This is a genomic window from Aeromonas sp. S19(2024), from assembly GCF_041402625.1.
Classification (GTDB): Bacteria; Pseudomonadota; Gammaproteobacteria; order Enterobacterales; family Aeromonadaceae; genus Aeromonas; species Aeromonas caviae.
Genome location: NZ_JBGLQU010000001.1, coordinates 1 through 57671 on the forward strand (window position 1 = coordinate 1; position 57671 = coordinate 57671).

Below are 57671 nucleotides of genomic sequence, written 5' to 3' on the forward strand. Positions count from 1 at the left end.
TGTGGAAAGAGAGACAGTAGATGTTGAAAGGCTTGGGTATCCATTATGGAGGCCCTCAGGGTGATGACCTACTTCAAGGTTAGCCTTTCAACATGTAATTGGGACAGCGCCAAACAAAAGGGCCTGTCTCGCGACGGCCCTTCTGTTTTAGTTGGCTGTATGGGCGGGATGATTCACCGCTGCGTGGCTCACCCCTTCGGGACGGCCTGCAGCCGTTCATCCCGGCAAACTGCTCTGCTTGAACCCGACGAGGGCCCTCCCCCCTTCCTCTTCCACATGAGCGGAAAATGCTTCCCCAAAGCAAAAAACCGACCATCTGGCCGGTTCTGACATCTGAGGATGGGTCAGGAGCGACTCGCGCCGTCCCTGGCGCTCGCCCTGCGGACGGCCTCTGGCCGTCCATGCGGGCGATCCTGCCCGCCTCTCGAACCTGGGCCCGAACCGAGCCGCCCATCACCGGATAAAACAAAAGGCCCCGTCTTTCGACGGGCCTTTTGTTTTATCCGGTGATGGAGGGATGATTCGCCACTGCGTGGCTCACCCCTTCGGGGCGGCCTGCGGCCGTTCATCGCAGCAAGCTGCTCTGCTCGAACCCGGCGAGGGTTCTCACCCCCCTCTTCGAGATGAGCTGATGACGCTTCCCCAAAGCAAAAAACCGACCATGAGGTCGGTTTTTTGCAATTTGGCGGTGAGGGAGGGATTCGAACCCTCGATACGTTGCCGTATACACACTTTCCAGGCGTGCTCCTTCAGCCACTCGGACACCTCACCAAATTTTCACTGCTTGAAGTGGCTTTCGGAGCACGCTGCGCGTGCATCTTGCCGACTTCGTCGGTGGGCAGCCACTCGGACACCGCACCCAATTTTGGTCTGTGCTTTAACGTGTTCAGCCAACACGAATTCGCTGCGCCGTTGCGCTGGAACGGGGCGTAATGTAAGGGATAGGCGCGAGGCGGTCAATGCAATTTTTTATCTTTTGCCACTGTTTGCTCAATAAGCGAACCAAGTGACTAAAAATATGCCATTTCCTATCCCTTTCCATCAATTTTCAACCGCTTCGTGCAAATGTTCTCCTCGAATCGCCTCTTCCAGCGAGCCGTAGAACTCCAGCTCTCCCGCCACCGGACGCACCTTGGCCCGCGCCAGGGTCTTGAGAGGCTGGAATTGCAATTCAGCCACCTTGAGACGGACCCCCGCCTTGGCCATGCGTTTTGCGAACTGCTGGAAGGCGGTGAGACCGCCAGCATCCAGGATGGAGACCGCCTCCATTTGCAGGATCAACTCCTTGTGGTCCTTCACCTGGGCAAGCAATTCGTCAAAGACCCGCTCGGCGGCGGCAAAGAACAACGGTCCGTTGATCTTGTAGACAAGGGTCGAGGGGAACACCTCGCTGGCATAGCGTTTGTGATCCGCCAGGTTGTGCAGCCTGGTCATCTTGGCGATTTCACGCATGAACAGCAGTGACGCCAGGATCACCCCGAAGGTGATGGCGATGACCATGTCGAAGATGACGGTCAGCGACAGGCAGACCAGCAGCACCAGTACATCGGATTTGGGCGCCCGGCGCACCAGATCCACCACCTTGTGGGCCTCGCTCATGTTCCAGGCCACCAGCAGCAACAGGGCGGCCATGGCAGAGAGCGGCAACCAGGAGAGCCAGGGAGCCAGCACCAGGATGGCGGCCAGCACCACCAACGCATGGACAATACCGGAAATGGGCGAGGTGGCACCGGCCCGCACGTTGGCGGCGGAGCGCGCGATGGCGGCCGTCGCCGTGATGCCACCGAAGAAGGGGGCCAGGATGTTGCCAAGGCCCTGCCCCACCAGCTCGCCGTTGGAGCTGTGCTTGCGACCCGTCATGCCATCGAGCACCACGGCGCAGAGCAGGGATTCGATGGCCCCCAGCATTGCCATGGAGAAGGCGGCGGGCAGCAGCCGCTCGATGGCGGCGAGGTTCCACTCAACCGGCGCCCCGTCCGGCCCCGGCAGCGCCCAGGGCATCACCAGGGTCGGGGCGATGGGGGGAATGCCCATGCCCTGGGTTCCATCGGCCAGGGTATAGCTGAACTTGCTGCCAATGGTGGCGACGTCCACCCCGAACTGGTGCAGACCAAACCCGAGTCCCACCCCCACCAGCACGGCGGGCAGATGGCCGGGTACCGGCAGGCGCAATCTCGGCCAGAGCAGCAGCACCGCCAGCGTCGCCACCCCGACGAGGGTGTCCCCCCACTGCCAGCTTGGCAGGGCATGGGCCAGCGCCTGTACCTTGCCCAGATAGGTTTCCGGCATCTCCAGGACCTGCAGGCCGAAGAAATCCTTGATCTGCAGGGTGGCGATGACGATGGCGATACCACCGGTGAACCCCAGGGTCACCGAGGGGGGAATGTACTCGATGAGGCGCCCGAGACGCGCCATGCCCATGGCTACCAGGAAACAGCCCGAGATGAGGGTGGCCATCAACAGGCCCCCGACGCCGAATTGCTGGGCCACCGGGTAGAGGATCACCACGAAGGCGGCAGTGGGGCCCGAAATGGAGAAGCGGGATCCCCCGGTCACGGCGATGACGATGCCGGCGATGATGGCGGTATAGAGCCCGTGCTGGGGCGGCACCCCACTGGCGATGGCCAGTGCCATGGCAAGGGGAATGGCGATGATGCCGACCGTGATGCCGGCGATGAGGTCGCGGCCAAAGCGGGCCACGCTGTAGGGTTCGTCAATGCAGGATTGGCGCAATGCGATGGCCAGCTTCACGCCTTGTAAGGAAGCTTGATTGTGCATGTCTAGGGTAATACCAGAAGAGGGAGACAAAGGCCGGGGTGAACCGGCACCCGATCATCATCAAGGGCCGGCAGAGCTGTCGACACGGCGATGGTATCGAAGGCAACCATACCCGACCCGGCCAGATAATTCGATGGGCAGGATCAAGAAATGGCCATGAGCGCGCAATATTGTCGGTGACACCCCGAATATCAACGCCGTTTCCCGCCACGGCAGGTTTCCCCGGGCACGGTACTCTGCGGATGAACGACACCACGCCTCCTCCTGGCAGTATGCGGGAATCAGGATACCAAGCAGGCACAACCCGACCGGAGGCGCGATCTCAAGCTCCTGATTGTGCTGAAAATAGTCCGCGTTGCCCAAGTTTTGGGCAAACGGGCCAAAAAGCCATTTTTTACGCCGACAGGCGGGTTGACACCCAGGAGATGGGCCATTAATATCCGCCCCGTCTCGACGAGACAGGCTATTCCTCCTTAGTTCAGTCGGTAGAACGGCGGACTGTTAATCCGTATGTCACTGGTTCAAGTCCAGTAGGAGGAGCCAATTCCCTCGTAGTTCAGTCGGTAGAACGGCGGACTGTTAATCCGTATGTCACAGGTTCAAGTCCTGTCGAGGGAGCCACATTTTAAAGCCCAGCCTTTTGGCTGGGCTTTTTCATATCTGCTCTTCCGGGCCTGTCCACGGCCCCCTGCCCGATGGCGCGCCAAACCGCCACCTGCTTGCTTTCCTGATTCCCCATGGCCTTCGATGACGACCCTTACTCGTCCCTAGGCGCGTCACCAGGGTGTCACAGAGATCCCAAAGACTATGATTGATTCAAAAAGGACCATTTGGATCTATCCAGTCAAGGAGCCATCATGTCACACCCTGCTTCACTGGCCAGTCGCCTGCATGCCCTGGCACTCAACGACACCCTGTTCCCCGATCTCCATCATCTCGAGAAGGCACAACGGACCCGGGCCATCTACCGGATTTTCCACACTGTCGCCAGCACGGCTGCACTCGGGCAAGAGGATATCGTTGACGACCTGGCCCCCCTCCTCACCCTGATGGAGTCTCCCTGCCTGACCCGGCAAGGGGGGCTCTGCCCCTTGCTGGCCAGTCATTACAATCTCTATCTCGGCACGCTGCTGGAGCTGGGGGATCGGCACCATCCGGAGATCATCGGTCAGATTGAAGAGGCTCTGGCCTTGCGCACTCACGGGCTCTATCTGGTCACCGAGCTCGGTTGTGGCAACAATGCCATGAGCATGGCAACCGAAGTCCGCTACGACTGTGCCACTGACGGTTTTATCCTCCATACGCCCCATCGGTATGCCGCCAAGTTCATGCCCTACATCGCCCTGGAAGGGCAACCCAAGAGCAGCGTGGTGATGGCCAGATTGTGGGTCGGCAAGCAAGACTGCGGCATTCATCCCTTTCTGGTGCCCTGCCGGGACGCCCGTGGTGCACTGTGTCAGGGGGTCAGCGTCTCCAACCCGGACGTGCTCGATCTCCCCTACTTCGACGTGGTGGATCACGCCATCATCACCTTCGAGCAGGTGACACTCCCCCGCTGGGCATGGCTCAGGGGTCATGAGCACGACATCAGTGCAGGGGGCGTCTTTCACTCTCGTCTTGCCAGCCAACGCGACATTTTCTTCAGCTCCCTGCGCCGTGTTGAGTGGGGAAAACTGGTGCTGACCGCCTCCCTGATCCCCGGCTTGAAACTGAGCCTCGCACTGGCCATTCACTACGCGCAGCAACGACCGCTGCACGCCCACAACGGGCGGGTCATACCGCTGGCGCACCATGCCCTGCACCGCCGGATACTGACTCGTGCCTATGTGACGGGGCTGGCCGCCATGGCGCTGTACGAAGAGATAAAGCAACGACATTTGCCGGATGGACGGCACTCCTCCCGCTTTCAGACCGACGCAGGCCTGGTCAAGGCCGTCGCCGTCGAACTGATGCGAACCTCTCTGCAACACTGCATGCAGCGGTGTGGTGCCCAGGGAAAATTCCTGCGAAATCGCATCGCCCCTACCCTTCAACTGTGCGATCTGGTCGGCACCGCCGAGGGAGACAGCATGCCCGTCCTGATGAAGGTGGCGAAGGATATTCTGGCCTGGCCTGATGAATCCCTGGATGACGGCCCCCCCCTGGGCCAACTGCTGCTGCGGATGCGCCGACAGATGAATCAGCAACTGGCCGACGCGACGGACAAACTGGCCGCCTGGCACGACCTCGGCTGTGAAGCAGCCCGCCTCGGCTGGCTTGCTGGCAACCTGGAAGCCTTGCGTCACTTGGGGAGCAGGGACGACATCCGCACGGCCTGCCGGGAGCAGCTCATGCTCGATTATGCTCCCCAGCTCCTGCACCACGGGCTTTGCAGCCCCGCCGAGATTGCCGCCCTGCCCGCACGGCAGGAAGCCACGCTGGATCATGTCTGGGAACATCACGCCGCCAGCGTGCCGGACGAGTTTGACGTTCGTGACCTCATGGCCGCGACGCCGCTGGGCAGCCCGGACCTGGCTTCGGCCTGGTTTGCCCTGGCCCCGTCCCTGCATGATCCCCAGCCAGAAGGTTGAACGTTGGGGCCAGCAGGCCCCCCTCCACTCCCGGTGCCTGAATCACCCCAAGCCCGGCCATCGGTCGGGTTCTTTCTTATCCCCCTGCCCCACCTCGGGGCAAGGGCGCTCGCCTTCCCCCCGCATCCCTATGCGCCCGTCCCTTGCTCTCATGGCCTGTTGCCACAAGATGGCGCAGGCTTACCCTCTATGGGGTACCACTCTGGTGCGCCCTGCCTTGCCCCTTGATGACATAAAAGTCATCCATATGATTTTTCAATAAAAAATTACTGACACTGGCCTCGATAGCGACTCAATTGGCTGGCACAGCCCTTGCACTTTGTGATGTACGCAGGGACGTCACAAGGAGTTGCCTATGCTGCCCATCAAGCCCCCCGGACCCGGTTGTTACGACGAGATGCTGCTCACCGACAACCAGTTTCGCGATCATTACCACGCCTACCTCTCGTGGCTGCACCAGACCGACGAGAAGAGCATAGAGCGCAAGCGTGAAGAGGCCGACCTGCTGTTTCGCCGGGTCGGCATCACCTTCAACGTCTACGGAGACGGGGACGGCGCCGAGCGCCTCATCCCGTTCGACAGCATTCCCCGCATCATTCCCGCCCGGGAGTGGCAACATCTGGACAAGGGGATCCGCCAGCGCGTCACCGCCCTCAATGCCTTTCTGCACGACATCTATCACGATCAGCGCATCCTGAAGGCGGGGGTGATCCCGGCCGCCCAGATCCTCACCAATGCCCAGTACCAGCCCTGCATGCAGGGGGTCGACCTGCACCGGGACACCTATGTCCACATCACCGGGGTCGACATCATCCGCAACCACGACGGTGAGTACTATGTGCTGGAGGACAACCTGCGCACCCCCTCCGGGGTCTCCTACATGCTGGAGAACCGCAAGATGATGATGCGCCTCTTCCCGGAGCTGTTTCACAACCAGCCCATCGCCCCGGTGGAGCGCTACCCGGCCCTGTTGCTGCAGACCCTGCGCGAGAGCAGCCCGGTGGACAACCCCTGCGTGGTGGTGATGACACCAGGACGCTTCAACAGCGCCTACTTCGAGCACAGCTTCCTCGCCCAGCAGATGGGGGTGGAGCTGGTGGAGAGCGCGGATCTGGTGGTCAAGGATGGTCAGGTGCTGATGCGCACCACCACGGGGCTGAAAAGGGTGGATGTCATCTATCGCCGCATCGACGACGACTTCCTCGATCCCCTCGCCTTCAACCCGGACTCCCTCATCGGCGTGCCCGGGCTGCTCTCGGTCTACCGCGCCGGCGGCGTGGTGCTGGCCAATGCCATCGGCACCGGGGTGGCGGATGACAAGTCCATCTACCCCTATGTGCCGGAGATGATCCGCTTCTATCTGGGGGAAGATCCCATTCTCAACAACGTGCCCACCTGGCAGTGCCGCGAGCCGGCTGCCCTCTCCCACGTGCTGGCCAATCTGGAGGAGCTGGTGGTCAAGGAGGTCCATGGCGCCGGCGGCTACGGCATGCTTATCGGCCCCTGCGCCAGTCGCGAGGAGCTGGCCCGTTTTCGCGAGCTGCTCAAGGCGCGGCCGGACAACTACATCGCCCAGCCGACCCTCTCCCTCTCCACCTGCCCGACCTTCGTCGACGCCGGCATCGCCCCTCGCCACATCGATCTGCGCCCCTTCGTTCTCACGGGGCAGGAGCTGCGCCTAGTACCGGGCGGCCTGACTCGGGTCGCCCTCACCGAAGGCTCCCTGGTGGTCAACTCCTCGCAGGGTGGTGGCACCAAGGACACCTGGGTCATGGAGGGCAGCCCATGCTGAGCCGCACCGCAAGCGAACTTTACTGGATGTCCCGCCACCTGGAACGGGCGGAGAACACGGCGCGCATGCTGGACGTCACCCAGACCATGTCGCTGATGCCCTCCATCGACGCCGATCACAGCGAGCTGGTGGCGCCCCTCACCATCAGCGGCACTCACGAGCCCTTCCTGGCCCGCTACGGCCAGGTGAACATGGAGAACCTGCTGCAATTTTTCTGCTTCGACGAGGAGAACCCGAGCAGCATCTTCAGCTGTCTGCGCATGGCCAGGGATAACGCCCACGCCGTGCGGGGCAAGATCCCCGGTGAGGTGTGGGAGAGCATCAACGCCGCCTGGATAGAGATCCGCCGGCGCCGCCAGGCGGGCCTCTCCAGCGGTCAGGCCCAGGAGTTCTTCGACTGGATCAAGGAACGCTCCCACCAGTTTCGCGGCGCCACCTATGGCACCATCATGCGCGGTGACGTGCTCTGGTTCCTGCGCCTTGGCACCTTCATCGAGCGGGCCGACAACACGGCGCGCATCCTGACCGTGAAGTATCAGGTGATCCGGGAGGACGAGGACAGCGTGCGCGAGTTCTACCGCTGGAACGCCCTGTTGCGGTCAGTGGGCGCTTACGAGGCCCACCAGACCCTCTACAAGACGCTCTCCCATGCCTCCATCGCCGAGCTGCTGATCCTGCGCAATGAAGTGCCGCGCTCCCTGCGGGCCTGCCTCGACGAGATGGAGCTCATCCTGGCCCAGATCGAGGGCAACGCCGGTCAGACGCCCCGGCGCCTGACCACCATACTCAACGCCCATCTGACCTATGGCGCCATCGACGATGTCTTTGCCCTCGGCATGCAGGAGTACCTGAGTGATTTCCTCAGCGACATCGGCGCCATCGGCCAGAGCATCCACGCCGCCTACCTGGAGGTATTATGAGACTCATCATCGATCACCAGACCCGCTACCACTATGCCGACGTGGTGCGCCGCAGCACCCAGTACCTGCGCCTGACCCCCCACAGCACGGCCCGCCAGCAGATCCTCTCCTGGGAGCTGGAGCTGCCGGGGGAGGCCACCTGCACCACGGACGGTTACGGCAACATACTGCACGTGCTGAGCCTGGAGTCCCCCCACGAGGGGATCCTGATACGCGCCCACGGGGAGGTGGAGATCTGCGACGACGCCCCGGAAGATGAGGAGTCCTCCCTCATCTCTCCCCTGAGCTACCTGAGGCCCACCCCCCTCACCCGCCCGACCCCGGCCCTGCAGGATCTCGCGAAGGCCTGCCTGCCAGAGGAGCCGACCCTGGCCGACTTGCAAAGCCTGATGGCACGCATCCTGGTGCTGATGCCCTATCAACCTGGCAGCACGGATGCCACCTTCAGCGCCGACGAGGCACTTGCTTCGGGCAGCGGCGTCTGTCAGGACCACACCCATGTCTTCCTGACCTGCTGCCGCCACGCCGGCCTGCCGGCCCGGTACGTGAGCGGTTACCTCTACAGCCAGGACAACAGCCACGTGGCGATGCACGCCTGGGCCGAGGTGTGGATCGAGGAGCGCTGGCACACGTTCGACGTCACCAACCTCACCAGCTCCACCAGTGAGCACCTCAAGCTCGCGGTCGGCATGGATTATCTGGATGCCTGTCCGGTGCGCGGCGTGCGCTATGGCGGCGGGTGCGAACAGTTGCAGAGCCAGGCACAGGTGACCCGCCTGGATGGACAGCAGCAATGAAGACCGGGAGAGTCCTGGCGGGAGTGCGGTCATGACCTATTGCGTCGCCATGTGCCTGCAAGACGGCATGGTGTTTGCATCCGATTCGCGCACCAATGCGGGGGTGGATCACATCGCCACCTTCCGCAAATTGCACCTCTTCACCCGGGAGGACAGGGTGATAGTGCTGCAAAGCGCGGGCAATCTGGCCACCACCCAGAGCGTCATCAGCCTGCTGACGGAGGGGCAGGAACTGCTTGCCCTCCCCAGCCTCTACGAGGCTGCCGCCCTCATCGGCCAGACCATACGCACCGTCATCAGCCGGGATGGGGGTCAGCAGCAGGGCCATATCAACTTCGGCTGCAACATCCTGCTGGGGGGACAGATCCGGGGGGAGCGCCACCGCCTGTTCCACATCTATCCGGAGGGCAACTTCATCGAGGCGAGCGCCGACACCCCCTACTTCCAGATTGGTGAGAGCAAGTACGGCAAACCCATCATCGATCGCATCATTCACCATGAGACGCCGCTTCAGACCGCCCTGCAGTGCGCCCTCATCTCCATCGACTCGACCCTGCGCAGCAATCTGTCGGTGGGCTTGCCCCTGGATGCCCTGGTCTATCACGAGGGCAGCTTCTCGGCGGAGAACCTGCACCGCATCACCGAACAGAATCCCCATTTCGTGGCGCTGCGAAAGGCCTGGGGCGAGGGGTTGCAACAGTTGTTCCAGGGTCTTCCCACCTTCCCCCTCTAGGCCGGGCGGGAGGCGCCAAGGCGCTTTCCCGCTCCTTTCTTTCCGGATATTCTGGCTGCCTTCCTTTTCGATGGAGTTTCCCATGCGCCGCTTCAACGTCATGCTCAACGGCAGCCGGTTGATGATGTTCCCCTTCTATGTCTGCATCCTTATCTGTGTCGCCCTCCTGATGGTGAAGTTCGCCATGCAGCTCTATGTGCTGTGCCGCGACATCATCGACATCCACTATCTGGATCTCATCACGGGGGTACTCACCCTGGTGGACTTCGTGCTGGTCGCCCAGATGCTGATCCTGGTGGCCATCTGCGGCTACGTGCAGTTCATCAAGACCCCGGAGCAGCGAGCGGCCCTCGGCGACAACTGGCTCAGCAAGATCAACTTCGCGTCCCTCAAGCTCATCGTCATCAACTCCCTGGTGACCATCGCCGGCATCGAGGTGCTCAAAGCCTTCCTCGACGACGGCACCGGCAACGAGATCGAGATGAAGTGGTCGGTCATCGTCTTCCTCGCCTTCTCCACCGCGGCACTTATCTATGCGGTGACCGAGCGGCTGGCGGAGCACAAATAGGGCCCGGCGCCATTCAGGGTCTATTCATCAAGAGCCGAATTGATAACTCTTTTCATTACCCTTACTGCATTGTAAACTTGCTCGCCCCGGGCTGAACCGCCCGGGAGCTGGAGCACCCATGACGAGTCTTTCCCTCTCACCACGACAATGCTGGCAATGGCTGGCCTATCACCATCAGGCGGCCGAGGGTGCCCTTTATCTGATGTTTTTCTCCGGTCTGCTGCTGTGGGAACCCCTGACACCGACCTGGTCCCTGGCGCGCTGGAACCTGTTTTTGCACGTCGCCCTCTCGCTCACCCTGTTCCCCTTGCTGTTTGGCGCCTTCTGGCTCTCCCATCGCAGCCTGCTGCGCAAGAGCCGCAAGCCTTTTTTGCGCACCACCGGCCGCATCATCGAAGCCTTGCTGCTGGTCTGTCTGGCAAGCGGGCTGGTGCTGGTGCTGCACGGCACCCCGGGGGATAGCCTCGGCAACCTTGCCAGCTGGGCCCACTGGCTGAGCGCGCTCGCGTTGACGCCCCTGGTGCTGCGCCACGCCTGGCGCTGGACCATCTTGAAATGGCGCACCTGATCTTATGTTGAAGTTGTTGTTATCCCTGATGTTGGCCGCCCTGCTGCTGGTGACCGCCTCGGCCCAGGAGATGGGCGCCGCCATGATTGCCTATGACGAGGGGAGCGCCCCGCGCCTCGTCACCGCCAACCAGAGTGCCGGCTCCGTCACCCTGCTCGAGCGGGGCACTGGCAAGCGCCTCAACGAGGTGCAGCTGGGGGGCGACCTGCGCCAGCTGGCCCGCGCCGATGACGGCACCCTGCTGGTCACCGATTACAGCGGCGATCGCCTGCTGCTCTTGGATGATGAGCTCGAGCTGGAAAAGGCGATCTCCACCGGCCATAGGCCCTATGGCGTCATCTTCGATCCCAAGCGGCGCTGGTTCTGGGTCACGCTGTTCGAGGGAGGGCGCCTTCAGGCTTATGACAGGGCGGGCAACCTCCAGCTGGATGCAAAAACCGCCGAGACTCCCCGCGGGCTGGCATTGACCAACGACGATCGCCTGCTGCTCACCCACGCCATGACAGGCCAGCTCGCCATCTATGATCTCGCCAAACTTGAGAAGGGCGCTACCCTCCCCAAGCCCAAGCTCATCACCCTGGCGGAAACCCACAGCGATACCCCGAGCGACTCCCAGGGCTTGCCGCGCCTGCTGGACGGCATCGCCCTCTCCCCCGATGGCAGCGAAGCCTGGCTGCCCCACGTGCTCTGGAGTTTCGATCACCCCTTCCAGTTTCAGAGCACCGTCTTCCCGGCCGTCTCCATCATCGATCTCGATGAAGAGAAGGAGCGGGTCGATGAAAGAAAACAGCTCTTCTTGCAGATCAACCTGCCCAGCGTCGGCAACCGCAGCCAGATCGTCTCCAACCCGTTCGCGGCGCGCTTCGCCGCCGATGGCAAGCGGGTCTACCTGACCCTGGCGGGTTCCGAAGACTTGCTGGTGTTCGACCTGTCGCGCAGCGGCAAGCAGAACAGCAACCGCCACCGCCGCAAGAAGTTTCAGGGGGGTGCCAAGGCGACCCAGCTCTTGCGTCACCTGCCGGGCCAGAATCCGCGCGATCTGCTGATCGATGGCGACCACATCCTGATCTACAACGTCATGGGGCAGGATCTCACCCGCCTCAATAGCGGCGGCAGCGGCCCGTTTGCCCGGGTCACCGTGGATGTGCCCCACTTCGCCAAACTGGTAGAGACGGATCCCCGCCCCGCAGCGCTCAAGCGCGGTGAACGATTGTTCAACCTGGGTAATACTGCCGCCAACAGCCGCTTTCCCATGGCGGGGGACAACTGGATGAGCTGCAACTCCTGCCATCTGGACGGGTTCAACTTCACCAACCGCTATCTGATGGCGGCCCATCGCCAGCAGAGCGGCGACAACGCCATCAACGGCCACGCCAACCTCGCCAACATGGTGGCGGGGGACTTTATCGGCGAATACCTGCGCATGACCCAGCAGACCCAGGGCGGCATGGGTCATGACACACGCGATGGGGCAGAAGCGGTCGACCCCGCGAGGCCCCAGCCCGAGGTGCAGGCGATGATGGAGGATCTGCACGCTTTCGTGACCAGTGACGGCAACCTCCCCTATCTGGCCAACTGGCTCAGGCTCGATGCCCCGCGCAGGGATCCCGCCAAGGCGCCGACCACCCACCCGAAAGAGTGGCTCAACTCCGCCTCCTGCCAGAACTGCCACCAACAGGCGTTCCAGGACTGGAGCGAGAGCAACCACCGGCTGATGGGCAACTCCCACCCCTACTACAAGGTGGTGCAGGCATTGGCCCGCGAAACCGAGGGCGAAGCCTTCGGCCAGTGGTGCCAGGGCTGTCACATGCCCCAGCAGGTGATGAACGGCCAGACTGATCTGCCCAAGGGCTCCCACATGTTCGAGCAGGGCGGAGCCTCGCTCATTGCCGCCCACAAGGCGGGCGAACCTGTGGTTGAGGAAGGGACTGGCTGTGTGCTCTGTCATCGCATCACCAAGCTCGAGGATGCCGGCGGCAACAGCGCCTTTACGGTCAATTTGAAAGACCGCGAGAGCTATGTGTTCGAAGATGCCCCGGGAGGCAGCCTCCAGCACTGGCTGGCCGAGCGGCAGATCAACGCCCGCCCCGCCATGCACAAGGCCTCCTACCAGAAGGATTTCTACCGGGACGCGGCCCTGTGCAAGTCGTGCCACAACGAGTTTGCCCCCGGCACCGGCGCCAATATCGTCAACACCTGGGATGAGTGGGAAAAATCCAGCTTCGCCAAAGCCGAAGATCCTGCCAAACGGCGCACCTGCATCGACTGCCACATGAACCCTACACCTGGCAACGGCGGCGCGCCGGTGGCGGGCCAGTCCACCGAAAACGGCACCGTGAAAGAACGGCTCTATCGCCACAACTTTACCGGCGCCCAGCATCAGCTGGTGGGGCTGAGAAGTGCAACCCTCGAGCAGGAGAGCCTGGCGCTCTTGCGCTCCAGCGCCACCCTCTCGGCCCGCATTGAAAACCAGAGTGGCCAACCCGCGCTGGTGGTGAGAGTCGCCAATACCGGCGCCGGCCACGCCCTGCCCACCGGGGTCGCCGATTTCCGTGAACTCTGGCTGGAGCTGACCGTCACCGACGCCAGCGGCAAGCTGGTGCTCCAAAGCGGCCAGCCGGTGAACGGCGCCGTCCCTGAGGATGCGCGGCTATTTAGAAAAGTGTTTGGCGATGCCGAAGGCAAGCCGGTGGGGCTCAAGTTCTGGCGCTACGCCAAGCTCCTTGAAGACACCCGCATCCCGGCCGATGGCTGGCGCGATGAAGCCTGGCCACTGCCGGCGGATGCCCAGGGGCCCTTCAAGGCCGATATCAGACTCAATTTCCGCACCTACCCCAAGTGGGTCAATGATGCGGTGCGCGCCGCCGAGCCGAGCTTGCCGGAGCCACCCATAGTGCAACTCAATCGGCTGCAACTGACCCTGCAGCCCCTCCCCGTCACGCCCGATACGGAGCCTCAATCCTGATGTTCGCAAGTTTTCTCATTACCCTGCGCGAGGGGCTGGAAGCCTTCCTGCTGGTCGGCATCTGCCTCTCCTACCTCGCCAAGCTGGGGGCGAGCCGCTACAACAAGTTCATCTATCTGGGGGTGGGCCTCGGTCTTGTCGCCTCCCTTGTGGTCGCCTTCCTGTTCCAGGTGGTGGTGAGCCAGTTCGAGAGCGAGCGCTACAACCATTTGCTGATGGCGGGGATCCTGATTTTTGCCACCCTGGTGCTCACCTATATGGCTATCTGGATGCAAAAACAGGCCAAATCCCAGGTGGGGGCCATGACGGCGCGCATCGATGCCGCCATCGACGGCGGCAACCTGTTTGGTCTGGTGCTGCTCGCCTTCCTGGCGGTGATGCGCGAAGGCTTTGAAACCGTGCTCTTCTTCTCGGCCCTGGTCTACTCCGGGCAAGGGGTGGATCTGCACCAGGGGCTGATGGGGGCGCTGGCGGGGCTGCTGGTCTCTGTGGTGCTGGTGTGGGGGCTGCTGCGCTCCACCCGCAAGGTGGCGCTGGCCCCCTTCTTCCGCTGGACCGGCCTGCTCATCATCATCATCGCCGCAGGCTTGCTCTCGTCCGCCGTCAACATGTTGCAGGCAGCGGACGTCATCACCTTCTGGACAACGCCGGTCTTCAACATCAGCCACATCCTCGACGATCAGGGGGTATTCGGCACCTTCCTGCGCGCCCTGTTTGGCTACAACGCCTCACCGGCCGGCCTGCAGTTGCTGACCTGGGCCTGCTACCTCATCATCTTTGTCACCCTCTGGCATCGCAGCTATCGCCCCCAGGGGAGCGCCGCCCCGACCAGGGGCTGAGCCCGGGGATCACACTCTGTTCGGGAGCCGCGCACAGGCGCGCTCCCCCAGCTATCACGCCGTTTCGGAACACTCATGAACGACAACAACAAGAAGCACATTGCGGTGCTGGGCGCCGGCCCCGCCGGTCTGATGGCCGCCTGGCGCCTGCGCCAGGCCGGTTTTGCGGTCACCCTGTTCGAACAGGAGCCGGTCGTGGGCGGCATGTGCGCCACCCAGACCTTCAAGGGGCGCGACGGCGAGTATCGCTTCGACTACGGCGGCCACCGCTTCATCACCAAGAACCCCGAGCTGCTCGCCTTTATCGACGAGCTGATGGGGGACGACCTGCTCCACGCCGAGCGAAAGAGCGTGATCCGCTTTGGCGGGCGTACCTATGACTACCCCTTGAACCTGCCGAACCTCCTCAAGACGGCGCCGCTGGCCCTGATGGCCGGGGCGGTGAAGGATCTGCTGCTGTTGCCCTTTGCCAAGAAACCCACCGATTTTGCCAAGGCGAGTTTTGCCGAGTGGATCCAGAGCCACTTCGGCCGTACCCTCTACCGCCAGTTCTTCGAGGGCTACACCGGCAAGTTGTGGGGCATCAACCCGGACCAGCTCTCCGCCGACTGGGCCGGCCAGCGCATCAGCCTGATCGATCTCAAAGACGTGGCACGCCGCCTGCTGCCAAGGCGCAACGGCAGCATGTCGGTGCGCACCTATGCCCGCAAATACCGCTATCCCAAATATGGCTTCGGCCAGATTTTCACCACCCTGGGGGAGCGGTTGGTGGCCGAAGGGGTTGAGCTGAAAACCGGCGCCACCATCACCCGTCTCGAGCAGGCTGATGGCCGCATTGAACGGGTGTATTGGTCACAAGATAATGTGGAGCAGAGCGAGCGCTTTGATCAGGTGATCTCCACCCTGCCGCTGCCGCTCACCTGCCAGCATCTGGGCTTGCCGTGTGATCTGCACTACCGGTCGCTTCGCTTCGTCAATATGCCCCTCAAACAGGAGAACCTGTCGGACAACACCTGGCAGTACCTCTCCGACCCCCATATTCTGGCGACCCGTCTGCAGGAGCCGCGCCGGCGCAGCCCCTTTATGGCGCCCCAAGGCCAGACCTCGGTGATGCTGGAGATCCCCTGCAATCCGGGGGATGCCACCTGGCAGGCACCGCTCTCTGATCTGCGCGGCCGGGTCACCGCCGATCTCGACAGCCTCGGCGTCGATACCCAGAAGCTCGGCGATGAGACATTCGAAGCGCGCAGTGAATACGCCTATCCGCTGATGGATCTGGGTTATCAGGCCCGCCGCAACGAAGCCATCAAGGCGCTGATGCCGATAGGCAACCTCATCATGACCGGCCGTCAGGGGACATTCCGCTACATCTTCACCGACACCGCCATGGAGATGGGGATGATGGCCGCAGACATGGTGATCGACGGGGTGGACAGACGTCACGCCATCTTCAATCATCGCAACGAAAATACCGTCATTGAAACCCAGAGCGTGGCCTGAGTGCCGCGCCATGGGCATAACCTCTTGGCATAAGTAAGGAGAACAGGATGACCATCCGCCCGGGTTTACTCGCCCTCACCCTGCTGCTGACCCTGAGCGGGCAGGCGCAGGCTTACTCCTACGCCGCCGCCGGCAAGGAGCCGCTGATCGATGCCCGCGAGGCACTGCTGGGCGCAGCCACTGACGGCAAGGATGCCAGCGCCACCTTGAGCGAGATTGCCGAGGAGCTGACCTATCTGGAACAGCACCACCAGGTCGAGCTGCAGGCACCGCTCGCGGCCGCCATCAAGGCCAAAGACGCCGCAGCCACCGCCGCCCTGCTCAACCGGGCCTACAAGGCGGAGATCGAGCGCCGCCTCGAGGGGGCCAGCCAGAACCTTGGCGACTACCAGACCGCCAAGGTTCTGGTGGTCAAGAGCAAGCGCTTCTTGGATTTGATCCTCCCCTCCCTCAGTGAAGGAGATCGCAAGGCCGCCGAACAGGCGCTGGCCAAGGTGCTCGATGCCATCGGCAACCCTGGGGTGTTCGGGGTGGGAGCCAAGCCCGCCGACGCCGCTGCCTTTAGCGATGCCGAAAAAGCGCTGATGGCCGTGCTGGCACCGCTTTGATGACCTCTCATCGATGATGACGCCCCCCCTCATCCCCACCCCTTCTCCCGCAAGGGGAGAAGGGGGGCGTCACCACGGCCGATTACGCTTCGCCAATCGACTCTACTTGCTTGCCCTGCTGCAACTGGCCTGGCTTGGCTGGCTGCTGACCTTCCCCGTGGCGCTCGATTCCGACGATGCCCTCAACTTTGCCCACGGGGTGGTGCGCTTCAGCGTGCTGGAGTTCTCCCCCCACTTTCCGGGCTACCCCGCCTTTATCTGGCTGGCGCGGCTGATCAATCTGGCGGTGGACGAACCGGCCCGCGCGGTGCAGTGGGCCAGCCTCTTGGGGAGCAGCTTGCTGGCGCCGCTCGCCGCCTTCCTCGCGGCCAGATTGTGGCAACGGCCAAGCCTGCTGGCGCCTGTCTGGCTGCTGGTGCTGGCCCTGCCGCTCACCCCGACGCTCGCTCTTTCCAGCCTCTCAGACGGGCCGGCGCTGGCCGCCTGGCTGGGCGCGCTCCTGGCTTTGCAACAGCGCAAGATAGCGCTGGCGGGTCTGCTGCTGGGCCTCATGCTGGCGCTGCGTCCCTCCTACTTCGTGTTGGCCCTGCTGCCCCTTTGGCTGGGGATGGCGCAGCAGGGCACGCGCGTCAGGTTTGTGCTCCCCATCGCGCTGGTGGGGCTAGCTTGCCTGCTGTTTGTCTGGCAGGCCGATGGCTGGGCCTATTTTGGCGAGGGGCGCCGCTTTACCGACGGCCACTTCACCCTCTGGGGCAACACGGCGGCGGCCCACGGGGATCGACTGCTGAGCTGGGCGAATACCTTCAACGAGCAGCTCACCCCGCTCTGGCCCCTCTTGATGGGGGCCTTGCTGGTACTGCCACTCTGGCTACGGTCAAAGGATCACAATCCAGCCCCCTCCGTGCTCTGGCCCCTCTACTGGCTCGTCCTGCTGCTGTGGACCCTGTTTGGCCAGAACCCGGACAATCCCCGCCATCTCGCGCCCATCACCCTGCTTGGCCTCGTGCTGCTGGCAGGCTGGCTGCCGCGCCGGGGCGAGCTGCCAGCCATGCTGGGAGCCCTGTTGCTGCTGCTCTGCACCCTCACCCCACCGGTGGCACCAGCCATGACCCGGGCCGCCAGACTGGCCGAACAAACGTGCCCGGCGCTGGTAACCCAGTGGGGAGTGAGGCTGCTTAGGGAAACCACAACCCTGCCCGTCACCGACGGCTGGTACCGGGGGGATGCCGCCCTTGCGCTCACCCAGGGGGCCTGCCGCCTCAGCCGCCGCCCCCTGGGGGCAGAGGCGCCACCAGGCCCTTATGACACCCTCTGGTTTTCCCCCCGCTTTCACGCCGAACCCGGCCTCTGGCTCGCCCTGCCCCGCTGAACCGGGCGCTTGCGAGGGCATCGCACGACTCGTCTACACTCACAGCCGGGTCTGTCAGGAACCAGTGCAATGGAAAGAAACACGAGCGGAACCGGGGAGGGGATCCGGGTCGCGCTGGCCCTGTTGCTGGCCTGCGCCCTGCTGATGCTGCCGCTCTGGTGGCAGGGGGGCAGCCAGGGACACGATCTGTTTCATCACCTGCTCTCCGGCCACTACTTTGCCCGCCAGCTCTGGCAGGGGGAACTCTATCCCCGCTGGCTGATGGCCATGAACGGCGGCTTCGGCAGCCCCACCTTCTTCTTCTATCCCCCGCTCCCCTACTACGTCAGCGCCCTCTTTGCCGGGCCCGGTGCCCACCCCCAGCAAGCCATCTACCCTTTGCTTGGCAGCGCCACCCTGGCCCTGCTGCTCTCCGGGGTGTTTGCCTATCTGTGGCTGCGTGCCACCACGCCCCCTGGCCGGGCCCTGGCCGCCAGCCTGCTCTATCTGGCGCTGCCCTATCATGTCGCCATGGATCTCTATGCCCGCTTCGCCCTGGCGGAGTTCTGGGCCTTCGCCTGGGCTCCCCTTATCCTGCTGGGGCAGGATCTCGCCCACCGCGGACGACCTCAGGGGTTGCCCCTGCTGATCCTGGGGCTGGCGCTGCTGGCCTTCTCCCACCTCCCCAGCCTCTTGCTCATGATGGGGCTGGTCACCTTGCGCGCCTTCTGGTTCGCCAGACGCACCCGCACTCTGACGCCCTGCTGGCAAGCCCTCGGCGCCCAGGGGGTGGGGCTTTGCATGGCAGCCGCCCTGCTGCTGCCCGCCCTGGCGGATCAGGGGGCCATCTCCATGGAGCTGATGCGCGGCGGCATGTTCGACTACAGGCGCAACTTTCTCGACCGCCTGCCCAGCGCCTGGGAGGACTGGCGTTTTCGCGGTCACCTGGCGTGGCAGAGCATGCTGACCCTGGTCCTGCTGCTCATCGCCTGGGCCGCCGCCCGGGAGCCGCGCCACCCCGAGCTGCTGTGCTGGGGGGCGATCGGCGTCGTCGCCTTCCTGATGATGCTGCCCCCGAGCCAGCCTCTCTGGAGCCTGCTTCCCCCCTTGCAGCGGGTGCAGTTTCCCTGGCGGCTCAACCTGGTGCTCGCCCTTGCCACGGTCGCCGTGGTGGCGCTCGGCACCCAGCCCCATCGTCTCTGGCAGGGGCTCTGGTGGGGAGTATTTCTGCTGACCCTCCTCTCCACCCTGGCCTATGTGCGTCACGCCCCCCTCACCCAGGCCCCCGAACGGGAAGCCATGGCATTCGAGTTCGACAGCAAGCGCAGTGCCCGGGAATACAGGCCAAGGCAGGTGCCGGGGGGCATGTTCGCCCCGACCCTGCTCGCCTGGAAGGAGGAGTTCCAGCCGCCCGTCAGCGCCGAACCGCCAGGCGCGAGCTGGACCCTGACCCGCTGGCAACCCCGCGCCCTGGCGCTGGAGATCAAGGCCCGGGTGCCGACCCGGCTGGTCCTGCACCAATACCATTACCCCGGCTGGGAGGCCCGCCTCGACGGGCACCTGACGCTGACGGTGAGCGCCAATCGCCAGGGGTTGATGCAACTCTGGGTTCCGGCGGGCCACCACAGCCTCACCCTGACCCTGGCGGCACGCTGGCCGGAGCGCACCGGCAATGCCCTCTCCCTGCTCGGATGGCTTGCCTGGCTCTGGCTGCTCTGGCTGCTCTGGCTGCTCTGGCGCCACACCAGACAAAAGGGCATCGGGCAGGATGCACCTGATCGCGCCCGCCAAAACTGATAGACTCAACACCTGCCTCTTAACCCGGCCCAGCCCACGACTCGGATACCCTATGCCCCAAGCCAGCTCCCTCTCCCCCCGTTTCCTCTTCATCCTGCTCGGCGCCCTGGCGGGCCTGACTCCGCTCGCGGTGGACATGTATCTGCCCGCCATTCCCGCCATCGCCCGGGATCTGGCTACCAGCATCGACGGCGCCCAGCTCACCATCAGCGCCTTCCTGGGGGGCTTTGCCATCGGCCAGCTCTTTTACGGGCCGCTCGCCGACAGCTTCGGCAGAAAGCCGGTGATCCTGGCTGGCCTGACGATGTTTGCCGTGGCCTCCGTGGGCTGCGCCATGGCGGACTCCCTGCCTGAGCTCCTCGCCTGGCGCATGTTGCAGGCCGCAGGGGGCGCCGCGGGTTCCGTGGTGGTCAACGCCCTGCTGCGCGACCTGTTCGAGAAGGATGCGTTTTCCCGCGCCATGTCCTTCGTCATCCTGGTGATGACCCTCGCCCCCCTGATGGCCCCCGTGGTGGGGGGGTATATCAGCGCTCACAGCGACTGGCGGGTCATCTTCTGGCTGCTGGTGGCCATCAGCCTGCTCATCTGCCTGGTGATGCAGTGGAAGATTGAGGAAACCCTCAAACCCGAGCACAAGCAGCCCCTGCGACTCGGGCAGGTGCTTCGCAACTACTGGGGGGTGCTCTCCCACCGTGGTGCCATGGGCTATGTGCTGTGCGGCGCCCTGTCGAGCTCCGGCATGTTCGCCTTCCTGAGCGCCTCCCCCTATGTCTACATCGAGTATTTCAAGGTGCCGACCGAGCACTATGGCTGGCTCTTTGGTCTCAACATCCTGCTGATGATGGTGGTCACCTTCGCCAACAGCCGGCTGGTGAAAGGGGTGGGTGCCGAACGCATGCTGCGATACGGCCTGACCGTGCTGCCGCTCGCCGGGGCCCTGCTCATCTACAACGCCTGGAGCCAGACTGGCGGCCTGTGGGGCATCGTCATCCCTGTCGTGCTCTTCGTCGGCCACATCAGCCTGGTGGGGGCCAACGCCATGACCGGCCTGATGGGCCACTTCCCCCAGTCCGCAGGCACCGCCTCGGCGCTGGCGGGCACCCTGCGCTTTGGCCTTGGGGCCCTGGTGGGGGTGCTGGTCAACCTCAATCCCCCCGAATCGCCGCTCCCCATGGCCATCGCCATCGCCGGTTGCGGCCTGGGGTCGGCCCTCAGTTACTGGCTGCTGAGCGGCAAGCGCGTCCCCTGATGCCCTGCAATGAAAAAGCCCTGTCCATGGACAGGGCTTTTTGCATCGGGGCGCAGGCCTCAGTCATCGGCCTGCAACCCGCTGCGCGCCAGGATCTCGCTCTCCAGCCCATCCAGGCTTAGCTGGTTCTTCTTGCGCCAGTAGGCCTCAATCCCCTCCCGGCCCTGCCGCTCGGACCAGTTGGCAAGATCCTCCCTGTCCCCCTGGTACTCATACAGAGGCACCGACATGCCGCACGACGTCTGGACCCGTTCAATGTCCAGCAGGAAGATCTGACGAGCCGCCACGCTTGGGGGGAACAGCGCCAGCAACGACGGCCACTGCGGATCAGTGCGGTGCAGCACCCGTGCCTGGCCATAGGCTCGCAGGATAAGCGGCGCCCCCTCGAAGGCGCAAAACATCACCGTCATGCGCGGCTGTTGCAGCACCTGGGCCGCGGACTCGTTGCCGCTGCCGGTCAGGTTGAGCCAGACCAGGGTGTGGGCATCGAGGACGCGCAGCGAATCCCCGCCCTTGGGGGAGAGATTGACCGATCCCTTCGCGGCCGCCGTGCCGACGAAGAAGATCTTCTGCCCCTCGATAAAGGTGACATGGCGCGGCAAAAGCGCCTCGAACAGTTGTCCCATCCTGCCTCTCCCTGGTGCCTGGAACCGGGTTGCCTAAAACAGGGCGCTGTTGAGCCACAGGTGCGCCCCTATGCCGACCATATAGCCAAGCAAAATGGCAGGCAACCACTTGAGGTGCCCGACGAAGGTATACATGCCCCTGGCCTGCCCCATCAGGGCCACCCCGGCGGCGGAGCCGACGGAGAGCAGACTGCCCCCCACCCCGGTGGTCAATGTCACCAGCAGCCACTGCCCCGTGCTCATCTGCGGCTCCATGGAGAGCACGGCGAACATCACCGGAATGTTGTCGATCAGGGCGGAGAGCAGGCCGATGGCGACGTTGGCCAGGGTCGGATCGCCACCGTCATAGAGGAAATGGGAGGCAAGCGCCAGATACCCCATAAACCCGAGGCCGCCGACGCACATCACCACCCCGTAGAAGAAGAGCAGGGTGTCCCACTCCGCCTTGGCAATCTTGTTGAACACATCGAACGGCACCACCGAGCCCAGACGCAGCAGCCTGGCCTCGTCCCCGGTGCGCTCATACAGCGCCCGTGCCCGGGCCAGGGTGACGGGCTGGGTCTTTCGCAGATAGAAACTGAAAAATTGCAGGTAGCCCAGCCCCATCATCATGCCGAGCACGGGGGGCAGCCCCAGGAAGTGATGGCAGGCGACGGCGGTCACTATGGTGAGCACAAAGAGCAGCACGATGACAACAGCGCCGCGCCTTGGCACCACCATCTCGCCCGGCATGGCGGGCACCAGACGGGGCACCATCAGGCTCATCAGGGTGGCCGGCACCAAGAAGTTGAGCAGGGCGGGGATGAAGAGCAGCAAGAACTGCTGGAACGGCACCTTGCCCGCCTGCCACACCATCAGGGTGGTGATGTCGCCAAAGGGGCTGAAGGCGCCGCCCGCATTGGCTGCCACGACGATGTTGATGCAGGCCAGGTTGATGAAGCGGCGCTCCCCGTTGGCCACGTTGAGCACCACTGAGCACATCAGCAGCGCCGTGGTGAGGTTGTCCACCACGGGGGAGATGAAAAAGGCGAGAAAACCGGTGAGCCAGAAGAGCGTACGCAGGCTGAATCCCGCCTGCACCAGGCGTACCCGCAGCACGGCGAACAGCAGCCTGTCTTCCATGGCGTTCACATAGGTAATGGCCACCAGCAAGAAGAGCATCAGCTCGGCATACTCCAGCAGGTTGTGGCGAAAACCGGCCTGAACCAGCTCGCTGTGCCCCTGCCCCGTATAGACCAGGCCGATGGCTATCCAGATGATGCCGGCGGCCACCAGCACCGGCTTGGACTTTCGCAGCTTCAGGTACTCCTCGGCCATCACCAGGGCATAAGCCAGGGCGAAGGTGGCGAGGGCGAAGAGCCCGACCCCGCTGTGGGTCAGATCGAGGGGGACGTTGCCCGCAGCGGCGGGGGCACTGAGCAGGGCCGCCCCGGGCACGAGGCGAAGGAGTCCAGACATGGCGGCATCTCCTGGCAGGCGTCTGGCATTGAGGCTAGCAGCGCAAAGGGAAGCCGCCCTCCTTGTCATCCTGATGAGCGGCTCGCCGCGGGCTCTCAGGCAAACATGAGCGAGGCCCGTTGCCGGGCCCCGTCATCAGGAGGTCTTCTTGCCAAAACCCGATTGCTTGAGGGTGTAGCCTGCGCTGTTTTGCCAGGCATCCAGCCCGCTTCGGTTGTTGCCCGCCACCAGGCTCGCGGCCAGGCTCGGGCTGTTGAAGAGCTGATCGGTGGCAAAGATGAAGCCCCCTTCGGGGTGGGGAACGAGCACCCCCTTGCCCAGCAGCTCCTGGCGCAGCTCGATCACCGCCTCGCGCAGGGAGGCCGCATCCTCGCCGTTGGCGGTGGAGCCCGCCTGGACCATGAAACCGGGGTTTTGCCGCTTGCCCACCGGATAACCATGGGCCTCTGCCCCCTTGCCGTTGAAGTGGTAGAGCTCGCGCTCCCCCGGCTTGTTGTCGGAGAGGGCCTTTTGCAGGGTCATCAGCTCGTTGTAGATATCGATGGGGACCACGGCAGCCTGCTTGACGCCCTTGCTGTCGACGATAAAACTGACTTGCTTGTGTAACATCCTTGCTCATCCTGTGACCCATGGAAGGCCCTATTCTAACCACCTCAGGCGAGCGGGATCCAGCGAGGATCCCCATCCCTTTTGCAGGCGCGATCACTAACTGGCATAGTGACGGACATTGTGAAAGCCATTGACCATCAAACGGTTATCCCATGCTTAGCCTGCGCAACCTCAGTAAACGCTTCGCCAACGGCGGCGAGACGCTCCCCCTGTTCGAGGGGCTGGATCTCGCCCTCACCCCGGGGGAAACCTGCCTGCTGCTGGGGCAAAGCGGCTGTGGCAAGTCCACCCTGCTCAACCTCATCGCCGGTCTCATCGCCCCGGACGAGGGGGAGATCTGGCTGGAAGAGACCCGCCTCGACACCCTGCCGACAGACGAGCGGGCCCGCCTGCGTGGCCGCCATTTCGGCATCGTCTATCAGGATTTCAACCTGCTGCCGACCCTGACCGTGGCCGAGAACCTCGCCCTGCCCCTTCAGATAAACAACCTGCCCCAGAACGATGGGCGCCTCGATGCCCTGCTCGCGCGCCTTGGCATGAGCCACAAACGCCACGCCTGGCCGGAACAGCTCTCCGGCGGCCAGCGCCAGCGGGTGGCGCTGGCCCGCGCCCTCATTCATCAGCCCCGTTGGCTGCTCGCCGACGAACCCACCGGGAGCCTTGATGAACACAACGCCGAGCAGGTGATGGCCCTGATGATGAGCGCGGTGCGCGATACCGGCGCCGGTCTCTTGCTGGTGAGCCACAACCCGGGCTATGGCGACCTGGCGGATCGGGTGCTGCGCCTTGAAGGGGGGCAGCTGGTCGAGCTCAAGGGGCGCCGCCATGGCTGACTTCTGCCGGGGGGCCTGCTGATGTTGCCGCTCAAGGCGCTGCTGCGCCTCTATCGCGCTCACCCCTGGTTGCTCTTGATGAGCCTGGCCGGGCTCACCCTCGGGGTCACCCTGGTGGTGGCCATCGAGCTCTTGAACCACAGCGCCCGCACCAACTTCGTCGCCGCCCGCAGCCAGCTCGCCGGGGAGGCCAACTACCGCCTGGCCCCCCAGGGTGGCCTGGATGAGCAAGTCTACGTGAGGCTGGTGCGAAGCCAGCCGAACCTTGACGCCATGCCAGAGCTTCACGCCTGGCTCAAGGACGAACAGGGGCGCAGCTTCCAGTTGCTGGGGATGGATCTCTTCAACCCCGGCCCCCTGCGCCGCCTCTTTGGCGATGCGCCAGACAGCCAACCCGATGTCTCGTTGAATCGCGCCGACAGCGTCTGGCTGGCCGCCCCCGAGGCCAAGCGCCTTGGCTGGCAAACGGGCCAGAGCCGGCGCTTCGTGCTGGGTGGCGGTGAAGGGGCGTCGCCCCGCCCGCTGACCCTCACCCTGGCAGGCACCTTCGAGCCCGGCGCCGTGCCCATGGAGCGGCTGCTGGTGACCGATATCGGTCTCGCCCAGCCGCTGCTGGGCAAGGAAGGGCGGCTCGATCGCATCGTCTTCAAGCTCAGCGAGCAAGAGGCCACGGCCTTGCAGGCGGCCCTGCAGGCTGCGCAGGGAGCCGGGCTCGCCGCTCATCCCCTGTGGCTTGAGCCCATCAGCCCGGCGCTCGATGCCAGCCAGCTCGGCGATGCGCTGGCCCTGAACCTCACTGCCCTCTCCCTGCTCGCCATGGCCGTGGGATTGTTTTTGGTGTTCAACGCCCAGCGCTTCGTGCAGAGCGTGCGCCGCCCCCAGCTGGCCCAGCTCATCATCCTCGGCATGCCGCCGCGCCGGGTGCTGCGCTGGCTGACCCTGGAGATCCTGATCCTCGCCAGCATCGGCACCCTGCTCGGGCTGCTGCTGGGGAGCCTGCTGGCCCTCGCCCTGATGGGGCAGCTCACCCAGGCGCTGGCCGACCTTTATGGCCCCAACCCCATCGACCTGCTGCGCCTCTCCCCCACCAGCCTTGGCAAGGCGCTGGTGATTGGCCTTTTGGGGATGCTTGCCGCCAACCTGCCTGGCTGGTGGCAACTGCTGCGCCAATCCCCCCTTGCGCTGCGAGAGGGCAACAGCCGCCCGCCGGCTCATCCCTGGCAACGTCGGGGGCTCGCCATCGCCATTCTGCTGCTGTGCGCCCTGTGTCTGTGGCAGCCCTACACTGGCCTTGGCGGCGCCCTCTTCGTGGCCGGGGGCTGGCTGCTCGCCATGGCCCTCCTGCTGCCCGATGCCCTTCGCTCCTTGCTGGGGCGGCTGCGTGCACGCGGCCCCCTCACCGCCCGGCTCGGGGTGGCAGAAACCCTCTATCACCTGGATCGCACCGCCATCGCGGTGATGGCGCTGCAACTGGCCATCGCCGCAGCCATCGGCATCGGGGTCATGGTGTCGAGCTTTCGCTCGAGCGTGGAGATCTGGCTCGGCCAGCGCCTGGCCGCCGATCTCTACGTCACCGCTCCCAAGGGGGTGGCCGGCAGCAGGGGCGCCCTCGGCGAGCAGACCCTCAACACCATCCTCGCCTCGCCAGATGTGCGCACCGCCTCGCGCCGCGCCGTGCTCCCCGCCCGCTGGCAGGGGCAGCCCATCGAATGGGCGCAGATGGACTTTATCCCCGAGCTCAAAGCCGCCTATCCGTTGCTGGTCGGGCGCTGGCCCGCCACCCCCGACGAGGTGCTGGCGAGCGAACCGCTGACGGTGCGCCTCGGGGTCAGGGTGGGCCAGCGCCTCGAGGTAACCAGCGAAGGGGGGCCGAGGGCTTTCACCGTCACCGGCGTCTATCAGGATTACGGCAGTGACAAGGGGCAGATACTGCACGCCTTCGAAGGGAGCAAGGTGCAATCCCTTGCCCTCTTCAGCCCGGATCCCGAGCACCTTGGCGACAGGCTCAGGAGCCAGTTTGGCGAGCAGGTGAACCTGTTGCCCGCCCCCGCCATCCACGCCGCCGCCCTCAGGGTGTTCGATCAGACCTTCGTGGTGACCGAACTATTGAAGTTGCTCATTCTGGGGATCGCCTTCGTCGGCATAGGCTCGGCCTTTATGGTGCTGGGGCTGGCTCGGCGCGGCGAGTTGCAGACCCTGCAAAGCCTTGGCCTGAGCCCCCGCCACTGCCGCCGGCTGCTGGTGTGGCAAGGGGCGGGATTGGGACTGCTCACCGCATTGTTGGCCCTGCCGGTGGGCTATGGCCTTGCCTGGGTGCTGATTGAGGTGGTCAACCCCCGCGCCTTTGGCTGGCGGCTGGCCTTCGAGGCCGCCCCCCTGCACGCCGTCACGGCGCTTCTGCTGGCGCCGGTGTGCGGGGCGCTGGCCTCCTGGTACGCCGCAAGGAGAGTGGTATGACATATCGGTTGGCGCTCTGGCTCAGCCATGGCTTGACGTCCCCATTGACCAGATCTCTGTCACCGCACTTGATTCAGCGCAGAGAAGCGCACAGAGCTGCCGCGAACCATCCCCTCTCCCTTCGGGAGAGGGCCAGGGTGAGGGGAATCTTGTCCTCTTTACGGTCCCTGTGGCTTGCAGCCCGCTTGATCCCGCTTGTTGCCATAAGCGGCCACGCGCAGGCCAGCGATCTGGGGACCATCCTGGGTGGCGGCAACGATCACTTCAAAAAGGCCCTGCCGGGTCAGTCCATCCGCCTACCCGCGGATCACGCTGCCCACCCCGACTACCGCTCCGAGTGGTGGTATCTCACTGGCAACCTCAAAGACGAGCAAGGGCGCGGCTACGGCATGCAGTGGACCCTGTTTCGCCAAGGCATCGAGCAGGAGATAACATCCGACAACCCCTGGCTCACCCCCCAGCTCTGGCTGGCCCAGTTCGCCATCACGGATGTGAGCAAAGGCAGCCACCAGCAGGACGAGCGCACCAGCCGCCAGGGACCAGGGCTCGCCGGTGCCAGCGGCGGTGAGTATTGGCTCAAAGAGTGGGTCTTGGCCTCTCAAGGAGAAGCGCTCTTTCCCGCCACCCTCAAAGTGCAGAGCAAGGCGGGGGATCTTGATGTGAAGGTGAGCGCCGCCAAGCCCGCGGTGCTGCAAGGCAAACAGGGTTACAGCGAGAAGAGCCCGGGCAACGCCTCCTTCTACTACACCTACCCGCGCCTGACCATCAGCGGCACCTTGACCCTGGATGGGGAGACCCGCCACGTCAGCGGTGAGGGGTGGTTTGATCACGAGTGGAGCAGCTCGGTATTGGCCGAGTGGCAATCGGGCTGGGACTGGTTTTCGCTCCAGTTTGACGATGGCCGCGAGCTGATGCTGTTTCGCCTGCGCACCAAGGCAGGACGCTCTGAACCGGAGAACCGCTACGGCATCCTGATTGAACGGGACGGCAGCAGCCGGGTGCTGAACCCTGCGCAGATCCGCCTCACCCCCGGCAAGACCTGGCGCGGCCCCAAGGGGCAAGCCTACCCTATCGAGTGGCAGCTGAAAGCCGGCGATATAAGGCTCACCATTGAGGCGCGCCAGCCCAATCAGGCCATGACGGGACGCTTTGACTACTGGGAGGGGGCGGTATCCGTCTCGGGGGATGCCAAGGGCGTCGGCTATCTGGAGATGACGGGGTATTGAAACCTTGAAATCTGTTTCGCTTCAAGAAATTATCCATTCCCCACATCCTGAGTTGCATTTTAACTCAGTAGAGATGACAGGTTATGATAAAACCTCCATCTGCTCCTTGTTAACTTATCAACCTTTTGTAAAAGAACCCAATGCACACTTTCTATTATATTTTGCCAAAATAAAGTTCTGTATCACATTCCAATGTTAACTTTTTACGTATTATGATTTATTCAACAGCAAGTTGAGGACAAAATGAAAGTTGAGGATTTAAAACCCAAAGAACGCCTGCGTGTTATGGACCTAGTTTCTGAGGCGGGTATTGACGTAAGTGATTGGGCAAATTTCAAAGGTGGTGAGGGAAAGGCTGCATCTAACCCAAAGTATTGCTATGAATGGTCTTACGAGAACACGAATAAAAGTATAATCGTGTTAAACCTTTGGTATGAAGACATTAAATTTTTAAATGGCAGCATTGTCCAGAATTTGAACATGCGAAAGGTCTCCCAAAATGTCACAACTTCGCCACAATCAAGGCGAGCGATAAAAATGGATTTTTCCCTCCAAAAAGCAGCGCGTCTAAATTGGCCACTAAGGGTAATCATCTGTGATGGAGTCCAACACGAGCAAACAACGGGCCGTGTGAAGTCTACTGCAGAAACGCGCCTTCTTGATTCTGAACTTTGGTACGTTCAGTCTTATGATTCTGACAGCGGCGATTGCCTCCTTATTCGCAGTCAACCCGAGCCAAAATATGTTGACCAGTTCCAGCATTTGGAGTTACCTGAAGGTGAAGGGAAAAGAAAGGAAGTCACTGGAATGATCTTTCAACGGGACCCCAAAATCAGGAATTATGTGTTGACCAGGGCCAAGGGACTGTGTGAATGGTGTGGTGCCAAAGGCTTCGAGACACGGTCAGGCTCTATTTATCTGGAAACCCACCATATACAGCCACTCTCAGAGGGCGGAAGCGATGCAATCACTAATGTAATTGCACTCTGCCCGAGTCATCATCGTGAAGCTCACTTCGGTAACAAGGCTGATGACTTAAGAAATATTTTTTTAAAATGCATCATGAAAGCAAGTACTCAAATGTAATCAACTGATAGATTAACTATACCGTAGGCTCGATTTAGCCACGCCAATCGAGCCTATTATATAACCCTAAACCGATGTCCTATATTGAACCTCACCCAACTCGGTATAACTTATTATCAGCATCTTCCATTAAATAACTCACGCATCGACCATCTGGCTAGATACAGTCGTCAACAACGGTCAATTGAAGTGCTTCAGCATGTCTATTACAACCCTCTTTCGCTTTCTGCCTTGATGGCGCCCAGTATCCGGCGCCGGATCAGGCCGCTGACGGGGCGGATCAGATACCAGTAAGGTGCGAACCTGAGGCGGCAGATCAGATCCGGGCAGAACACCCTTGTCTGGGTGGTCAACCGGGTGGTACCGTTTGGCTGGCGGCTGGCCGAAAACCCCAGGGCCAGCTTGGCGACGCCTGGCGCCGCAAAGTCCAGATAAGCCTGACTGTCCGCCATGGTCACCAGACCAAAGTCCGGCCGCCAGAACCGGCCGACAAGGCCGTAGAGCAGCGTGTTGTCGTCATGGCTGTCGAGCTGCACGAATCTGTCCAAGCCAAAGGGAGGCGGGCTGGCGCTCTGTTGGCGACCGAGAAGATGCCCAAGGCGCATCGGCACTTCCCGCAAGCCGATCAGGTGGCGAAAGGCCGGATCCGCTTCCGGTCGATAGTTGGACGCCGCCTGGATGACGGTGCGCGGGTCGGCGGCAATGTCGCGAGCGTGCACTTCACAGAAGTGATAGGCAGGCAGATAGTGGTTTAGCGGCGTCATCAATCCTTCCTTGCCATCGTTCGTATCAGCATCGGCCCCTTTCATAGCACGTAGCACCAGACAAGTCCCGTTTTTAAGCCACCTTGTTCACCCCATTGAAAACGGCAGGATAGTTATCCTGCCGTTTTGTTTCCCTATCTCGCTACCTGATCCACCAGATAGAGGATGCTGTGATAGGGAATGCCAGCGTGCTGGCTAAGCCCCATTTCGCAGGTGCGGCTGTTGCTGAATCCCTGACGGCAATCCCTGGGCACCTGGGCGGGCAGGCTGGCAAGCGCCGCGGCGTTGAGCTCCGGGGTCATCAACCCCTTGTCACCGGCAAAGCCGCAGCACTGGATATGCTCAGGGACTATCACCTCGCGGGCACAGGCTCGGGCCAGCGCCAGCATCTTATCCCCCAGCCCCATGCGCCGGCTGCTGCAGGTGATATGGAGCATCACAGTCTCATCAAGGGGGGTCAGCTCAAGGTATGGCAGCAGGTGTTCCAGCACAAAGGTAGCGGGCTCGAACACCCGAAGGCCCTTGCCGAGCGCCCCCGAGGGCAGCCGCTGCACGCAGGGGCTGGTGTCGAGCAGCACGGGCCAGCGCCCCTGCTCGCTTGCCTGCCACAGGGCCTCGGCCAGCTCACTGCGCTTGGCTCCCGCTACCTCGCTCATCCCCTTGCTGTCATAGGGCATGCCGCAACAGAGCCCCTCAACTCTCGCCGGCACGATGACTCGGCAACCCGCCTTCTTGAGCAAGGATTGCACCACGTCCGGCAGTGAAGGGGCCTCCTCCTGCTGGCCGAACACCCGGCTGGCGCAGGAGGGCAGATAGACCACGGCGCGATCCTCTCCAATGTCCTCACTGGATCCGCTATGGCTCCCCTCCCCTTGCGGCCACCGGTAGCGGCTCGGCCCCGGCAGGGTGGGCAGCCAGGCGGGGGTGCGCTGGCCGCTCAGATGGCGAACCCCGTTCACCAGCCCAGCCAGCGCCTTGTCTCCCAGCACCTTGCCCGCAATGGCTTTTAGGCCCAACGCACTGCGGGCGGTGCGGGTAACACCAGCGAAGTGATCGGCGCTCCATCGGGCGATGGGCACGAAGCGCTGGTACTTTTCGCTGCGCAGCTTCTTGATCAGGCTGCCGGTGTTGATGCCCACCGGGCAGCGATCGGCGCACAGCCCGGTGGCGGCACAGGTCTCTATCCCCTGATAGTCAAACAGCCGGGCAAGATCCCCTGCCACTTCACCGCTGCGACCACGGCGTGACAACTCCCGATAGAGCACGATGCGCTGGCGCGGCGATAGTGACAGGGTGCGCGAGGGGCAGACCGCCTCGCAAAAGCCGCACTCGATGCACGGATCCACGATGGCATCGCTCGCCGGCATGGGCTTGAGGTGGGCCAGGTGGGCCTTGGGGTCGTCGTTGATGATGACGCCGGGATTGAGCAGGCCAGCTGGGTCCAGCAGCGCCTTGATGCGCCGCATCAGCGCCATCCCCTCCGGCCCCCATTCCAGCTCTACATAGGGGGCCATGTTGCGGCCGGTGCCGTGCTCGGCCTTGAGGGACCCGCCAAAGCGCACCGCGACCAGCTCGGCCACCGCATCCATAAAGGCGCCGTAGCGGGCCACCTGGGCCGGATCATCAAAGCCCTGGGTAAAGACGAAGTGCAGGTTCCCCTCCAGCGCGTGGCCGAAGATGATGGCTTCACCGTATTCGAAGCGATCGAACAGTTGCTGCAGCCCCGCCACCCCTTCGGCAAGGCGCTCGATGGGAAAGGCGACATCCTCGATGATGACGGTGGTGCCTGTGGTGCGCACCGCCCCCACCGCTGGGAAGAGCCCCTTGCGAATGGCCCAGAGACCGGCGCTGTCGCTGGTAAAAGGCACAGAGGCTACCTGAACGAACTCGGCCGCCATGGCCGTCACCTGCTCGCAGCGATCCACCAACTCTTCCTTCGATTCCCCATGCACCTCCACAAGCAGGGCGCAGGCGGCCAGATCCAGGGTCTTGATAAAGTCCGGCATGCCGGGCTTGCCCGCCACCGAGCGAAGGGATCGCCCATCCATCAGCTCCACCGCCGCCACTGGCGCGCTTTTCAGGCGCGAGGTGGCCAGACAGGCCTGCTCGGCGTCCCGAAACACCAGCAGGGCCGAGGCCTTGTGGGGGTATTCGGGCACGGTGTCGAGCACCACCTCGGCGATAAAGCCGAGGGTCCCCTCCGAGCCGATCATCAGGTGGGTGAGGATATCCACGGGATCTTCATGATCGAGCAGGGCGTTGATGGCGTAGCCGGTGGTGTTCTTGAGCCGGTACTTGTGGCGAATTTTGGCGGCAAGTTCAGTATTCGCCAGCACTTCGGCGCGCAGGGCGGCAAGCCCCGAGAGCAGCTCCGGGCGTTTGGCCGCAAAGGCGGCGCGGCTCTGGGGGTCGCCGCTCTCCAGCACGGTGCCATCGGCCAGCAGCAACGTCATGGCGTGCAGGGTGTGATAGCTGTTATGGGCGGTGCCGCAGCACATGCCGCTCGCGTTGTTGGCGGCGATGCCGCCGAGCTTGCAGGCATTGATGGAGGCGGGATCCGGTCCAATCTTGCGCCCCAGAGGCGCCAGATAACGGTTGGCATCGGCGCCGATCACCCCGGGTTGCAGGGCGATGCGCTCGCCCTCGTCCAGAATGCGGTGGCCGCGCCAGCTGTCGGTCAGGGTGATGAGCACCGAATCGCTCAGGGCCTGGCCCGAGAGGCTGGTGCCGGCGGCGCGAAAGGTGCACGGCAGGCCCAATTCGCGGCACACCCCCAGCACGAAGCGCACTTCATCCAAAGAGTCGAGGCGCACGATGCGCTCGGGCACCAGGCGGTAGAAGCTCGCGTCCGTGCCATGGGCCAATCGCAAGTCCGGGTCGCTCACCAGCCGCTCCGGCGGGATGCGCTCAAGCACGGCGGCGTCAAATTCATTCCAGCGCATCAGCAATCCTCCACCAGCACCACCAGCAGGCGGCTCGGGCCGTGGGCGCCGTAGGCCAGGGTCTGCTGGATGTCGGCGGTCTTGGAGGGGCCGGAGACCAGCAACAGATTGGTGGGCATGGCCTGCTGCCAACGCCCGGCCGCCACCAGCCCCGCCAGGTTGTCGGCGATGGTGGAGGCCGCCAGCAGGGCGATATGGCAGGGGGGCACAAGCGAAATAGTGCGCGGCTCGCCGCCATCCGGCAGCAACACCAGCGTCCCGGTATCGGCGATGGCGCCCGCGCAGTGGGTGATGCCCGCCTGACAGACGTCGAACAGATCGTCCTTCCAGCTCGCGAACTCGCCAGAGGGGGTCAACACAGATCGCCCGGCGCAAGCCGCCGCGACCTCCTCCTGCCAGCGGCCACCCTGGCCACAGGCCAGACTCGTCACGCCCTCTTCATCCAGCCAGGCGCTCAGATCCCGGGCAAGGGTTGCTTCCTTGACGGTCAGGATCTCGGCGTGGCTGGCGCTGATCCCGGCAACAAAGCGCTCGCGCCGTTCCTGTTCATCCTCCCCGCGCCAGGGCTGCCAGCCATGGGGGGCGTGGGCCATGGGGGTGGCGGCGCCGCGCAGGCGGCTTAATATGGCCTCTTTGCTCGACATCTCAGGACTCCTTCTTCTTCTGGCGCAGCAGGGCGTGCAGGCTCTGGGGGGCGGGTTGGGGGGCTTCGCGGCACTGGGTCCAGGGGCCCAGGTGTTTAGGCATCAGCCCCCGCAGGCGACCGGCCACCCCGGTCGCGGCGTGATAGAGGCGCGGGTGGGTGGCGGCAAAGGCAAAGCCCTGCATGGCAAGAGTCTCGAGCCGGCTCTTGGCCGCCCCCTGCCCCGCCAGCGGTTCGTGGCCCGGCATGGCGTCGTGTTTGGCCTCCCGGCGCAGGCGCTGCAACATGTCGGGTATAGGGATGCGCACTGGGCACACCTCGCCGCAGGCACCGCACAGGCTGGATGCGGTTACCAGATCCTGGGTGCTTTCCAGCCCCAGCAGGTGGGGGGAAATAATCTTTCCGATGGGACCCGGGTAGATGGTGCCGTAGGCGTGGCCGCCGATGCGGGTGTAGACCGGGCAGTGGTTCATGCAGGCGCCGCAGCGGATGCACTGCAAGGTCTTGCGCAGCTCCTCATCCCGGTAAGCCTGGCTGCGGCCGTTGTCCAGCAGCACCAGGTGCACCTCGTCCGGGCCGTCCAGCTCCCCTGCCCGGCGCGGGCCGCTGATGACGTTGAAGTAGGTGGTGATGGCCTGACCGGTGGCCGAGCGGGTCAGGGCGCTGTAAAGGGGCGGCACGTCGGAGAAGAACTCCACCACCTTTTCGATGCCGGTGATGGCCACGTGGACTTTCGGCACCGTGGTGCACATGCGCCCGTTACCCTCGTTCTCCACCAGACAGAGGCTGCCAGTCTCCGCCACCGCGAAGTTGACGCCGGAGAGCCCCATGCCGGCACGGCGAAACTCTTCGCGCAGGGCCCGCCGCCCGGTCTGGATCAGTTCGTCCACGTCCGTGGTGGGGGTGAAGCCTTCCAGGTTGCTTGCGAAGGTGTCGCTCACCTCCTGCTTGTTCTTGTGGATGGCGGGCATGATGATGTGTGACGGGGTGTCGCCGTCGAGCTGGACGATAAACTCCCCCATGTCGCTCTCAAGGCAGCGGATGCCGTGGCGCGCCATCTCGTGGTTGAACCCCACCTCCTCGCTCACCATGGACTTGCCTTTGACGATGCTGCTCACCCCGTGTTGCTGGGCGATGCGAAGGATGATGGCGTTGGCCTCGGCCGGCGTCTGGGCCCAGTGCACCTTTATGCCGTTGCGCTCGCAGTTGGCTTCGAGCTGCTCCAAAAGGTCCGGCAGGCGCGAGAGACAGCGCTGGCGAATTTGCTCCGCCGCATCGCGCACCGCCGCTTCTTCCTGCGGGTCGGCGAAGGCATCCCGGCGCTTGGCGCGCAGGTAATCCATGGCGCCGCGAAAATTCTGGCGCAGCACGGGGTCGGCCAGGGCCGCCTCGGCCTGAGGATGGAAGCGGCGCGGCGAATACTTGGCGTGATCAGACATGGGGCTGGGCCTCTTTGGCATGAGCCAAATCGCTAACAGCGGCGCCGTTATGAGCTATTTCGTCACTGTCGGGGCGGCTGTGGGCGAGCAGGAAGCTCGCCAGGTGGGTGGCAGGCAAGATCCTGCCCTGATAGGCCAGGGATCCCTTGATGTTCAAGAGGCACCCCCAGTCGGCGCTCACCAGGGTGTCGGCGCCGGTGGCCAGCAGGTGGCGGGTCTTGTCCTCCACCATGGCCTGGCTGATGTGGGGGTGGCGCACCGAGAAGGTGCCGCCAAAGCCGCAGCACTCGCTCTCGTAGGCCTGCTCGTGCAAGGTGACCCCATCGAGCTGCCCCAGCAGGCTGCGGGCCGTGGTGTGTACCTGCATCTCGCGCCGGGCCGAGCAGGAGGTGTGCATGACGATGCTCGCCTCCCCCACCCCGTGCCAGCGCACCCGGCAGATCCGGGCCAGAAACTCGGTGAGCTCGAACACCCGATCGCAAAAATCGGCCACCTCGGGGCTCTCGGGGAAGAGACGGCGGTAGTGGTGGTGCATCATGCCGCCGCAGGAGCCCGACAGCACCACCACCGGCCAGGGCTCGGGGAAGAGCGCCATCTGGCTTTGCGCCACCTTGCGCGCCTCCTCCTCGTGACCCGAGGTGTAGGCCGGCTGCCCGCAGCAGGTCTGTTTCTCGACAAAGTGCACCCTTATCCCTTCCCGCTCGATCAGGGCGATGGCATCGAGCCCCGCCACCGGGTCGAACAGGTCCACCAGACAGGTGGCGTAGAGATAGACATCGGCCGGCTTGGCCGGGTAGACCCGCATTACCTTCATCACTTGCTCTCCTTACTTGAGCTGCAGCAGTGCGTCCGAGATGTGGAAGCTGTACATGAGCGCCAGCCCGATAAGGCCGGTGACCAGCAGGTAGTAGAGGGTCGGCAGCGCGGTCTTGCGCAGCGTCGCCCCCTCACGACCGAGCAGCCCCACGGTGGCCGAGGCCGCCACCACGTTGTGAATGGCAATCATGTTGCCCGCGGCGGCGCCGACTGCCTGCAGGGCCAGCATGGCGGCGGTGGAGACCCCCAGGGTCTGGGCCACTTCAAACTGGAACTGGCTGAACATCATGTTCGATACCGTGTTGGAGCCGGCGATAAAGGCCCCCAGCGCGCCGATGGTGGCGCTGAGCGCCGGGAAGAACTCCCCCACCAGCCCGGCGGCAAAATTCGCGGTGGTCACCGGCATGCTGGCGAGATCCGCCCCGTTGACGCCGGAGTTGATGAAGATGCGGACCATGGGCACGGTAAAAATCAGCACGAAGCCGGCGCCGATCAGGGTGCGGCTGGACTCCCCCAATGCCCGACCGAAGGGGACGAGGGAGCGCGATTGCAGCCAGGTGGCGAGCAGGGCGCAAAGCACCAGCAGGCCCCCCGGCAGGTAGAGCGGCTCAATGGAGGCGCTGACCCCCTTCTCCCCCAAGAGGTCGGTGAAGGCGAGGCTCACCGACAGGAGGCTGGCCTTGAATGCCGGGCTCACCCGGCTCGCCACCAGCAGGAGCGCCAGCGCCACATAGGGGAGCCAGGCCAGCATGAGCGACATGGGGCGACCGGCGGCCTCTTTGAGATCGAGCTTCAAGGAGCCCAGCCACTCGGCGGGCCACTCGTTCTCGGGGGCGAAATCCCAGGAGTTCTTGGGCACCAGAAAACCGGCTCGCGCCGCCGTCACCACCAGGGCCAGCCCCACCAGGCCGCCGATGAGGGACGGGAACTCGGGGCCGAGCAGCATGCCGGTGAGGGCATAGGGGACGGTGAAGGCGAGCCCGGCGAAAATCGCGAAGGGCAGGATGGAGAGCCCCTCGGTCCAGCTGCGGTTGCGGCCAAAAAAGCGGGTCAGCATCATCACCATCAGCACCGGCATCAGGGTGCCGACGGTGGCGTGAATGAGGGCCACGTTGGTGGTCACCTGTTGCAGGTAGATGTCCCAGCTGCTGCCACCGGCGCTCAGGGTCTGGCCGATGGCCTGGTTATCCAGCCCCTTGTTGATGCCCACCAGGATGGGGGTGCCCACCGCGCCGAACGACACCGGGGTGGACTGGATCATCATGCCGAGCAGCACCGCGGCCAGCGCCGGAAAGCCGATGGCCACCAGCAGCGGCGCGGCGATGGCGGCCGGAGTGCCAAAGCCCGAGGCCCCTTCGATAAAGGCGCCGAAGCACCAGGCGATGATGATGGCCTGGATGCGCCTGTCCGGCGAGATGTTGGTAAAACCGCCGCGAATGGCGGTGATGGCACCGGTGTGTTTGAGGGTGTTGAGCATCAGGATGGCGCCGAACACGATCCAGAGCACGGTCACCGTGATCACCAGCCCCTGCAGGGTGGAGGCGAAGACCCGGGTCGGGCTCATCTGCCAGCCCCACAGGGCAATGAACACGGTCAACAGGAAGGCGACGGGCATGGCGCGCTTGGCGGGCCAGTTGAGGCCGACCAGCAGCACGGCGGCCACCAGGATCGGCGAGAAGGCCACCAGGGCCAGCAGGGTGTCTGTCATCATTGCGTCCTTGTCCAGAGGGGTGCAGAGGCGCACCTTGTTGTTGTTTTGTTAAGCGGACGTGACCTTACCCTGTTCCTTTTTCGCGATATATGGAAATAATGAACAACATTCGTTCCAAAAGTTGATCAATATGGCCAGTACCGACGACCTCATCCTCTTCGCCCAGGTGGTGGAGGCAGGCTCCTTCAGCAAGGTGGCTGAACAAAATTCCCTGACAAATTCAGTGGTTAGCAAGCGGATCGGGCGTCTTGAGGAGGAGCTCGGGGTCCAGCTCCTCTATCGCACCACCCGCCGGCTCACCCTGAGCGAGGCGGGCAAGGCGCTCTATCAAGGTGCCAAAAATGTGAAGGCCGCCGCACTGGACGCCTTCGACGCGGTGGCGGGATTTGGTGAAAAGGTGAGCGGTCATGTGCGGATGTCGGTACCCACCATCTCCGGCGAGCTCTTGCTCGCCGATGCGGTGGCCGATTTTTGCCAGCAGCACCCAGGGCTCACGGTGGAGATGTCGCTGGACAACCGCTTCGTCAACCTGGTGGAAGAGGGGTTCGATCTGGTCATTCGCACCGGCTATCTGGATGACTCGAGCCTGATTGCCCGCCACATTCTCGACTCCCAGTGGGTCATCTGCGCCGCCCCCGCCTATGTGCGCCGCTTCGGGGCGCCGCGGGTGCCGTCAGACTTGCTCACCCACAACTGCCTGCGCTACGCCTACCAGAGCACGGGGGCCTCGGAGTGGGCCTTCAAGGGGGAAGAGGGCAACTATCTGGTGTCGGTGTCGGGGAGCTTTTCAACCGACAACGCCGGAGCCCTGCGCAAGGCGGCGCTGGGGGGGCGCGGCATCGTCTATGTGCCGCGCTGTCTGGTCTATCACGACCTGATGCAGGGGGATCTGGTGGACTTGTTTCCCGACCGGGTGGGCAAGAAGCTCGGCATCTACGCCGTCTACCCCTTCACCCGCCAGCCGCCGCGCAAGATAAGGCTGCTCATAGAGCACATCCGCCAGCGCTATCTGGAGATTGGCCACTACTTCATCTGAGGCCCTTGTCGGGCTTCAAAGAGCGGACGACGCCGCCTGACGGGAGAGAAACGCCAGGGACTGGCGGTTGAAGTGATCCGGCTGCTCCACGTTGCAGACATGGCCGCACTTTTCGATGATTTCGAGGCGGCTGTAAGGGTCGCGGGCCACCTGCTCACGCACCGGGGCGAGGAACATGTGATCCTCCTCCCCCATCACGTAGAGGGTGGGAATGGGCAGGGCCCGCTCGCGAAAGTAGCGCATCAGGGGGTTCACCTCGGTGGCGAGACGGAACCAGCGCTTGAACTCCTTCTGGCACAGCTTTCTGGCCTCGCGCACGAAGAGGTTGCGGGACTCCTGATGGTGCTGGCGCGGCATGATGATGAAGGCGAACAGGCGGTAGAGCCACATGTAGGGCAGGAAGTGCTGGCCGAGGCGGCCAAGCTGCACCAGTACCCGGGAGCGGATGTCGAGACGCAGGATGGCACCGCCGAGCACCATGCTCTTGACCCGCTCGGGGCGAAGCTCCGCCAGGTGGCGGATGAGGATGGTGCCAAGGGAGATGCCGACAAAATGGGCGTGGGGGATGCGCAGGTGATCCAGCAGGCGCAGGATGTCCTCGGTCACGGCCCGAAAGCTGTAGTGCCCCTTTACCACCTGCTGCAGCTGGTTGGACTGGCCGTGACCGCGAAGGTCCAGCAGCAGCACGTTGAAGTGCTCCCGGTAGGCCCGCAACTGCTTGAACCAGATGGAGGAGCTGCCGCCCGCACCGTGCACGAACACCACCCAATCCCGATCGGGACCCAGTTCAAAGGTCTTGTGGTACAACATCTCATGGGCTCCCGGGGTGATGGGGGGTATACTCGGCGCGCATATTAACAGAAGGCTCACCCCGGTGAACATGCTTCCACCATGATCGGACCAGCCTGGAGTCCCCATGACCCTCGTTCAATTGTGTGAATTTTTGCTCAGCCAGCCCGGCGCCACCGAGGACACCCCCTTCGGCCCGGAGATCCTGGTCTACCGCATCGCCGGCAAGATGTTTGCCCTGGTGGACTGGCAGGCGGAGCCCCTCTCCATCAACCTGAAGTGCGAACCCGAGCTCGCCCTGCTGCTGCGGGAGATCCACCCCGAGGTGAAACCGGGCTGGCACATGAACAAGCAGCACTGGAACACGGTGACCCTGAGTGAAGGCCTGTCTGACGATCTCTGGCAGGGCTGGATAGTCCACTCCTATGAGCGGGTGGTGGCGGGTCTGCCCAGGGCGAAGCGGCCCCAGGCCCCCCGCGCGACCATCAGGGAGGGTTGACCCATGCCGCCTCTTTCTTCTTCCCGCATCGTCCCCCTCGAGGAGGCACACATACCAAGGCTGCTGGATCTGTTCGAGCAGTCGGTACGCCGCCTGGGGCCTGCACACTACAGCCCGGAGCAGGTGGAGCAGTGGGCCAGGGGGGCCCATCACCCGGGGCTTGCCAGCCAGTTGCGCGAGCACCATGGCTGGGTCATCGAGCAAGACGATGTGCCCCTTGGCTTTGCCACCCTGAGCGATGACGGTCATCTCAGCCTGCTCTACGTGAGCGCGGATCATCCGCGCCAGGGGCTCGGCACCCTGCTGCTGGAGCGGGTGCTGGCAGCCGCCAGCCAGATGGGGCTTGGCAGCCTCACCACGGAGGCGAGCGCCTTCAGCCTTGCTCTCTTCCTGCGTCACGGCTTCCTGCTGACCGGATTGGAGACAGTGGAGCGCGGCGGTGTCCAATTTATCCGCCATCGGCTCCACTGCCGCTTGCCATGACGGGTTCAGCCACTAAAATACGCACCATTTCCCCAAGGCAATGAAGAAAGGGCAGCCATCATGGTGGTAGAGAGCGACGGTTACATTGCGCTGATCGAGTATCTGGTAGAGAGTCTGGGTCTGTTCGAGAGCCAGCAGCAGGGCGGCGGCGCCCAGACCATCGAGGATCTGGTGAGCAGCCGGGTGGCCGACAACCTGATGGCCATCTGCGAGCAGAACCCCCAGCTCGACCCCAAGGTGCGCTTCCTGATCATGCAGGAGGCCGATGCCGTGGTCGCCGACCTGGAAGAGGTGCTCTCCGCCGTCTGGTTGTCCGCCCCCAGCGAAGCCCAGCAAGCCTTCCTCATCGAGTTCATCGACCTCATCAAGAACCTGTTCGACAGCACCATCGGCTGATCCCATCCCTGCCGTGACGGCAAGGGGACGAGATGCAATGAGGCGAGGAGTGAGGCGGGACGCCCAATGAAAAGGGCCGCCTCATCGGGCAGCCCTGCTTGCTAGCATTGTCAATTCATCGCGCTTGTCAGAGTAATGAATTTCGGGGCAAAAAAATGTGTCTGGTCTTGGCAACCATCCGTGGTCGCTACCCTGTTGGTCAGCCAGGGTTCAGTTTAGTTCCCCACCTGACGCATTTTTTTCAATTATTTTTCATCACAATGACACGGGGGCCTGATGGCCCCCGTGGTATGCAATGACGCCTCAGCGATTCAGGCTGGGAGGCAGGCAGACGCCGATGCCCCCCAGGCCGCAATACCCCTCGGGATTTTTCTCCAGATATTGCTGGTGATAATCCTCGGCATAGTAGAAGGGGGCCAGCGGCAGGATGCGGGTGGTGATGGTGCGCCCGTCACCGCTCGCCGTCATGGCCTGCTGGTAGGCGGCCAGGCTCTGCTGGGCAATAGCCTCCTGGGTGTCGTCCCCGACGAAGATGACGGAGCGATACTGGGTGCCGATGTCGCCACCCTGGCGCATCCCCTGGGCCGGATCATGGTGTTCCCAGAACAGCTTGACGAGATCCCCATAGCTGATGACCTTGGGATCGAACACCACCTGCACCGTCTCGGCGTGGCCGGTCAGGCCGCTGCACACCTCCTTGTAGGTGGGATTGGGGGTCAGCCCCCCCTGATACCCGGCGGCGGTGGAATAGACCCCGGGCTGCTGCCAGAACAGACGCTCCACACCCCAGAAACAGCCCATGCCGAACCAGGCAAGCTCCATCCCCTCGGGCCAGGGCCCCTGGGTCGGGTGGCCATTTACTGCGTGCACCTGGCCAATCTCCAGCGCTTCCCGCCGTCCCGGCAGCACCTCTGCCGGTGAAATAATCTGCTCCATATGCCCTGTCCTTGTATAAAACCCCGCGCAATGCGGCTGACGAAAAGGAACACCGAAGATATCAGGTTATTAGCCCGGATCAACCAGGGAGCGGCCCCCGGGGCGACCCTCCCGCCCTCGCCTGCGTCTTCCCCTCCCCGCCAGCACTGGTCAAAATGGCGACAAAAAAACACCGAGTCGATATTTAGTCTTGATTTGTGAATTTATTTTCATATATTGGGCGAATTGCTGCTTTTTTATGGAATGAAACACGTGCGTGAACGCGAACCCAGCCTGGTCCATGCCTTTCGGCAATCCACCCCTTATGTCAATGTGCACCGGGGTGCCACCTTCGTCCTGATGATCGGCGGGGAAGCCATTTGTCACCCCAATTTTGCCAACATCGTCAGCGACATCGCCCTGCTGCAGACCTTGGGGATCCGCCTGGTGCTGGTGTTTGGTTCGCGTCCGCAAAATGACGAGGCTCTGGCCCGCGCCGGCATCCAGGCCCAGTATCACAAGCGGATCCGGGTCACCGACGATGCCAGTTTCGCCATCATCAAGCAGGTGTGCGGCGGTCTGCAATACGACATCACCGCCCAGCTCTCCATGGGGCTCGCCAACACACCCATGCAGGGGGCCCGCATCAGCGTGGTGAGCGGCAACTTCGTCACCGCCCAGCCGCTGGGTGTGGATGACGGCATCGACTTCTGCCACAGCGGCCGGGTGCGTCGCATCGATGTGGAGGGGATCACCCGCCAGCTGGATCAGCACGGCCTGGTGCTCATCTCCCCCATCGGCTGCTCGGTCACCGGCGAGAGCTTCAACCTGAGCTCGGAAGAGGTAGCCCGCCGGGTGGCGGTGGATCTCAAAGCCGACAAGCTCATCTGCTTCAGCAGCACCCAGGGGGTCATGGACAGGCACGGGGAGGCCATCTCCGAGCTCTTCCCCGAGCAGGCCGAAGAGCTGCTGGTGGCGCTGGAGCAGGCGGGGGAAGAGATGTCAGGCACCGCCCGCTACCTGCGCGCGGCCATCGCCTCCTGCCGGGGTGGCGTGCCCCGCTCCCACCTGGTGAGCTATCAGGACGACGGCGCCATGCTGCAGGAGCTGTTCAGCCGCGAGGGGCTGGGTACCCAGATCGTGCGCGAAAGCGCCGAGCGGGCCCGGGCCGCCACCATTGAGGACATCGGCGGCATCCTGGACCTCATCCGTCCGCTGGAGGAGGAAGGGATCCTGGTGCGCCGCTCCCGGGAGCAGCTGGAGATGGAGATAGACAAGTTCACCATCATCGAGCGGGACGGCCTCATCATCGGCTGCGCAGCGCTCTACTGCTTCATGGAAGAAGCCATGGCCGAGATGGCCTGCGTCGCCATCCACCCGGAGTATCGCAACTCCAACCGGGGGGACACCCTGATCGCCAAGGTGGCCGAGCGGGCCAGGCGGCTCGGCATCCGTCGCCTGTTCGTACTCACCACCCGCTCCATCCACTGGTTCCGGGAGCGGGGCTTCGATCCCCTGGAAGTCGAAGATCTGCCGGTGGAGCGCCAGCGCTTCTACAACTGGCAGCGTCGCTCCAAGGTTTTGTCCAAGACCATTTCGTAACTGATTGATCTTGTGCCTGGTTACCGTCAATTTTGTTCTTTTTTACGAACTCGATTGACAGTGCAATCCAGACCAAGGTATTTGTACATGCACGCCACCTGTCACAGGTGGCACCAGAAGAGGAGCGCTGCCCAGGCAGCCCAGGGGAGGACACCAGTGTCCGGTGAACTTGGGTCAGGGGGAGCAGCGCCGAGACGAGGCGAGTGACTGGACACCGCCACGTCGGCTGCGGGGGCTGAATCCCCCGGGTTGTCATCGGTAGTGGTCATCCCACACCGCGCCCCACTTGGGGCGGGTACGGGATGGGCTCTGCAGGTGGAGTGCTTCTGGCCGGGATCCTCGCGTTTTCCTGCCATTTTGCCTCCTCCTCTCTATTTGCCCGATGAAACCGGATTTTCACCTTGAGACAGGAGTATGCAATGAACCCGATCAATGTCGCCAAGTTTGGCGGAACCAGCGTCGCCAATGCCGCGGCCATGAACCACTGCGCCGACGTGGTGCTGGCCAATCCGGCGACCCGGGTGGTGGTGCTGAGCGCCAGCGCCGGCGTCACCAACCTGCTGGTGAGCCTGGCTCAGGGTGAACTGGACGAAGCCGGACAGGATGCCCAGCTTGCCAGGCTTGCCGACATCCAGCTGGCCATTCTGGCCGCCCTTGGCAACCCGAGCGACGTGAGCGCCCTCATCCATGCCCAGCTCGGCGACATTCGCACCATGGCCCGTCAGGCCAGTCAGCACACCGACGCCGAACTCGCCGATCGCCTCATCGCCTGCGGCGAGCTGATGTCCACCCGTCTCTTTACCGAACTCCTGCACCAGCGCGGGGTCAAGGCCCAGTGGCAGGATGCGCGCCAACTGCTGCGCACCGACAGCCGCTTTGGCAAGGCCACCGTGGATCTCGCGGCGACCCGCGCCCTCTGCCAGCAGGCGGTGGGCCCGTTGCTGGGTGACAGCCTGGTCATCACCCAGGGCTTCATCGGTGCCGACGGCGATGGTCGCACCACCACCCTCGGCCGTGGCGGCTCCGACTACAGCGCGGCCCTCCTGGCCGAGGCACTGGACGCAGGCAGCATCGAGATCTGGACCGACGTGCCCGGCATCTACACCACGGATCCCCGCCTGGTTACCCGCGCCCGCCCCATCCCCGAAATCAGCTTCGTGGAGGCGGCGGAGATGGCCACCTTCGGCGCCAAGGTGCTGCACCCGGCCACCCTGCAACCCGCGCTGCGCCAGGACATCCCGGTGTTCGTGGGCTCCGCCAAGGACCCCGCCGCCGGTGGCACCTGGATCCGCGCCACCACCCGCAGCAACCCGCTGTTCCGGGCCGTGGCCCTGCGCCGCCAGCAGGTGCTGGTGACCCTGCACAGCCTCAACATGTTCCACGCCTACGGCTTCCTGGCCGAGGTGTTCGGCATCCTGGCCCGTCACCGCATCTCGGTGGATCTCATCACCACCTCCGAGGTGAGCGTCTCCCTGACCCTGGATCACACCGGCAGCCAGAGCAACGGCGAACCCATCCTGAACGACAAGGTGCTGGCGGAGCTCGGCCAGCTGTGCAAGGTGGAAGTGGAGACCGGCTTCGCCCTGGTGGCGCTCATCGGCAACCGCATGAGCGAGGCGGCCGGGGTGGGCAGCCAGGTGTTCGACGCCATCCGCGAGCACAACATCCGGATGATCTGCTACGGCGCCAGCGCCCACAACCTCTGCTTCCTGGTCAAAGAGGACGAGGCGGGCCACATCGTCAACTGCCTGCACCGGGAACTGCTCGACTGAGTCGCCCCGGCGCTGGCACACAACGAGCCTCCTCCGCCCCATCACACCCGGGGCGGCCTTCCCCACTCAGCAAAGAGGGGCGCCGCGGCGCCCCTCTTGTCACTCTTCTTCCACCATCAGCTGGTGACCAGGGTGGCCCGGGTGGGCAGCAGATTGGCCCGGATCTGCTCGCGCAGCCCTCCCAGCCGTTGCAGCAACCCGGCCTGACCGAGCCCCGCTTCGTCAGGGGCCAGATTGTCCACCAGGGCCGGGAAGTGCTCCCGTACCGCCTGCTCCAGCCAGTCGAGGCGGCGCAGGGTGAGCGGGCCGCAGCTCTTGCCGCTGAGATCATCCAGGATGTCGAGCCGATGGCTGCGGTACATGTCGCGCCACCAGTTGGCCGCCAGCGCCTCGTCGCTTGCCAGCGCCGCACTCCACTCCCCCACCAGTCCCTGCATCCGCGCCAGCACGGGGGCGCTCGCCCCCTCCCGCGACAGGTATTGCAGCTCTCCCCTGGCCCAGGCGAGGCAGAGCTCGCGCCAGCGGCGAAACAGCGGCAAGGGATCCGCCTCGTCCAGCCAGAGCCCGGAGAGGGTGCGGGTTTCCAGCCGCTCAGGCACATGGAAGTCGGGATCGGTGAGGCCGTTGGAGTTGAACTCGTGCAGGGGATCGAAGGGCCACATGTAGCCAAAATCGAACACCGAGATATGCTGGCCGTCATCCAGCAGGTTGCCCGGGCTCGGATCCCAGTCAAACCAGCCCCAGCGGGCCAGCTCCGCCTCCACCGCCAGCATCTGCGCCAGGTTGCGCTCGCAGAGCGTGCGCACCGGCTCCCCCCGCAGCCAGGGGGAGACCAGCACCCCGGCCCGGGCGGAGCCGAAACTGGTGCAGACCACGTTGGAGAGGATGGTGGGGTGCAGCTCCCGCAGGCTCTCTATCTCCCGGCGCCGCTCCAGCTCGGTGAGAAAGGCGGTCTTGCCGTCCACATTGGCCACCAGAGAGTCCTGGCGGCAGCGTTTCAGGCACCAGTGGTGCCCCTCCACCTTGAGATGGAACACCTCGGCGGTGAGCCCGTGACCGTAGACCTTGACGACGTCCGGGTGATCCTCGGTCAGCCGGACGAGCTGGGGCAGCGGCAGGGGGCAGTCCCGCTCCCGCCCGATCCGGATCTCTTCTTTGCTCTCCAGCATCTGGAGCAATCTGGCCTGACGCGCCGCAACTTTGGGATTCATACATGTACCTCCAACCGTTACTGAGAGACTAAACAGCGCCCCCCTCCCAGACCAGCAGCAAAGGCTCATGATGACGCTTTCATCACAGAATGAGTGCCCCTGGCAGATCGGGATCACAAATTGCTTCACTGTGCTCATCACGGAATATTCATCTTGTTGTCATTAAATTGACATCAAGGAACAAGCCACGCACCATCGGGTCAAAATAGAGGCAGTCGTCGCTGCCATGACCGCTCCAAGGATGAGCCCTTATGAATGCCCCCGTCACCGGCCACCGCCCCGCCTCCCAGCCCCTGGCCGGGCTGTTGCTGGGTCTGCTGACCGCCCTGCTGCTGCTGACCCTCGCCCTGCCGCTGCTCAACCCCGTCAGCTGGCTCGGGCGTGCCGCCCCCCTCATTCTGGGCCCGGCGGATCAGCCCATCGCTACCCTCAATCGCTACAGCCTGCTCTACAAAAGTGACAACCGGGGCTTCTATCTGGTGGTGCGCAGCCAGTGGCAACTGCTCAAACCCCTGCAGGAGGGGGACAAGGTGCGGGTGGAGCTGCTCAACGACAAAGGGGTTCGCATCGATCAGCTGAGCCAGGCGGTGGACAAGCGCCAGAAGTGCCGCAAGGAGCGCTGCACCCTGAGCCTCAACAGCGCCCTGCGCGCCCCCGACGACGCCCTGGACAGCCGCTACCAGCTGCGCATCGGGCTGCTGCTGGCAGACAGGCCGGAGAGCGCCGAATACAGCCAGATCCTCCAGACCCTGCCGGAGCGCGGTTTCAACCTCCTCTACCTGATGACCAGCCTGCTGCTGGTGCTGCTGGTGAGCGCCGCCGTGCTCAAGGCCCTGCTGCCGCGGCTGCGCCGAAGCTACCGCGCCCGGGTGGCAGGCAGCCTGCTGCTTGGCAACCTCACCTTCGTGCTGCTCCACGGCTTCGTGGTGTTCAAGCTGGGGGAATTCCTGTTCTGGTCGGGCTTTCGGCCCGAGCACTACTACCTCGCCTGGGGCAGCATGGTGCTGGGCTGGAGCCTCTGTGCCCTCGCAGGCTTCAGCCTCTATATGGGGCTGCTCTTCACCGCCCTCTCGGGCATCGGGCTGCTCGCCAACTTCATGAAGATCGCCATCTACGGGGTGCCGCTGGGGGGGGACGATCTGGGCAACCTGCTGGCCCTGCTGCACATCCTGCTCGATCAGCACCCTGTGGTGCCGGTGCTCGTCGTGCTGGGGCTCCTCTTTCTGGTGTGGCGCTTCGCCCTCTCCCGCTGGATCCTGCGGGGCTTGCTGCGCACCGCCGCCGCCACCGCCGCCTTCTTTGCCCTCTGCGTGTTCGCCACCCAGACCGGCAACAAGCTGCTCGGGGCCAACATCCGCTATGTGGACAGGGCGGTGAACTACCACAGGGACATCATCCGCGCCGGCCCCGGCCTCTACCTGTTCAACCTGGTGGACGAGATGCTGCAAAGCGGCAACGTGTTTCGCTACCCCTTGCAGATCAACGAGCGCACCCCGGAGCTGAGCCTGCCCGCCCAGCCCAGGGCTCCCCGCTTCGATCTGGTGATCGTGCTGCAATACGAGTCGCTCTGGCTTGACTGGCAGGGCCGTCTCTGCGCCCCCGCCCCCACCTTGAGCCTGCCCGCCAGCGTGGCCCAATGGCGCAAGACCATCCACTCCCCCACCACGGGGGGCATGACGGTGCTGGCGGAGTTCGAGATGAACACCGGCCTGCCGGTGGGCCTGCTCAAACAGGGGGTGGTGCCCTACTACTACCTCTCGGACCGGGTGCCCGGCCTTGCGCGCAGTGCAGCCCAAAGCGGCTACCAGACCCTGTTCGCCCACCCCTATGTGGAGAAGTTCTGGGGCCGCGCCAAGGCGATCCCGGCCCTCGGCTATCAGGAGCGCTGGTTCGATACCCGCTTCACCGCCCTCGAGCACAAGGGGCTCTATATCTCCGACGATGCCCTCATCGATCACCTGCTCAAACGCAGCAACCAGGACGATCAGCCCCTGTTCGCCTACGCGGTCACCATGCAGGGGCACGGCCCCTTCGACGGGGATCGCTACCGGGCCCAGCAACGCAGCGGCGCCTGCCCGGATCAGAGCCCGGCGGATACCCAGTTGCTCAATACCTACTACACCGGGGTGGTGGACGCCATGGCCTCCCTGGAGCGGCTGCTCAAGACCCTGGACAACTCCGGCAAGCGCTACCTGGTGGTGGCCTTCGGGGACCACCAGCCCTTCCTGATGTCGGCGGGCAAGGGTATCCACGGCGCCAAACCGCCACGGGATGCCAGCTACCAGATCCCCATGATGGCCTTCACCCGGGCCGGGGACGGGCTGGATCTCGCCCGCCAGTTCGACCCGGTGCGCCAGCTCTACCAGATGGGCCAAGCCACAAGGCAGCTGCTGGCGGGGGACCTCACCCCTATCCGGGACCAACCCCTGCTCCACCCGGTGCTCGGGGAGGAGAAAGGCTTCGACCCCTCCCCCCTGGTGCCGCAGATCCGCGCCAGCTTCCGGCCCGATGCATTGCCCTGATCGATTGAGACACGAGGGACACAGATCCTTGCAACACCTTCCGGCCCGATGCCCTGCCCTGATCCGCAGCGAAGTAGCAGACGACAAAGAGGTCGCCCGGGCGACCTCTTTTTATGGGCGGGATGCGAGTACAGTGCCGCCTGCACCTCGCCATGTTCGTCCCGACCTGGGCTCTGCGACCCCTGACAGGTCATTTTTTGTTTAGATATATCAAACGATAACTCATTATCGAATAGCAAAATTGAACAACTTTGCCGACCTTCAGGCCCTGTGCCCCCCCATGTTCCCGCACCTTCTCCGGGCCGGGCCATTTTCTCCCTCATTCCCGGCCAGCCCAGAGCCATCGGAGCGTTCGATACGTTCAGGCCTTGAGCCCCACTCACTTGCGCCCACCTTTGCGCGTCACACCCAACAAAAAGCCGACCTCGGGGTCGGCTTGTGACGGGGCGTTTGGCCATGCAGGGCCGGACGCTGGCGGGCTAGATCACCACGGCGGTGCCGCTGATGCTGACCATCAGCATGCTGCCGTTCTGGCCCACCACCTCGTAGTCGATGTCGATGCCCACCACGGCGTTGGCCCCCAGCGCCTGGGCACGCTCCTTGAGCTCCTCGAAGGCGATCTCCCGGGCCCGGGCCAGCTCTTTTTCGTAGGCGCCGGAGCGACCGCCGATGATGTCGCGGATACCGGCGAACAGATCCTTGAAGATGTTGGCGCCGAGGATGGCTTCGCCCACGACGATGCCGCGGTACTCGCGAATGGTCTTGCCTTCCAGGGTGGGGGTGGTTGAGAGGATCATGAGGTCTCCTGTGAGTTGGGCTGGGTGCGCGAAGCACCGTTGCCGTCATGGTAGCAAGGCGTTGGCCAAAGCATAAGCCCGGCGTGGCCAGGGGCTTCAAGCACAGCGCCCGCCAGGTTCATCAAGGTGCCATCCATACGGCCTGTGTCGTGCACTTACCCCCGCACAGCGACCTTGGGCTCCGGTGCTGGGGAGAGGGCTTCCGGGCCACGATGAAAGCGGGGCCTTGATGATGCAGACACGACGGCAGCTGCACCGGCCCTCTACTTCTTCGCCCTCAACTACGGCAGACGTTTCTAGCGTCGCCCCGCATCGGCCATAAAAAAAGGAGAGGCAAGCCTCTCCTTTTTGATGTTCGCAGCGGCAGCCGCCATGCACTCAGTGCAGCTTCATGCTCGGGCGCAGCACCCGGTTGATGCGGCCCACCAGCATGATGAGGCCGGTCTTGATGTAGCCGTGCAGGGCAACCTGGTGCATCCGGTAGAGGGAGATGTAGACGATGCGGGCGATGTAGCCCTCCACCATCATGGAGCCCCGCATCAGGTTGCCCATCAGGCTGCCCACGGTGGAGAAGCGGCTCAAGGAGACCAGGGAGCCGTGATCGTGATAGCGGTAGGGCTTCATCTCGCCGCCGTTCATCTTGGCCAGGATGTTCTTGAACGCCTGGGTCGCCATCTGGTGGGCGGACTGGGCGCGGGGCGGCACGAACTTGCCGTCCGGCTGCGGGCAGGCGGCGCAGTCGCCGATGACGAAGATGTTCTCGTCCCGGGTGGTCTGCAGGGTCTCGTGGACCACCAGCTGGTTGATGCGGTTGGTTTCCAGGCCCGCGATCTCCTTCATGAAGTCCGGCGCCTTGATGCCCGCGGCCCACACCATGAGGTCTGCTTCAATCAGCTCCCCATCCTTGGTGTGCAGACCCTCGGCGGTCGCTTCGGTGATCATGGTGGCGGTGCGCACGTCCACGCCCAGCTTCACCAGCTCCTGATGGGCGGAGCCGCTGATGCGCTCCGGCAGGGCCGGCAGGATGCGGGGGCCCGCTTCCACCAGGGTCACCTTGAGGCTGTCAGTGGTGAGGTTCTTGAAGCCGTAGGCGTAGAGCTGCTCCACCGCGTTGTAGAGCTCGGCGGAGAGCTCGACGCCGGTGGCGCCGCCGCCGACGATGGCGATCTTCACCTTGTCACCGGGCTGGTATTCGGTGGCGAACTGCAGGAAGCGGTTCATCATGCTGTTGTAGAAGCGGTGCGCCTGGGAGGGGCTGTCCAGGAAGATGCAGTGATCCTTGATGCCCTTGGTGTTGAAGTCGTTGGAGACGGAGCCGATGGCCATCACCAGGATGTCGTAAGCCACTTCCCGCTCGTTGACCACCAGGGCGCCGCTCTCGTCGTGGATGGGGGCCAGCACGATGCGTTTCTCGTCGCGCTTGATGTCGGTCAGGCTGCCGAGCTGGAATTCGAAGCCGTGGTTCTTGGCGTGGGACTGGTAGCTCAGGGCGTCGATGCCCGCATCCATGGAGCCGGTGGCCACTTCGTGCAGCAGGGGCTTCCACAGGTGGGTGCGATTGCGATCCACCAGGGTGATCCTGGCCTTGTTCTTCTTGCCCAGCTTGCGACCCAGGCTGGTCGCAAGCTCGAGACCGCCGGCGCCACCGCCTACAACGACAATATTCATCATGATGATTTTCCTTGGTTCCTCAAAACGAAAGGGAGCCATTGGCTCCCTAAAACGAAATCGGTTGACGTGATGGCTCAGGCTTCTTTGAAGGCCTTCATCCGTTGCAGATGGTGCGAGATGTTCTTGAACTTATGGGTCTCGCGCTCATCCCATACGATGTCGTAATAGTTCTTCAATTCACGTTCAGTGTCCCGATTATCGCGGATTTCATCCTGAACGGAAAGGATGCACAGGCAGTTTCCTGAATTTTTATTACGAAATTCGGTTACACACTTGGTGCCGATGTCCTCGTACTCTTCCGGCCTGTCGATCTTGCCCTGCATGTTCTCTTCCGGGTGCAGGTTGGGGTTGAAGACCACCTGCTTGATGCCGCACAGAAACCCGATCCGCTCGCTCCAGTAGCCACCCAGGCCCACGCCGCAGATGAGGGGTTTGGGATCGGTGCTCATGTCGAGCTGCTTCTTCACTTCCTTGAGCAGGTGGCTCATGTCGTGGCGGGGGTGAACCGTGCTGTAGTGCACGAAACGCACATCATCATCGATAAACTGCAACTGCAGCACTTTTTCATGATTGCCGGGGCTGGTGGCATCAAAGCCATGCAGATAGATGATCATGGACAAGACCTCAAAAACTGTGTCGGTTCTATCGAAACTACCCCAGCGACAGGGCCTTGCGCCACCAAAACATCCCACTTTCTTGCTTTGGATCACGCCCCTTCGGGCCACCAAACCGCACGTCGGGGCCGCTGTGGCAGCGCCATGCCCCGGCGGGACATGGCGCAAACCGGGTCTGGCGAGGTTAACTGCCGCACTGGGCGAAGCGCGCCACCGCCGCTTCCACCAGGGCCAGGCTCCCCTGCCAGAAGGCGGGTTTTCGAATGTCCTGCCCCAAATGCCGTTCGACCAGCTCTTCGGCGCTCATGCGACCGGTGTCTCGCAGCAGGGCGCGGTAGGCCTTCGCCCCCCCCGCCTCCCCTGCGGCCTGGCGGCTCATCAGCTGCTGATAGACCCCAAGGCTGAACAGATAGCCAAAGAGGTAGGGGTAGTTGTAAAAACCGAAGCCCGCGATGGAGAAGTGCGCCTTGGCGGCCCAGAACAGGGGGTGATAGCGGCCGAGGCTCTGCTCGTACCAGCGCCCCCAGGCCTCGTCGGTGAGCCCCTTGAGCCGGGCCGACGACACATAGCCCTGCTCGCGCTCGGCCACCAGGGCCCGCTCGAAGTCGAAACGGGCCGGGATGTTGACCAGGAAGGTGGCGGCGCCATCGGCATCCGCCCAGGCAATGGCCAGACGCTCCTCGGCGCTTCGGGCCTGCTCGTAGAGGGCGCTGCGCACCAGGGTCTCGGCGAAGATGGAGGCGGTCTCCGCGAGCGTCATGGGGTAGCTGCGCTGGCTCATGGGCAAGTCGCGGATGAGCCAGTTGTGCCAGGCGTGACCGAGCTCGTGGGCCAGCGTGATGACGTTGTCCATGGTGCCCGCATAGGTGATGAAGACCCGCGGCTCCACCGGCTCGGCAAACTTGGTGCAATAGGCCCCGGTGCGCCGGTTGGGGGTGGGGGCGGCATCAATCCAGCCGCGCTCGGCCATCATGCGGGCAAAGTCCCCCATCTCGGGGTCAAAGCGCGCGAAGGCCAGGGCGATGATGTCGACCGCCTCCTCGAAGGGGATCTCCCGGCGGCTGGCGGCAGGGGGCGGCGCAAAGAGATCCTCCGGCCCCAGCACCTCGAGGCCGAGGTGACCGGCCATCAACCCCAGGGCCCGCTGGCCCAGATGGCGGGCCTGCCAGGTCTCCGCCATCAGGGTATCCAGGGTCGCCCGCTCGATGTGGCTCTGGTGGCAGGAGAGATCCAGGGCATCGAGGCGCCGGTGTTTGCCGCGCTGGCGCGAGAGCTCCAGGCGCCAGCCGTTGAGGGCGTTGAGGATGGCTGCCACCGTCTCCTGCTCCCCTTCCCAGCCGGTGCTGATGGCATCGAAGGCCTCTTTGCGCAGGGCACGATCCGGGCTGGAGAGCAGGTTGCTCGCCTCTGCCAGCCCCATCTCGCGACCCGCGATCACCAGCCTTATCTTGCCCACCAGATCGTTGTAGAGGTTGCCCCAGGCGTGCAGGCCGTCGGTGCCAAGGCCGATGACCAGCTGCTCCGCCTCCACCGGCAGCCGCTGATCCTGCAGGCGACGCTCGTGGCGCAGCCGGTACCCCTCCTCCCCGAGCAGGGGGTCGGCCATCAGTTGCTCAAACTCGGGCGCAGGCAGCCCCAGCATCAGATCTTCAATGGGGGCAAGCGTCTTGAACAGATCCGCATTGAGGGCACGGGCCCGGGAGGCAACCTGCTTGGCGAGGGGATCCCGGGCGTCCTGGCTCCCCTTGCAGGCGGCCAGCACGGCGATGTTCCAGCCGATGTCGCGAATGCGCCGGGCCCGCAGGCGTACCTCCCTGAGGAAGTCCTGCAAGGCGCCTGGAGTGCGAGGAACCAGGGCCAGTCCCTCGATGAAACCGCTCAGCTCGGCCAGGCTGGCGCGGGCCAGGCTCATGTCCGCCTCGAGGACACAGCTGTCGAGGGAGGGGTAGATGTGATCATTTTGCCACTGCTGTGGATAGACTCGTTGTTGCATCGAACGCTCATCGTCAGGGACGGGCCTGGCCCGTCGTGAAATCCAGGTGGCCAGAGCCACCACCTTCGCGGGCAGGCTTCACACCAGCCGCTCGAGGCGCACCACCGCCTCTTCCACATAGCGCAGGCTCTCCTGCCAGAACCCGGGTTCGCGGATGTCGACCCCCAGGTGCTTCTCCACCAGCGCCTCGGCGCTCATGCGGCCGGTATCTCGCAGCAGGGCGCGATAGGCGGGCACAAACTCGCCCCCGGCCCGCGCATGCTGGGCATAGAGCCCCAGGCTGAAGAGATAGCCAAACAGATAGGGGTAGTTGTAGAACCCGGACTCGGCGATGGAGAAGTGACCCTTGCTGGCCCAGAACAGCTCGTCATACTGGCTGAGGGCGTCACCATAGCACTGCTGCTGCGCCGATTTCATCATCTCCCGCATCTGGCTCGCCCCCACGTAACCCGCCTCCCGCACCGTCACCAGGGCGCGCTCGAAGGCAAAGCGGGCGGGGATGTCGAGAAGCAGGCTCGCGGCACGCTCCCCGTCCAGCCAGGCGATGGCCCGGCGCTGCTCCACCTTGTCGGTGGCGGCCAGCAGGGCATCGCGCACCAGGATCTCGGCAAAGAGGGAGGCGGTCTCCGCCAGCGTCTTGGGGTAGCCCCGCTGTTCGAAGGGAAGATCCCGCAGCAACCAGCTGTGCCAGGCGTGGCCGAGCTCATGGGCCAGGGTGATGACGTTGTCCATGGTCCCCTCGAAGGTGAGGAAGACCCTTGGCTCGGGCGGATCGGCATACTCGGTGCAATAGGCGCCGCTTCGCCTGTGCTCGCTCGGGGCGGCATCGATCCACCCCTTGTCGGCCATCATGCGGACAAACGCCCCCATCTCGGGATCGAAGGCGACAAAGGCCTCCATCACCAGATTCAGCGCCTGCTCGAAGCCGAACTTGCCGTGTACGGCCTGGGGCGCCGGGGCAAAGAGATCCCAGGGGGCGAAGTCGGTGATCTGCTGGGCACAGGCCATGGCCCGCAAGGCGCGGCGCCCGAGCTCCCTGTGCTCCCCGGCCGCCGCCATCAGGGTCTCCAGGGTCGCGCCCGTGATGTGTTCCTGATGGCAGGTGACCTCGAGGGCATCCAGCCTGCGCCCCTTGCCGCGCTGGCGGCCGAGCTCGTTGCGCCAGCCGTTGATGGCGTTGAGAATGGCGGCCACCGTCTCCTGCTCCGCCTCCCAGGCGCCCTGGATGGCGTGCCAGGCACTGGCGCGCCGCGCCCTGTCCGGGTGGGCGAGCAGGTTGTCCGCCTGGGCAAGCCCCATGGGCACCCCCTCCACCACCGGCAGCAGCCGCCCCACCAGGTTGTCGTAGAGATCCCCCCACCCCTGCAGGCCGTCTACCGCCAACCCCTCGATGAGCTGCTCGCTCTCGAGCGAAAGCCACTGATCCTGCAGCGCTCTGTCGTGATGGATCTGGTAGGCGAGCTCGAAGAGTTCGGGGTCTTGCAGCAGGGTGCGCACCAGTGACTCGGGGGCACGAACCCAGAACAGGTCCACCGGCTTGCTGCGCTGGGCCAGGATCGCCTCCAGCTGCTGGCCCCGGGAGAGCAGTACCCGGGCCTCCTCGTCGCGCCCGTTCTGGCTCAGCCGGTTGTAACCATAGACCTGACTGTTCCAGGCCAGGCTCTTCACCCCGTTGGCCTCGCGGCGGATGGCCCGCAACAGGTGGCGCAGGGCATTGGCATCCGCAACGGGATGGGCGGGATCCGGCAGGTCCGCCAGGAGGGCGTCAAGCCGGGTGAGGGCACGGGCAGCCTCCTGGAAGGCGGCCTCGATGGCAGGATCGTCGGGGGCGGCATAGATGTGATCATCTCGCCAAACGGGTGGTTTCATGGTTGTCCTTGTCTGTTTGCGTCCATATCGGGTCACCCCGCCTCTGCGGGCGGGTGAAACCGGATAGTACGAAGGGGGCCAGGCACTTGCCTAGCCCCCATTCGAGGCAACCAGCAGAAGAGCGGCCCCGGGTGCGACGGCCCCTGTCGGCCCTCCCCCGACAAGCGATCTATTTGGCGGGCTGAAGCCTGCTCACCAGGGTCATGGCCACCACCAGCACCAGCCCTGCCACCACGCCGGCCAGGGCGCTCAGCAGGGTGGGCGTCACCACGGCCAGTACCCCGCCGACCCCGGGCAGGGCGGCCACCGTGTCCGCCGTCCCTTCGATGAGATGATGGAGGAAGGGCCAGCCATGGACCAGAATGCCGCCGCCGACCATGAACATGGCGATGGTGCCCACCAGGGCAAGCAGGTGCATCAGACGGGGCGCCGTCACCAGCAGCCCCTGCCCCACCGCCCGGCGCACGGCGCCGCCATCGGGCTTTTGCAGCAGGTGCAGACCGATGTCGTCGAGCTTGACGATGAGCCCCACCAGGCCATAGACCCCGACGGTCATCAGCAGGGCGATGCCCGCTACCACGGCGATCTGCAGGCCCAGGCTCGACCCCTGCACGGTGCCGAGGGCGATGACGATGATCTCCGCCGAGAGGATGAAATCGGTGCGAATGGCCCCCTTCACCTTCTGGCGCTCATAGGCCGCCAGATCCTCGGGCACCGGCGCCGCCTGATGCGCCTCCTCCTCGTGGGGCAGGAACTTGTGGACCAGCTTCTCCGCCCCCTCGAAACAGAGGTAGGCCCCCCCCAGCATCAGGAGCGGGGTGATGAGCCAGGGGATGAGGGCGCTGATGGCGATGGCGGCAGGCACCAGGATGAGCTTGTTGCGAAACGACCCCTTGGCCACCGCCCACACCACCGGCAGCTCACGCTCGGCCCGCACCCCGGAGACCTGCTCTGCATTGAGGGCAAGATCGTCCCCCAGCACCCCGGCCGTCTTCTTCGCCGCCACCTTGGTCATCAGGGCGACATCATCGAGCACGCTGGCAATATCATCGAGCAGGGTCAACAAACTGGCTCCGGCCATATCTGGCATTCCTTCTATTGAGTGGGACACATCCGGGCTGCCCCGGTCAGGGTGATGAGGGGGTCAGGGGATCACGGGCCCATCCGGGGATCACCCTTTGGGGCAAAAGATGGCACAGTGTAACGGGAAGCCGCCACGGCGGCAGCCCCCCATGGCAGATCCCCTGCTCCGTTTTCACCTCACGGCCACCGGCCCAAGGAGTTCCCATGCAACCCTGGCAACCTCTGCTCGATTTCTGGTTTGGCGATGACGCAGACGACGCCCCCCGTGCCGCCCGTCAGGCCCCCCTCTGGTGGGGCAAGAGCAGCGAGACCGATGCCCTGCTGGCCTCACGCTTCGGCGAACTGGCGGCCCGTGCCGCAGCGGGCGAGCTCGCCCGTTGGGAGGACGATCCCGCAGGGCGCCTGGCCCTCATCCTGCTGCTGGACCAGCTGCCGCGAAACCTTCACCGCCACACCCCCGCCGCCTTCGCCCAGGACGACAAGGCCAGGGCACTGTGCCTCAAGGGGCTCACCCTCGGGGTCGACAAGGGGCTCTCGCCGCTGGCCCGGGTCTTCTTCTATCTGCCCCTCGAGCACGCGGAGTCCAGAGAGCAGCAGGCCAGAAGCGTCGCCCTGTTCGAGGCCCTGGCCGACGAGCAGGCCACAGACCCGGCTCGGGCCACCTTCGAAGGCTTTGCCGACTTTGCCCGGCGCCACCAGGTGATCGTCGATCGCTTTGGCCGCTTCCCCCACCGCAACGCCATCCTGGGCAGGGCGAGCACGGAGGAAGAGGCCGCC

General features: G+C 64.1%; 45 protein-coding genes, 3 tRNA genes, 1 other RNA gene and 1 riboswitch (1 of these 50 running past the window's edge). Of the genes, 28 read left to right on the forward strand and 21 right to left on the reverse strand.

Translation table 11 applies throughout. The features are described 5' to 3' along the window. Positions 1–501 precede the first annotated feature (501 nt). The 3 genes from ACB037_RS00005 to dauA all read right to left on the reverse strand — a co-directional run bounded on the left by ACB037_RS00005 (position 502) and on the right by dauA (position 2778). A non-coding RNA gene (locus ACB037_RS00005) (RtT sRNA) lies at positions 502–630 on the reverse strand. Between the two features lie 53 nt (positions 631–683). Beyond that, positions 684–771, reverse strand: a tRNA-Ser gene (locus tag ACB037_RS00010). 270 nt (positions 772–1041) lie between these two features. Next, a complete protein-coding gene (gene dauA, locus ACB037_RS00015; RefSeq protein ID WP_128344552.1) occupies positions 1042–2778 on the reverse strand; it encodes a C4-dicarboxylic acid transporter DauA in 1737 nt (578 codons plus the stop codon). A gap of 467 nt (positions 2779–3245) precedes the next feature. On the opposite strand from dauA, the gene ACB037_RS00020 reads away from it, so the two are divergent. The 16 genes from ACB037_RS00020 (at position 3246) to ACB037_RS00095 (ending at position 21032) form a co-directional block, all read left to right on the forward strand. Beyond that, positions 3246–3321 (forward strand) — tRNA-Asn (locus ACB037_RS00020). 2 nt (positions 3322–3323) lie between these two features. Then, a tRNA-Asn gene (locus ACB037_RS00025) sits at positions 3324–3399 on the forward strand. Positions 3400–3635: 236 nt separating this feature from the next. Further along, entirely contained in the window at positions 3636–5348 is a 1713-nt protein-coding gene (locus ACB037_RS00030; RefSeq protein WP_371174727.1) for a hypothetical protein, read from the forward strand. A gap of 355 nt (positions 5349–5703) precedes the next feature. Then, positions 5704–7140: a circularly permuted type 2 ATP-grasp protein gene (locus ACB037_RS00035; RefSeq protein ID WP_010674397.1), complete on the forward strand. Its 1437-nt coding sequence runs from the start codon at positions 5704–5706 to the stop codon at positions 7138–7140. Next, on the forward strand, positions 7134–8060 hold the full coding sequence (locus tag ACB037_RS00040) for an alpha-E domain-containing protein (RefSeq protein WP_010674396.1): 927 nt from the start codon (positions 7134–7136) through the stop codon (positions 8058–8060). The genes ACB037_RS00035 and ACB037_RS00040 overlap by 7 nt, the downstream gene beginning before the upstream one ends. Beyond that, positions 8057–8857, forward strand: coding sequence for a transglutaminase family protein (locus ACB037_RS00045; protein ID WP_010674395.1), 801 nt, complete (start codon positions 8057–8059; stop codon positions 8855–8857). The genes ACB037_RS00040 and ACB037_RS00045 overlap by 4 nt, the downstream gene beginning before the upstream one ends. 31 nt (positions 8858–8888) lie before the next feature. After that, positions 8889–9590 (forward strand): peptidase, encoded by a 702-nt coding sequence (locus tag ACB037_RS00050; RefSeq protein ID WP_049636757.1) that lies wholly within the window; start codon positions 8889–8891, stop codon positions 9588–9590. An 82-nt stretch (positions 9591–9672) separates the two neighbouring features. Then, entirely contained in the window at positions 9673–10158 is a 486-nt protein-coding gene (locus tag ACB037_RS00055) for a YqhA family protein (protein ID WP_010674393.1), read from the forward strand. Positions 10159–10276: 118 nt separating this feature from the next. Then, positions 10277–10726: a hypothetical protein gene (locus tag ACB037_RS00060; RefSeq protein WP_103261862.1), complete on the forward strand. Its 450-nt coding sequence runs from the start codon at positions 10277–10279 to the stop codon at positions 10724–10726. Between the two features lie 4 nt (positions 10727–10730). Further along, complete coding sequence (locus tag ACB037_RS00065) at positions 10731–13691, forward strand: YncE family protein (protein ID WP_371174728.1); 2961 nt, start codon at positions 10731–10733, stop codon at positions 13689–13691. Continuing rightward, positions 13691–14530: an FTR1 family protein gene (locus ACB037_RS00070; protein WP_042863684.1), complete on the forward strand. Its 840-nt coding sequence runs from the start codon at positions 13691–13693 to the stop codon at positions 14528–14530. Before ACB037_RS00065 ends, ACB037_RS00070 begins: the two co-directional genes overlap by 1 nt. Before the next feature lie 75 nt (positions 14531–14605). Then, complete coding sequence (locus ACB037_RS00075) at positions 14606–16030, forward strand: NAD(P)/FAD-dependent oxidoreductase (protein ID WP_371174729.1); 1425 nt, start codon at positions 14606–14608, stop codon at positions 16028–16030. Positions 16031–16077: 47 nt separating this feature from the next. Beyond that, on the forward strand, positions 16078–16638 hold the full coding sequence (locus ACB037_RS00080; protein WP_371174730.1) for a hypothetical protein: 561 nt from the start codon (positions 16078–16080) through the stop codon (positions 16636–16638). 106 nt (positions 16639–16744) lie between these two features. After that, complete coding sequence (locus ACB037_RS00085; RefSeq protein ID WP_371174930.1) at positions 16745–18007, forward strand: hypothetical protein; 1263 nt, start codon at positions 16745–16747, stop codon at positions 18005–18007. A 69-nt stretch (positions 18008–18076) separates the two neighbouring features. Then, complete coding sequence (locus ACB037_RS00090; protein WP_371174731.1) at positions 18077–19783, forward strand: 6-pyruvoyl-tetrahydropterin synthase-related protein; 1707 nt, start codon at positions 18077–18079, stop codon at positions 19781–19783. A 52-nt stretch (positions 19784–19835) separates the two neighbouring features. Then, positions 19836–21032, forward strand: a complete 1197-nt coding sequence (locus tag ACB037_RS00095) for a Bcr/CflA family multidrug efflux MFS transporter (RefSeq protein WP_371174732.1) — start codon at positions 19836–19838, stop codon at positions 21030–21032. Positions 21033–21091: 59 nt separating this feature from the next. On the opposite strand, the gene ACB037_RS00100 is transcribed toward ACB037_RS00095, so the two are convergent. The 3 genes from ACB037_RS00100 to ACB037_RS00110 form a co-directional block, all read right to left on the reverse strand. Further along, positions 21092–21658: a pyridoxamine 5'-phosphate oxidase family protein gene (locus ACB037_RS00100; RefSeq protein ID WP_119197739.1), complete on the reverse strand. Its 567-nt coding sequence runs from the start codon at positions 21656–21658 to the stop codon at positions 21092–21094. A gap of 33 nt (positions 21659–21691) precedes the next feature. Next, complete coding sequence (nhaD, locus tag ACB037_RS00105; RefSeq protein ID WP_371174733.1) at positions 21692–23116, reverse strand: sodium:proton antiporter NhaD; 1425 nt, start codon at positions 23114–23116, stop codon at positions 21692–21694. Positions 23117–23251: 135 nt separating this feature from the next. Then, on the reverse strand, positions 23252–23725 hold the full coding sequence (locus tag ACB037_RS00110; protein ID WP_371174734.1) for a DUF4357 domain-containing protein: 474 nt from the start codon (positions 23723–23725) through the stop codon (positions 23252–23254). Between the two features lie 152 nt (positions 23726–23877). Here ACB037_RS00110 and ACB037_RS00115 point away from each other — a divergent pair, with 152 nt between their 5' ends. The 4 genes from ACB037_RS00115 to ACB037_RS00130 all read left to right on the forward strand — a co-directional run bounded on the left by ACB037_RS00115 (position 23878) and on the right by ACB037_RS00130 (position 29327). Next, positions 23878–24558, forward strand: a complete 681-nt coding sequence (locus tag ACB037_RS00115) for an ABC transporter ATP-binding protein (RefSeq protein WP_103243313.1) — start codon at positions 23878–23880, stop codon at positions 24556–24558. A 21-nt stretch (positions 24559–24579) separates the two neighbouring features. Beyond that, a complete protein-coding gene (locus ACB037_RS00120; protein WP_371174735.1) occupies positions 24580–27015 on the forward strand; it encodes an FtsX-like permease family protein in 2436 nt (811 codons plus the stop codon). 185 nt (positions 27016–27200) lie between these two features. After that, a complete protein-coding gene (locus ACB037_RS00125) occupies positions 27201–28241 on the forward strand; it encodes a lipocalin-like domain-containing protein (RefSeq protein WP_371174736.1) in 1041 nt (346 codons plus the stop codon). Between the two features lie 243 nt (positions 28242–28484). After that, complete coding sequence (locus tag ACB037_RS00130) at positions 28485–29327, forward strand: HNH endonuclease (protein ID WP_201900891.1); 843 nt, start codon at positions 28485–28487, stop codon at positions 29325–29327. Between the two features lie 206 nt (positions 29328–29533). On the opposite strand, the gene ACB037_RS00135 is transcribed toward ACB037_RS00130, so the two are convergent. The 6 genes from ACB037_RS00135 to ACB037_RS00160 all read right to left on the reverse strand — a co-directional run bounded on the left by ACB037_RS00135 (position 29534) and on the right by ACB037_RS00160 (position 37639). Continuing rightward, positions 29534–30091 carry a hypothetical protein gene (locus tag ACB037_RS00135; protein ID WP_371174737.1) on the reverse strand — a complete coding sequence of 186 codons (558 nt, stop codon included), beginning with the start codon at positions 30089–30091 and terminating at the stop codon, positions 29534–29536. Positions 30092–30225: 134 nt separating this feature from the next. Further along, entirely contained in the window at positions 30226–33033 is a 2808-nt protein-coding gene (locus ACB037_RS00140; RefSeq protein ID WP_371174738.1) for an FAD-binding and (Fe-S)-binding domain-containing protein, read from the reverse strand. Continuing rightward, a complete protein-coding gene (locus ACB037_RS00145) occupies positions 33033–33677 on the reverse strand; it encodes a lactate utilization protein C (protein WP_371174739.1) in 645 nt (214 codons plus the stop codon). The genes ACB037_RS00140 and ACB037_RS00145 overlap by 1 nt, the downstream gene beginning before the upstream one ends. A 1-nt stretch (position 33678) precedes the next feature. Beyond that, entirely contained in the window at positions 33679–35115 is a 1437-nt protein-coding gene (locus tag ACB037_RS00150) for a LutB/LldF family L-lactate oxidation iron-sulfur protein (protein WP_371174740.1), read from the reverse strand. Next, positions 35108–35929 (reverse strand): (Fe-S)-binding protein, encoded by an 822-nt coding sequence (locus ACB037_RS00155; RefSeq protein ID WP_322146525.1) that lies wholly within the window; start codon positions 35927–35929, stop codon positions 35108–35110. The genes ACB037_RS00150 and ACB037_RS00155 overlap by 8 nt, the downstream gene beginning before the upstream one ends. A 12-nt stretch (positions 35930–35941) precedes the next feature. Continuing rightward, a complete protein-coding gene (locus tag ACB037_RS00160; RefSeq protein WP_319910548.1) occupies positions 35942–37639 on the reverse strand; it encodes an L-lactate permease in 1698 nt (565 codons plus the stop codon). A 61-nt stretch (positions 37640–37700) separates the two neighbouring features. On the opposite strand from ACB037_RS00160, the gene ACB037_RS00165 reads away from it, so the two are divergent. Next, positions 37701–38678 (forward strand): LysR family transcriptional regulator, encoded by a 978-nt coding sequence (locus ACB037_RS00165; protein ID WP_201934894.1) that lies wholly within the window; start codon positions 37701–37703, stop codon positions 38676–38678. A 15-nt stretch (positions 38679–38693) separates the two neighbouring features. On the opposite strand, the gene ACB037_RS00170 is transcribed toward ACB037_RS00165, so the two are convergent. Continuing rightward, positions 38694–39488, reverse strand: coding sequence for an alpha/beta fold hydrolase (locus tag ACB037_RS00170; protein WP_010674369.1), 795 nt, complete (start codon positions 39486–39488; stop codon positions 38694–38696). Between the two features lie 106 nt (positions 39489–39594). Here ACB037_RS00170 and ACB037_RS00175 point away from each other — a divergent pair, with 106 nt between their 5' ends. Genes ACB037_RS00175 through ACB037_RS00185 form a run of 3 tightly spaced genes read left to right on the forward strand, consistent with a single transcriptional unit; the run spans position 39595 to position 40845 of the window. After that, on the forward strand, positions 39595–39966 hold the full coding sequence (locus ACB037_RS00175; protein WP_371174741.1) for an MmcQ/YjbR family DNA-binding protein: 372 nt from the start codon (positions 39595–39597) through the stop codon (positions 39964–39966). Positions 39967–39969: 3 nt separating this feature from the next. Further along, entirely contained in the window at positions 39970–40449 is a 480-nt protein-coding gene (locus ACB037_RS00180) for a GNAT family N-acetyltransferase (protein ID WP_336583352.1), read from the forward strand. A 60-nt stretch (positions 40450–40509) separates the two neighbouring features. Then, entirely contained in the window at positions 40510–40845 is a 336-nt protein-coding gene (locus tag ACB037_RS00185; protein ID WP_041215402.1) for a DUF3802 family protein, read from the forward strand. A 303-nt stretch (positions 40846–41148) separates the two neighbouring features. Here ACB037_RS00185 and msrA read toward each other — a convergent pair whose 3' ends face one another. Further along, the gene (gene msrA, locus ACB037_RS00190) at positions 41149–41781 is read right to left on the reverse strand and encodes a peptide-methionine (S)-S-oxide reductase MsrA (protein ID WP_371174742.1); all 633 of its coding nucleotides are present in this window, start codon (positions 41779–41781) and stop codon (positions 41149–41151) included. Positions 41782–42033: 252 nt separating this feature from the next. Between msrA and argA the strand changes: the two genes are divergently transcribed. Further along, positions 42034–43362 carry an amino-acid N-acetyltransferase gene (argA, locus tag ACB037_RS00195; RefSeq protein ID WP_010674364.1) on the forward strand — a complete coding sequence of 443 codons (1329 nt, stop codon included), beginning with the start codon at positions 42034–42036 and terminating at the stop codon, positions 43360–43362. Positions 43363–43471: 109 nt separating this feature from the next. After that, a riboswitch (Lysine riboswitch) is annotated at positions 43472–43696 on the forward strand. 85 nt (positions 43697–43781) lie between these two features. Next, positions 43782–45134: a lysine-sensitive aspartokinase 3 gene (lysC, locus tag ACB037_RS00200; protein ID WP_010674363.1), complete on the forward strand. Its 1353-nt coding sequence runs from the start codon at positions 43782–43784 to the stop codon at positions 45132–45134. Positions 45135–45250: 116 nt separating this feature from the next. Here lysC and ACB037_RS00205 read toward each other — a convergent pair whose 3' ends face one another. Further along, positions 45251–46345, reverse strand: a complete 1095-nt coding sequence (locus ACB037_RS00205; RefSeq protein ID WP_010674362.1) for a hypothetical protein — start codon at positions 46343–46345, stop codon at positions 45251–45253. Between the two features lie 251 nt (positions 46346–46596). Between ACB037_RS00205 and ACB037_RS00210 the strand changes: the two genes are divergently transcribed. Next, positions 46597–48867: an LTA synthase family protein gene (locus ACB037_RS00210; protein ID WP_336566327.1), complete on the forward strand. Its 2271-nt coding sequence runs from the start codon at positions 46597–46599 to the stop codon at positions 48865–48867. Positions 48868–49346: 479 nt separating this feature from the next. Here the strand turns inward: ACB037_RS00210 and ACB037_RS00215 are convergent, their stop codons facing one another. The 6 genes from ACB037_RS00215 to ACB037_RS00240 form a co-directional block, all read right to left on the reverse strand. Then, entirely contained in the window at positions 49347–49664 is a 318-nt protein-coding gene (locus ACB037_RS00215) for a heavy metal-binding domain-containing protein (protein WP_010674360.1), read from the reverse strand. A 378-nt stretch (positions 49665–50042) separates the two neighbouring features. Next, complete coding sequence (locus ACB037_RS00220; RefSeq protein WP_041212859.1) at positions 50043–51335, reverse strand: NAD(P)/FAD-dependent oxidoreductase; 1293 nt, start codon at positions 51333–51335, stop codon at positions 50043–50045. Between the two features lie 74 nt (positions 51336–51409). Then, positions 51410–51949: an alpha/beta hydrolase YcfP gene (gene ycfP / locus ACB037_RS00225; protein WP_005331594.1), complete on the reverse strand. Its 540-nt coding sequence runs from the start codon at positions 51947–51949 to the stop codon at positions 51410–51412. Positions 51950–52133: 184 nt separating this feature from the next. After that, complete coding sequence (locus tag ACB037_RS00230) at positions 52134–53942, reverse strand: M3 family oligoendopeptidase (RefSeq protein ID WP_371174743.1); 1809 nt, start codon at positions 53940–53942, stop codon at positions 52134–52136. Positions 53943–54020: 78 nt separating this feature from the next. Continuing rightward, positions 54021–55811, reverse strand: a complete 1791-nt coding sequence (locus ACB037_RS00235; RefSeq protein ID WP_239053343.1) for a M3 family oligoendopeptidase — start codon at positions 55809–55811, stop codon at positions 54021–54023. Positions 55812–55980: 169 nt separating this feature from the next. Beyond that, entirely contained in the window at positions 55981–56892 is a 912-nt protein-coding gene (locus tag ACB037_RS00240; RefSeq protein WP_102948307.1) for a DUF808 domain-containing protein, read from the reverse strand. Between the two features lie 206 nt (positions 56893–57098). On the opposite strand from ACB037_RS00240, the gene ACB037_RS00245 reads away from it, so the two are divergent. After that, on the forward strand, positions 57099–57671 hold the 5' portion of the coding sequence (locus ACB037_RS00245) for a DUF924 family protein (protein ID WP_202043833.1). 30 nt of this gene lie beyond the right edge of the window; 573 of the gene's 603 nt are visible here — the first part of the coding sequence; it begins with the start codon at positions 57099–57101; its stop codon lies beyond the right edge, outside the window.

What these genes read in the sequence shown, in the direction of transcription:
- dauA (WP_128344552.1), bottom strand. Translation starts at nt 2,778, where the DNA reads ATGCACAATCAAGCTTCCTTACAAGGCGTGAAGCTGGCCATCGCATTG.
- ACB037_RS00030 (WP_371174727.1), top strand. Translation starts at nt 3,636, where the DNA reads ATGTCACACCCTGCTTCACTGGCCAGTCGCCTGCATGCCCTGGCACTC.
- ACB037_RS00035 (WP_010674397.1), top strand. Translation starts at nt 5,704, where the DNA reads ATGCTGCCCATCAAGCCCCCCGGACCCGGTTGTTACGACGAGATGCTG.
- ACB037_RS00040 (WP_010674396.1), top strand. Translation starts at nt 7,134, where the DNA reads ATGCTGAGCCGCACCGCAAGCGAACTTTACTGGATGTCCCGCCACCTG.
- ACB037_RS00045 (WP_010674395.1), top strand. Translation starts at nt 8,057, where the DNA reads ATGAGACTCATCATCGATCACCAGACCCGCTACCACTATGCCGACGTG.
- ACB037_RS00050 (WP_049636757.1), top strand. Translation starts at nt 8,889, where the DNA reads ATGACCTATTGCGTCGCCATGTGCCTGCAAGACGGCATGGTGTTTGCA.
- ACB037_RS00055 (WP_010674393.1), top strand. Translation starts at nt 9,673, where the DNA reads ATGCGCCGCTTCAACGTCATGCTCAACGGCAGCCGGTTGATGATGTTC.
- ACB037_RS00060 (WP_103261862.1), top strand. Translation starts at nt 10,277, where the DNA reads ATGACGAGTCTTTCCCTCTCACCACGACAATGCTGGCAATGGCTGGCC.
- ACB037_RS00065 (WP_371174728.1), top strand. Translation starts at nt 10,731, where the DNA reads ATGTTGAAGTTGTTGTTATCCCTGATGTTGGCCGCCCTGCTGCTGGTG.
- ACB037_RS00070 (WP_042863684.1), top strand. Translation starts at nt 13,691, where the DNA reads ATGTTCGCAAGTTTTCTCATTACCCTGCGCGAGGGGCTGGAAGCCTTC.
- ACB037_RS00075 (WP_371174729.1), top strand. Translation starts at nt 14,606, where the DNA reads ATGAACGACAACAACAAGAAGCACATTGCGGTGCTGGGCGCCGGCCCC.
- ACB037_RS00080 (WP_371174730.1), top strand. Translation starts at nt 16,078, where the DNA reads ATGACCATCCGCCCGGGTTTACTCGCCCTCACCCTGCTGCTGACCCTG.
- ACB037_RS00090 (WP_371174731.1), top strand. Translation starts at nt 18,077, where the DNA reads ATGGAAAGAAACACGAGCGGAACCGGGGAGGGGATCCGGGTCGCGCTG.
- ACB037_RS00095 (WP_371174732.1), top strand. Translation starts at nt 19,836, where the DNA reads ATGCCCCAAGCCAGCTCCCTCTCCCCCCGTTTCCTCTTCATCCTGCTC.
- ACB037_RS00100 (WP_119197739.1), bottom strand. Translation starts at nt 21,658, where the DNA reads ATGGGACAACTGTTCGAGGCGCTTTTGCCGCGCCATGTCACCTTTATC.
- nhaD (WP_371174733.1), bottom strand. Translation starts at nt 23,116, where the DNA reads ATGTCTGGACTCCTTCGCCTCGTGCCCGGGGCGGCCCTGCTCAGTGCC.
- ACB037_RS00110 (WP_371174734.1), bottom strand. Translation starts at nt 23,725, where the DNA reads ATGTTACACAAGCAAGTCAGTTTTATCGTCGACAGCAAGGGCGTCAAG.
- ACB037_RS00115 (WP_103243313.1), top strand. Translation starts at nt 23,878, where the DNA reads ATGCTTAGCCTGCGCAACCTCAGTAAACGCTTCGCCAACGGCGGCGAG.
- ACB037_RS00120 (WP_371174735.1), top strand. Translation starts at nt 24,580, where the DNA reads ATGTTGCCGCTCAAGGCGCTGCTGCGCCTCTATCGCGCTCACCCCTGG.
- ACB037_RS00130 (WP_201900891.1), top strand. Translation starts at nt 28,485, where the DNA reads ATGAAAGTTGAGGATTTAAAACCCAAAGAACGCCTGCGTGTTATGGAC.
- ACB037_RS00135 (WP_371174737.1), bottom strand. Translation starts at nt 30,091, where the DNA reads ATGACGCCGCTAAACCACTATCTGCCTGCCTATCACTTCTGTGAAGTG.
- ACB037_RS00140 (WP_371174738.1), bottom strand. Translation starts at nt 33,033, where the DNA reads ATGCGCTGGAATGAATTTGACGCCGCCGTGCTTGAGCGCATCCCGCCG.
- ACB037_RS00145 (WP_371174739.1), bottom strand. Translation starts at nt 33,677, where the DNA reads ATGTCGAGCAAAGAGGCCATATTAAGCCGCCTGCGCGGCGCCGCCACC.
- ACB037_RS00150 (WP_371174740.1), bottom strand. Translation starts at nt 35,115, where the DNA reads ATGTCTGATCACGCCAAGTATTCGCCGCGCCGCTTCCATCCTCAGGCC.
- ACB037_RS00155 (WP_322146525.1), bottom strand. Translation starts at nt 35,929, where the DNA reads ATGAAGGTAATGCGGGTCTACCCGGCCAAGCCGGCCGATGTCTATCTC.
- ACB037_RS00160 (WP_319910548.1), bottom strand. Translation starts at nt 37,639, where the DNA reads ATGACAGACACCCTGCTGGCCCTGGTGGCCTTCTCGCCGATCCTGGTG.
- ACB037_RS00170 (WP_010674369.1), bottom strand. Translation starts at nt 39,488, where the DNA reads ATGTTGTACCACAAGACCTTTGAACTGGGTCCCGATCGGGATTGGGTG.
- ACB037_RS00175 (WP_371174741.1), top strand. Translation starts at nt 39,595, where the DNA reads ATGACCCTCGTTCAATTGTGTGAATTTTTGCTCAGCCAGCCCGGCGCC.
- ACB037_RS00180 (WP_336583352.1), top strand. Translation starts at nt 39,970, where the DNA reads ATGCCGCCTCTTTCTTCTTCCCGCATCGTCCCCCTCGAGGAGGCACAC.
- ACB037_RS00185 (WP_041215402.1), top strand. Translation starts at nt 40,510, where the DNA reads ATGGTGGTAGAGAGCGACGGTTACATTGCGCTGATCGAGTATCTGGTA.
- msrA (WP_371174742.1), bottom strand. Translation starts at nt 41,781, where the DNA reads ATGGAGCAGATTATTTCACCGGCAGAGGTGCTGCCGGGACGGCGGGAA.
- lysC (WP_010674363.1), top strand. Translation starts at nt 43,782, where the DNA reads ATGAACCCGATCAATGTCGCCAAGTTTGGCGGAACCAGCGTCGCCAAT.
- ACB037_RS00205 (WP_010674362.1), bottom strand. Translation starts at nt 46,345, where the DNA reads ATGAATCCCAAAGTTGCGGCGCGTCAGGCCAGATTGCTCCAGATGCTG.
- ACB037_RS00210 (WP_336566327.1), top strand. Translation starts at nt 46,597, where the DNA reads ATGAATGCCCCCGTCACCGGCCACCGCCCCGCCTCCCAGCCCCTGGCC.
- ACB037_RS00215 (WP_010674360.1), bottom strand. Translation starts at nt 49,664, where the DNA reads ATGATCCTCTCAACCACCCCCACCCTGGAAGGCAAGACCATTCGCGAG.
- ACB037_RS00220 (WP_041212859.1), bottom strand. Translation starts at nt 51,335, where the DNA reads ATGATGAATATTGTCGTTGTAGGCGGTGGCGCCGGCGGTCTCGAGCTT.
- ycfP (WP_005331594.1), bottom strand. Translation starts at nt 51,949, where the DNA reads ATGATCATCTATCTGCATGGCTTTGATGCCACCAGCCCCGGCAATCAT.
- ACB037_RS00230 (WP_371174743.1), bottom strand. Translation starts at nt 53,942, where the DNA reads ATGCAACAACGAGTCTATCCACAGCAGTGGCAAAATGATCACATCTAC.
- ACB037_RS00235 (WP_239053343.1), bottom strand. Translation starts at nt 55,811, where the DNA reads ATGAAACCACCCGTTTGGCGAGATGATCACATCTATGCCGCCCCCGAC.
- ACB037_RS00240 (WP_102948307.1), bottom strand. Translation starts at nt 56,892, where the DNA reads ATGGCCGGAGCCAGTTTGTTGACCCTGCTCGATGATATTGCCAGCGTG.